Source organism: Bordetella ansorpii (genome assembly GCF_900078705.1).
Lineage (GTDB): Bacteria > Pseudomonadota > Gammaproteobacteria > Burkholderiales > Burkholderiaceae_B > Bordetella > Bordetella ansorpii_A.
The window spans coordinates 684,978-729,427 of the sequence record NZ_FKIF01000010.1 but is presented as its reverse complement, the minus strand read 5'-3'; the positions used below and the strand labels follow the sequence as shown (position 1 = coordinate 729,427).

43 protein-coding genes (1 of these 43 only partly in view) are annotated in these 44,450 nt (G+C 67.8%); 22 read left to right on the top strand and 21 right to left on the bottom strand.

Annotated features, from left to right (window positions below; genetic code table 11):
* The 3 genes from treZ to treY all read left to right on the top strand — a co-directional run.
* The coding region (treZ, locus tag A6745_RS27560; protein WP_066134773.1) for a malto-oligosyltrehalose trehalohydrolase at positions 1-1,550 on the top strand (1,550 nt) is incomplete at its 5' end.
* Positions 1,543-3,684, top strand: a complete 2,142-nt coding sequence (gene malQ / locus A6745_RS27555) for a 4-alpha-glucanotransferase (RefSeq protein WP_066134770.1) — start codon at positions 1,543-1,545, stop codon at positions 3,682-3,684. The genes treZ and malQ, both read left to right, overlap by 8 nt.
* 37 nt (positions 3,685-3,721) lie before the next feature.
* Positions 3,722-6,448, top strand: coding sequence for a malto-oligosyltrehalose synthase (gene treY / locus A6745_RS27550; RefSeq protein ID WP_066134767.1), 2,727 nt, complete (start codon positions 3,722-3,724; stop codon positions 6,446-6,448).
* 88 nt (positions 6,449-6,536) lie between these two features.
* On the opposite strand, the gene A6745_RS27545 is transcribed toward treY, so the two are convergent.
* Positions 6,537-6,782 (bottom strand): hypothetical protein, encoded by a 246-nt coding sequence (locus A6745_RS27545; protein ID WP_066134764.1) that lies wholly within the window; start codon positions 6,780-6,782, stop codon positions 6,537-6,539.
* 181 nt (positions 6,783-6,963) lie between these two features.
* Complete coding sequence (locus A6745_RS27540; RefSeq protein WP_066134761.1) at positions 6,964-7,236, bottom strand: hypothetical protein; 273 nt, start codon at positions 7,234-7,236, stop codon at positions 6,964-6,966.
* A 230-nt stretch (positions 7,237-7,466) separates the two neighbouring features.
* Here A6745_RS27540 and A6745_RS29165 point away from each other — a divergent pair, with 230 nt between their 5' ends.
* Positions 7,467-7,796: a DUF883 family protein gene (locus A6745_RS29165; protein WP_066134759.1), complete on the top strand. Its 330-nt coding sequence runs from the start codon at positions 7,467-7,469 to the stop codon at positions 7,794-7,796.
* A gap of 141 nt (positions 7,797-7,937) precedes the next feature.
* The gene (locus A6745_RS27530) at positions 7,938-8,918 is read left to right on the top strand and encodes an SDR family oxidoreductase (RefSeq protein ID WP_066134756.1); all 981 of its coding nucleotides are present in this window, start codon (positions 7,938-7,940) and stop codon (positions 8,916-8,918) included.
* A 95-nt stretch (positions 8,919-9,013) separates the two neighbouring features.
* Here the strand turns inward: A6745_RS27530 and A6745_RS27525 are convergent, their stop codons facing one another.
* The 4 genes from A6745_RS27525 to A6745_RS27505 form a co-directional block, all read right to left on the bottom strand.
* A complete protein-coding gene (locus A6745_RS27525; RefSeq protein WP_156513572.1) occupies positions 9,014-9,325 on the bottom strand; it encodes a hypothetical protein in 312 nt (103 codons plus the stop codon).
* A gap of 126 nt (positions 9,326-9,451) precedes the next feature.
* Positions 9,452-9,823, bottom strand: a complete 372-nt coding sequence (locus tag A6745_RS27520) for a DUF883 family protein (protein ID WP_231886101.1) — start codon at positions 9,821-9,823, stop codon at positions 9,452-9,454.
* A gap of 80 nt (positions 9,824-9,903) precedes the next feature.
* Positions 9,904-11,670 carry a thiamine pyrophosphate-requiring protein gene (locus A6745_RS27515; protein WP_066134749.1) on the bottom strand — a complete coding sequence of 589 codons (1,767 nt, stop codon included), beginning with the start codon at positions 11,668-11,670 and terminating at the stop codon, positions 9,904-9,906.
* A gap of 383 nt (positions 11,671-12,053) precedes the next feature.
* Complete coding sequence (locus tag A6745_RS27505; RefSeq protein ID WP_066134743.1) at positions 12,054-13,445, bottom strand: sigma-54-dependent transcriptional regulator; 1,392 nt, start codon at positions 13,443-13,445, stop codon at positions 12,054-12,056.
* 361 nt (positions 13,446-13,806) lie between these two features.
* On the opposite strand from A6745_RS27505, the gene A6745_RS27500 reads away from it, so the two are divergent.
* Positions 13,807-14,721 carry a sigma-54 interaction domain-containing protein gene (locus tag A6745_RS27500; RefSeq protein ID WP_066134927.1) on the top strand — a complete coding sequence of 305 codons (915 nt, stop codon included), beginning with the start codon at positions 13,807-13,809 and terminating at the stop codon, positions 14,719-14,721.
* A 45-nt stretch (positions 14,722-14,766) separates the two neighbouring features.
* Complete coding sequence (locus tag A6745_RS27495) at positions 14,767-16,233, top strand: RNA polymerase factor sigma-54 (RefSeq protein WP_066134740.1); 1,467 nt, start codon at positions 14,767-14,769, stop codon at positions 16,231-16,233.
* A gap of 130 nt (positions 16,234-16,363) precedes the next feature.
* On the opposite strand, the gene A6745_RS27490 is transcribed toward A6745_RS27495, so the two are convergent.
* The 3 genes from A6745_RS27490 to A6745_RS27480 form a co-directional block, all read right to left on the bottom strand.
* Positions 16,364-16,786: a hypothetical protein gene (locus A6745_RS27490; protein WP_231886100.1), complete on the bottom strand. Its 423-nt coding sequence runs from the start codon at positions 16,784-16,786 to the stop codon at positions 16,364-16,366.
* A 290-nt stretch (positions 16,787-17,076) separates the two neighbouring features.
* Positions 17,077-17,793 carry a TerC family protein gene (locus A6745_RS27485; RefSeq protein WP_066134737.1) on the bottom strand — a complete coding sequence of 239 codons (717 nt, stop codon included), beginning with the start codon at positions 17,791-17,793 and terminating at the stop codon, positions 17,077-17,079.
* 117 nt (positions 17,794-17,910) lie between these two features.
* Positions 17,911-18,561 (bottom strand): DUF2076 family protein, encoded by a 651-nt coding sequence (locus tag A6745_RS27480; RefSeq protein ID WP_066134736.1) that lies wholly within the window; start codon positions 18,559-18,561, stop codon positions 17,911-17,913.
* A gap of 249 nt (positions 18,562-18,810) precedes the next feature.
* Here A6745_RS27480 and A6745_RS27475 point away from each other — a divergent pair, with 249 nt between their 5' ends.
* The gene (locus tag A6745_RS27475; RefSeq protein ID WP_066134733.1) at positions 18,811-19,368 is read left to right on the top strand and encodes a hypothetical protein; all 558 of its coding nucleotides are present in this window, start codon (positions 18,811-18,813) and stop codon (positions 19,366-19,368) included.
* A 190-nt stretch (positions 19,369-19,558) separates the two neighbouring features.
* The gene (gene asd, locus A6745_RS27470; RefSeq protein ID WP_066134730.1) at positions 19,559-20,428 is read left to right on the top strand and encodes an archaetidylserine decarboxylase; all 870 of its coding nucleotides are present in this window, start codon (positions 19,559-19,561) and stop codon (positions 20,426-20,428) included.
* A gap of 112 nt (positions 20,429-20,540) precedes the next feature.
* Here asd and A6745_RS27465 read toward each other — a convergent pair whose 3' ends face one another.
* Positions 20,541-21,374 (bottom strand): MetQ/NlpA family ABC transporter substrate-binding protein, encoded by an 834-nt coding sequence (locus A6745_RS27465; protein WP_066134727.1) that lies wholly within the window; start codon positions 21,372-21,374, stop codon positions 20,541-20,543.
* Between the two features lie 85 nt (positions 21,375-21,459).
* Between A6745_RS27465 and A6745_RS27460 the strand changes: the two genes are divergently transcribed.
* The 3 genes from A6745_RS27460 to A6745_RS27450 all read left to right on the top strand — a co-directional run bounded on the left by A6745_RS27460 (position 21,460) and on the right by A6745_RS27450 (position 23,484).
* Entirely contained in the window at positions 21,460-21,837 is a 378-nt protein-coding gene (locus A6745_RS27460) for a DUF423 domain-containing protein (protein WP_066134724.1), read from the top strand.
* A gap of 34 nt (positions 21,838-21,871) precedes the next feature.
* Positions 21,872-22,768, top strand: coding sequence for a DMT family transporter (locus A6745_RS27455; protein WP_066134720.1), 897 nt, complete (start codon positions 21,872-21,874; stop codon positions 22,766-22,768).
* Between the two features lie 104 nt (positions 22,769-22,872).
* On the top strand, positions 22,873-23,484 hold the full coding sequence (locus A6745_RS27450) for a glutathione S-transferase N-terminal domain-containing protein (protein ID WP_066134718.1): 612 nt from the start codon (positions 22,873-22,875) through the stop codon (positions 23,482-23,484).
* Positions 23,485-23,653: 169 nt separating this feature from the next.
* Here A6745_RS27450 and A6745_RS27445 read toward each other — a convergent pair whose 3' ends face one another.
* A complete protein-coding gene (locus tag A6745_RS27445) occupies positions 23,654-24,604 on the bottom strand; it encodes an N-carbamoyl-D-amino-acid hydrolase (RefSeq protein ID WP_082853330.1) in 951 nt (316 codons plus the stop codon).
* Positions 24,605-24,873: 269 nt separating this feature from the next.
* Positions 24,874-25,806 carry a LysR family transcriptional regulator gene (locus A6745_RS27440; RefSeq protein ID WP_066134715.1) on the bottom strand — a complete coding sequence of 311 codons (933 nt, stop codon included), beginning with the start codon at positions 25,804-25,806 and terminating at the stop codon, positions 24,874-24,876.
* A 133-nt stretch (positions 25,807-25,939) separates the two neighbouring features.
* On the opposite strand from A6745_RS27440, the gene A6745_RS27435 reads away from it, so the two are divergent.
* The 3 genes from A6745_RS27435 to cuyB are packed head-to-tail and all read left to right on the top strand — an operon-like array spanning position 25,940 to position 29,165.
* A complete protein-coding gene (locus A6745_RS27435) occupies positions 25,940-26,923 on the top strand; it encodes a Bug family tripartite tricarboxylate transporter substrate binding protein (protein ID WP_066134923.1) in 984 nt (327 codons plus the stop codon).
* Between the two features lie 15 nt (positions 26,924-26,938).
* Positions 26,939-28,381, top strand: coding sequence for an N-acyl-D-amino-acid deacylase family protein (locus A6745_RS27430; protein WP_066134712.1), 1,443 nt, complete (start codon positions 26,939-26,941; stop codon positions 28,379-28,381).
* A 43-nt stretch (positions 28,382-28,424) separates the two neighbouring features.
* Entirely contained in the window at positions 28,425-29,165 is a 741-nt protein-coding gene (gene cuyB, locus A6745_RS27425; protein ID WP_066134709.1) for a cysteate racemase, read from the top strand.
* Positions 29,166-29,516: 351 nt separating this feature from the next.
* On the opposite strand, the gene A6745_RS27420 is transcribed toward cuyB, so the two are convergent.
* The 8 genes from A6745_RS27420 to proC form a co-directional block, all read right to left on the bottom strand.
* Positions 29,517-30,218: an ABC transporter ATP-binding protein gene (locus A6745_RS27420; protein ID WP_066134922.1), complete on the bottom strand. Its 702-nt coding sequence runs from the start codon at positions 30,216-30,218 to the stop codon at positions 29,517-29,519.
* Positions 30,218-30,985 (bottom strand): high-affinity branched-chain amino acid ABC transporter ATP-binding protein LivG, encoded by a 768-nt coding sequence (gene livG / locus A6745_RS27415; protein WP_066134706.1) that lies wholly within the window; start codon positions 30,983-30,985, stop codon positions 30,218-30,220. The genes A6745_RS27420 and livG overlap by 1 nt, the downstream gene beginning before the upstream one ends.
* Entirely contained in the window at positions 30,982-32,238 is a 1,257-nt protein-coding gene (locus A6745_RS27410) for a high-affinity branched-chain amino acid ABC transporter permease LivM (RefSeq protein ID WP_066134702.1), read from the bottom strand. The genes livG and A6745_RS27410 overlap by 4 nt, the downstream gene beginning before the upstream one ends.
* Complete coding sequence (gene livH, locus A6745_RS27405; RefSeq protein WP_066134699.1) at positions 32,238-33,164, bottom strand: high-affinity branched-chain amino acid ABC transporter permease LivH; 927 nt, start codon at positions 33,162-33,164, stop codon at positions 32,238-32,240. The genes A6745_RS27410 and livH overlap by 1 nt, the downstream gene beginning before the upstream one ends.
* 288 nt (positions 33,165-33,452) lie before the next feature.
* Positions 33,453-34,568: a branched-chain amino acid ABC transporter substrate-binding protein gene (locus A6745_RS27400; RefSeq protein WP_066134696.1), complete on the bottom strand. Its 1,116-nt coding sequence runs from the start codon at positions 34,566-34,568 to the stop codon at positions 33,453-33,455.
* 229 nt (positions 34,569-34,797) lie between these two features.
* Positions 34,798-35,157, bottom strand: a complete 360-nt coding sequence (locus tag A6745_RS27395; protein WP_066134693.1) for a hypothetical protein — start codon at positions 35,155-35,157, stop codon at positions 34,798-34,800.
* Between the two features lie 139 nt (positions 35,158-35,296).
* A complete protein-coding gene (locus A6745_RS27390) occupies positions 35,297-35,851 on the bottom strand; it encodes a VUT family protein (protein ID WP_066134921.1) in 555 nt (184 codons plus the stop codon).
* A 29-nt stretch (positions 35,852-35,880) separates the two neighbouring features.
* Complete coding sequence (gene proC, locus A6745_RS27385) at positions 35,881-36,714, bottom strand: pyrroline-5-carboxylate reductase (protein ID WP_066134690.1); 834 nt, start codon at positions 36,712-36,714, stop codon at positions 35,881-35,883.
* A gap of 198 nt (positions 36,715-36,912) precedes the next feature.
* On the opposite strand from proC, the gene ugpB reads away from it, so the two are divergent.
* From ugpB to A6745_RS27365, 4 genes are all read left to right on the top strand, one after another.
* Positions 36,913-38,229, top strand: coding sequence for a sn-glycerol-3-phosphate ABC transporter substrate-binding protein UgpB (ugpB, locus tag A6745_RS27380; protein ID WP_066134687.1), 1,317 nt, complete (start codon positions 36,913-36,915; stop codon positions 38,227-38,229).
* Between the two features lie 144 nt (positions 38,230-38,373).
* On the top strand, positions 38,374-39,255 hold the full coding sequence (gene ugpA, locus A6745_RS27375) for a sn-glycerol-3-phosphate ABC transporter permease UgpA (protein WP_066134684.1): 882 nt from the start codon (positions 38,374-38,376) through the stop codon (positions 39,253-39,255).
* Between the two features lie 34 nt (positions 39,256-39,289).
* Positions 39,290-40,141, top strand: a complete 852-nt coding sequence (ugpE, locus tag A6745_RS27370) for a sn-glycerol-3-phosphate ABC transporter permease UgpE (RefSeq protein ID WP_066134681.1) — start codon at positions 39,290-39,292, stop codon at positions 40,139-40,141.
* Positions 40,142-40,149: 8 nt separating this feature from the next.
* Positions 40,150-41,241 (top strand): sn-glycerol-3-phosphate import ATP-binding protein UgpC, encoded by a 1,092-nt coding sequence (locus A6745_RS27365; protein ID WP_066134678.1) that lies wholly within the window; start codon positions 40,150-40,152, stop codon positions 41,239-41,241.
* Positions 41,242-41,361: 120 nt separating this feature from the next.
* Here the strand turns inward: A6745_RS27365 and A6745_RS27360 are convergent, their stop codons facing one another.
* Complete coding sequence (locus A6745_RS27360; RefSeq protein WP_066134675.1) at positions 41,362-42,501, bottom strand: branched-chain amino acid ABC transporter substrate-binding protein; 1,140 nt, start codon at positions 42,499-42,501, stop codon at positions 41,362-41,364.
* Positions 42,502-42,693: 192 nt separating this feature from the next.
* Here A6745_RS27360 and A6745_RS27355 point away from each other — a divergent pair, with 192 nt between their 5' ends.
* The 3 genes from A6745_RS27355 to A6745_RS27350 form a co-directional block, all read left to right on the top strand.
* Positions 42,694-43,278, top strand: a complete 585-nt coding sequence (locus A6745_RS27355; RefSeq protein WP_066134918.1) for an RBBP9/YdeN family alpha/beta hydrolase — start codon at positions 42,694-42,696, stop codon at positions 43,276-43,278.
* 139 nt (positions 43,279-43,417) lie between these two features.
* Positions 43,418-43,627, top strand: a complete 210-nt coding sequence (locus A6745_RS28905; protein WP_156513571.1) for a hypothetical protein — start codon at positions 43,418-43,420, stop codon at positions 43,625-43,627.
* 159 nt (positions 43,628-43,786) lie between these two features.
* Positions 43,787-44,450, top strand: the beginning of a protein-coding gene (locus A6745_RS27350; protein ID WP_066134672.1) for a type I polyketide synthase. It continues 6,962 nt past the right edge of the window; 664 of the gene's 7,626 nt are visible here — the first part of the coding sequence; it begins with the start codon at positions 43,787-43,789; its stop codon lies beyond the right edge, outside the window.

Genomic DNA, 44,450 nt, shown 5'->3' with positions numbered 1-44,450 from the left:
ACCTGCAGGCCGATGACGTGCACGGCTACAGCGTGGTGCTGGCGGGCGGCGGCTACCCCTGGCGCCATCCGGACTGGCTGGGGCGGCCCTGGGAAGAGTCGGTGATCTACGAAGCGCACGTGGGCCTGTGCGGCGGCTTTCTGGGCTTGGCCGAGCGCCTGCCCGACCTGGCCGCGATGGGCTTCACGACGGTGGAACTGATGCCCATCGCCGACTTTCCCGGCGCGCGCAACTGGGGCTACGACGGGGTGCTGCCATACGCCCCGGACCGTGCCTATGGCTCGCCCGAGGACCTGAAGTACCTGGTCGACACCGCCCACGGCCTGCGCATGAGCGTGCTGCTGGACGTGGTCTACAACCACTTCGGCCCGGACGGCAATTACCTGTCGCGCTATGCACCGGAGTTCTTCCGCGACGACCTGGAGACGCCATGGGGCGCCGCGATCGACTTTCGCCGCCCCCAGGTGCGCCGGTTCTTCCAGGACAATGCGCTGTACTGGCTGACCGAATTCCGCCTGGACGGGCTGCGGCTGGACGCCGTGCATGCCATCGAGGACGAAGGCTGGCTGCCCGAACTGGCGCGCAACATCCGCCGCGTGGTGCCGCCGCCACGCCACGTGCACCTGGTCCTGGAGAACGACGACAACTGCGCCGACCTGCTGCGCGCCGGCTACGACGCGCAGTGGAACGACGACGCGCATCACGTGCTGCACCATCTGCTGACCGGCGAGCGCCAGGGCTATTACCAGGACTACGCCGACGATCCGGCCGGCAAGCTGGCGCGCAGCCTGGGCACGGGCTTCGTCTACCAGGGCGACATCCCGCCCACGCGCGGAGCACCGCGCGGCCAGGACAGCAGCGGCCTGCCGCCCACCGCCTTCGTCAATTTCCTGCAGAACCATGACCAGATCGGCAATCGCGGCTGGGGCGAACGCCTGACCGCGCTGGACGGCGTGGACCCCCACGCCCTGCGCGCCGCCGTCGCCGCGCTGCTGCTGGCCCCGCAGATTCCGCTGGTGTTCATGGGCGAGGAATGCGGCGCCCGGGCACCCTTCCTGTATTTCACCAGCCACGGCGATCCCGAGCTGGCGCGCGCCGTGCGCGAAGGCCGGCGCGCCGAGTTTCCGGCCTTCTCCGGCAGCGAGGCCCATCCCGTGCCCGATCCCAACGCGCCTGGCACCTACGACCGAAGCAGCCCATGGCCGTCGCCGGACGACAAGGACGCCAGCGCCTGGCGCGATTACTACCGGGCGCTTCTGCAGGTCCGCGCGCGATTGATCGCGCCGCGCTTGATGGGCGCGCGCACCCAGGGCGCGGCGGAACTCGGTTCCCACGCGGTGCGCGCCGCCTGGCGCATGAACGATTGCGCCGTGCTCACGCTCTACCTGAATCTGCACGCCCGCGACGAGCAGGCCCTGCCTGCCGCGCAACGCCCCTCGGCGCAGGCCACCCTGGTGTTCGAAAGCATGGCCGGCGCGGCGCAGGCGCTCATCGACGGCACTCTGCCGGCCGCCACCGCCGTCTGGATGATCGAGGAAAGCGATGACTGACGCCGCGCGTGCGACGGGCGCGCTATCCGAGCTGGCGGAACAGGCGGGGATCCAGGAGCATTGGACCGACGCCGGCGGCAACCGCCAGCGCGTCTCTCCCGACACCTTGCGCGCCATCCTCCAGGCGCTGGACTTGCCTGCCGGCAGTCCCGAACAGTTGCGCGACAGCTCGGAACGGCTGAAGGCGCAGGCCGGCGAGGCGGGTTCCCGGCACGAACCCTGGGTGGACTGCCTGCGCGGCGATGCGGCCGAGGCTCCTCTGCTGGTCTGCGACGCGGGTGCCACGGTCCACGTGGCGGCGGGCGGCGCGCTCCCCTATCGCATCGATTGCGAGGACGGCACCGTGCAGCAGGGCCGCCTGGAGGGCACGCCCGGCCAATGGCGCTTCACCGCGCCGGCCCGGCCCGGCTATCACCGCCTGCTGGTGGGCGAGCGCTGCACCACACTGGCCGTGTGTCCTGCCCGCGGTCCGAGCATGGACGCGCTGACCCCCCGGCGCCCGCATCGTCCCTGGGGCATTGCCGTGCAGATCGGCAGCCTGCGCCAGCGCGACGGCGCCTGCCCGACCCTGGGCCATGGCGACTTCGGCGCGCTGGCCGCCCTGGCCCGCACGGCGGGCAAGCTGGGCGCCGATGCCCTTGCCATGAGTCCCGCGCACGCCATGTTCAGCGCCCTGCCCGAGCGCTACAGTCCCTACTCGCCGTCCAGCCGCCTGTGCCTGAATGTGCTGTACGCCTGCCCCGCCGCCGTGTTGGGCGCGGACGCCGTGCGGTACGCCATGCACGACCTGAGCATGCAGGCGGCGCGCCTGGAAGACGCCGACCTGATAGCCTGGCCGCAAGCTGCGGCAATGCGGCTGCGCGTGCTGCGGCGCCTGCACGCGCAGTTCGGCCAGATGCCCCGGGCGCTGCAAGCGCGCCATGCCGCCTGGCGGCAGGCGGCCGGCCCTTCCCTGCTGTCGCATGCCGTGTTCGAGGCCATGCAGGCCGAGGCGGTCGAGCGCGAGCTGCCGCCCGCCCGGTTGCCGAATCATCCCGGCGCGCACGGCATCCAGGCCTACGCCGACACCCACGCGCGCGAGGTCGACTTCCACCTGTTCGCCCAGTGGCTGGCCGACGACAGCCTGCGCCAGGCGCAGGATGCGGCGCGCCAGAACGGCATGGGCATCGGTCTGATCGCCGACATGGCCGTGGGCTCGGCCACCGACGGCAGCCAGGTCTGGGCCGATCCCCGCGCCTATCTGGCGGGCATGACGGTGGGCGCGCCGCCCGACCTGTACAACGCCGCCGGCCAGTCCTGGGGCGTGACCTCGTTCGCGCCCCACATGCTGCGCCCGACCGGCTACCGCGCCTTCCTCGACACGCTGCGCGCAGGCCTGCGCCACGCGGGCGGCGTGCGCATCGACCACATCCTGGGCCTGTCGCGCCTGTGGACGGTGCCGCCGCAGGCCGGGCCCGCCGACGGGGCCTACCTGCGCTATCCGCTGGACGACCTGCTGCGCCTGGCCGCCCTGGAGGCCCACCGGCACGGCGCGTTGATCGTGGGCGAAAACCTGGGCACCGTCCCGGAAGGCCTGAACGACAAGCTGGAGCAGCGCGGGCTGCTGGGCACCGAGGTACTGTGGTTCCAGCGCGATCATCCGTCGGGACGGCAACGCGGCAAGCCCGCGGTGTTCATGCCGCCGCGCCGCTGGTCGGCGCATGCCCTGGCCATGCCCACGACGCACGACCTGCCCACGCTGCACGGCTGGTGGCAGGGGCGCGACATCGACTGGCGCGTGCGCCTGCAGGACGTGCCTGAAGAAGAAGCGGCAGCCGCCCGGCAACAGCGTGCCGAAGACCGCGCCGTGCTGTGGCAGGCGTTGCAGGAGGCCGGCGCGGCCGATCCCGGCGGCCCGCCCGCCCAGGCCCCCGTGGCCGCCATGCTGCGGTTCGTGGCCCAATCGCCCGGCGAACTGATGCTGGCGCCGCTGGAAGACCTGTACGGCCTGGACGAGCAACCCAACATCCCCGGCACCATCGACGAACACCCGAACTGGCGCCGCCGCCTGCCCGAAGAGCCCGCGCGGCTGGCCGAACACCTGGGCGCGATGAAACGCGTCGAAGCCATACGACAGGGAAGAAAACGCGGATGACTGCCTCACGCCCCCCCTTCAAGACGGAACCCGCGACATGAGCCGCCCCCATCGCGACGGCGCCCCGCGCGCCACCGTGCGGCTGCAACTGCACAAGGACTTCACGCTGGACCACGCCCGCGCCCAGGTCGATTACTACGCGGACCTGGGCATCAGCCACTTCTACCTGTCGCCCGTCACGCGCGCGCGGCCGGGCTCCACGCATGGCTACGACGTCGTCGACCATGGCGAGGTCAATCCCGAGCTGGGCGGCGAACCGGCGTTGCGCGCGCTGGCCGACGCCCTGCGCGCGCGCGGCATGGGCATCCTGCTGGACATCGTACCCAACCACATGGCGACTCATTGGGACAACGCCTGGTGGCGCGACGTACTGACCCACGGCCGGCACAGCGCCTATGCCGACTGGTTCGACATCGACTGGCACGATCCCGATCCCTGGCTTTCCGGCCGCCTGCTGGCCCCGACCCTGGGCCGCCCGTATCTGGCCGCGCTGCAGAACGGCGACATCCGCCTGACCTGGGACGAGGCGGGCCAGATCTACGTGATCGAGGCCGGCGGCCGCTACCCCGTGGCGCCCGGCACCCTGGAACGCCAGGCCGTCCCGGCGCAGACGCTGGCTGCCCATGATCCCCAGACCGAGGCGGGCCGCGCCGCGCTGCACGCCTTGCTGAGCCGCCAGCATTACCGGCTGGCATGGTGGCCGACCGCGGCCGACCAGATCAACTGGCGCCGTTTCTTCGAGATCAGCGACCTGGCCGGGGTACGCGTGGACCGCCCCGAAGTGCATGCCGCGGTCCACGCCCTGGTGCTGCGCCTGTATGCCGAGGGCGTGATCGACGGGGTGCGCATCGACCACATCGACGGCCTGGCCCAACCCGCCATGTACTGCCGCCGCCTGCGCGCGGACTTGCGCCACGCGGGCCAGCAAGGCGGCCGCGCCCAGCCCGAACCCTATATCGTGGTCGAGAAGATCCTGGCCGAGGACGAGGCCCTGCCCAGCGGCTGGCAGACCGACGGCACCACCGGCTACGACTTCATGGAAGACGTGAACGCCGCGCTGCACGACGCCGCTGGCGTGGCCGTGCTGGAACAGGGCTGGCAGGCCTTCAGCGGCGACTCGCGCACGCCCTCGGAGCAACTCGAAGCCGCGCGCCGCCTGATGCTCGCGCGGCATTTCTCGGCGGAAAATGCCGCGCTGGTGCGGGTGCTGGCCCGGCTGGCCCGACTGGATCCCTCCACCTGCGACTGCCCGCCCCAGTCCATCTCGCGCGCACTGGTGCCGTGGCTGGTGGCCTTTCCCGTGTACCGCACCTATGGCGAAGGCGGCAGCGCCACGCGGGCCGATCTGGCCTATTGCCAGGCCGCGTCCCTGCGCGGCCAGCGCATCATGGAAGACGCGCGGCAGGAACCCGACGAAGCCGCCGACCGGATCGCCGACCGGCTGCTGGGCTGGCTGGCCTTGCCCCCCGGCGCCGACGACACCCCCGAATCCGCGCGCCTGCGCCGCCGCGCCCAGAACCGCCTGCGCCACCTGACGCCGCCGCTGGCGGCCAAGGCGCTGGAGGACACCTACTTCTACCGGCGCGGCACGCTGCTGTCGCGCAATGAGGTCGGGGCGTCGCCTTATGTGCATGCCCTGGCGCCTCAGCCGTTGCACGAACGCCTGATGCGCCGTGCCCAGGCGCATCCGCAGGCCCTGCTGGCCACCGCCACGCACGACCACAAGCGTGGCGAGGACGTGCGCGCCCGGTTGGCCGTGCTGAGCGAGATGCCGCAGCCCTGGCTGGCGTTCGCGGGTTCGTGGGTCGCGCGCGCCGCCGTGCTCGACGCCGACGCCCGCGGCCCCGCCGGCCCCGTGCCGCAGCCCGGCGACCTGTACATGCTGCTGCAGACCCTGGTCGGCGCCTGGCCGCCCGCGCTGGCCCCGACCGATGCGGACGGTGTCCACGCCTTCTGCGAGCGCGTCGGCCAGTGGCAGACCAAGGCCCTCAGGGAAGCCAAGCTGGACAGCAACTGGTATGTGCCGGACGAGGCTTATGAGGCGGCCTGCGGCGCGGTGCTGCAGGCGCTGTCCCGGGCGGCCCGGTCGCCCGCCGGCGGGACGGCCTCGCACGGGCTGCTGCGCGATGTCGCGCAATGGGCCGGGCGCCTCACGGGACCCGGCATGCTGAACAGCCTGGCGCAGGCCACCCTGCGCCTGACCGCCCCTGGCGTGCCGGACCTGTACCAAGGCACCGACCGCTGGGATTTCAGCCTGGTGGACCCGGACAACCGCCGCCCGGTGGACTATGCGGTCCGGCGGGCGGCGCTCCAGGCCACCGATCCGGGCATGCTGGCGTCGGCGGATCCGGCCATCTGGCAGGACGGCCGGATCAAACAGGCGCTGGTGCACCGCCTGCTGGCATTGCGGGCGGAAAGAAACGAACTGCGGCGCGGCACGTACCACCCGCTGGCCGTCGAAGGCGCGCGCGCGGAACATGTCATCGCATACGCGCGCCGAGGTTCACGGGGCGCCACCCTGGTGATGGCGGCGCGCGCCTGCGCGGCGCGCATGACGGGTACGGCGCCGGACGGCGCACCGCCCGCGCACGGGCGGATCGACGCCACCTGGTGGCGGGACACGCGCATTCAATTGCCCGCCAACCTGACCACGGCGGGCTTGCGCGACGCCTTGGGCAATCTGGCATTGCCGGCGTCCACCCGGACACTGGCCGTCGGGGATCTGCTGCGCACACTGCCCGTCGCGGTCCTGGTGTCCCGCTGATCCCGGAAGGGCTGGCCCGCCGCGGGACGAACAAGCCCGGCCTTTTTCGGCCAGGCATCTCCTGCAACGGGCGCGGGCGCGTCACGCCTCAGAGCGAGTGCGCCCGCCCGCGCACCAGGCGCATTCGATAAAGGCCCGATCCACGGCGGTCCTGATGATGGTTCCCGCCCGGCCGGCCATGGGCGCGCCTGGGCGAGCCCGGCACTTCATCGGGCGGCGGCAGATCGATGTCGGGATTGTCGGTATCCGGCTCCACGGGCAGGTCGCCCGGAGGCGGATCGGGCATTTCGGGCTCGTGGGGGGGAGGAACGTGGCTGCGCATCTGCTTGTACATTTTTCACCTCGTCATGATCGAACCGGAGTACGAAGTAGAAAGGGCTGCGCGCTCGATTCCACGTGGCGCGCCGGCGAGCCGAAACTTTCGCAAGCGCCGTGCCTGTCTCCTGGCGACCGGCCCTCTCGTTGATGCCGCCTTCACGCCGCGCGGCAGGTCCCGCCCGCCAGGCTCGCCTCCCTCAGAACAACACCGACCGCGCATTCTTCGCGCGCGGCTGCGGGGCCGACCCGTCCGCCCAATTGGATTCCGTCCTGTCATCGGCGCGAGCCCGGCCCTGCGCCGCGGCCTCGTCCTGTTGCCGGGGAACGGGCTTGGGCTGATTGGGAACCGTCACGGGTCCTGCGGGCGGCAGCACTTTGCCTTGGCTCTGCGGCATGGGCTTTCCTTCCTTGTCCGTTTGCGGCGTGGCGGACGGCCCGGCGGGTTTGGCGGCGCGGGGGGGCGATGTCATGTCAAGTCCTCCTTGAATCCGCGCCCTGGAAAGGCCGGGGCGCTGGCGTTCTCCGAATGCAAGCACGCCGCGTACCCGCGGGTCCGCTGCTTGCTCCATCATCTGCCCGGCGGCGGCGCCCCCTGCCCCGCCCTGTCCGCCCGGCATCGGCCGCTCACGCCGTATCGCCGGAACTTTCTACCGGCCCGTGCAAAATCCGCGCACCGGCCGCTTCCGACCCAGGAGCCTCCATGGACCTACAAGATCGAGCCACGCCGTTCTCCGACGACGGCATGCGCACCCTGCGCAGCCGTACCGCCCGCCAGCAGCAATGGCTGGACGAGCTGGACGCCATCCTCAACGACAGCAGCCACACCGACGTGGAAACCCTGCGCGCCCGCGTGCAGGCGCAATTGGGCAAGACCCGCGCCGCCTTCGACGCGCTGTCCGAAAGCACCACCGACCTGGCCCATGAAGCGCGGCAATGCGCCGAGAACTACGTGCAGGACCGTCCCTGGCAATCCCTGGGCGCCGCGGCGGGCATCGGCCTGCTGGTCGGGATGCTGATCGGCCGCAACTGACGACCCGCGCGGAACGGGAGCGGGCCGGCGGGGTCCGTCGCGGACCCGCGCCGCGTCCCGCTCCCGCTTTCTCCTGCGGCGAATGGGCATAGGCCTTGCGAACGGCGGCGTACGTATCGTCCCCACGCAAAGGAGCTTCCCATGGCACCAAGGCAAGGCCCGCCCACCCCGCCCACCGCCGACACCCAGCGCAAGATCCAGCGCGAGCAGGATGCGCGCGACGCCGCCACCCAGGGCGGCGGCGCAGGCCAGACCCAGCCGCCTTCAGGCGGCCGCCCGGTTCCGCCGCTGCCCGCCCAGCATCTGCAAAAGCCCGGTCTCGAAGCCCGCCTGGACGAAGCCCCGCAATTCCTGGCGCCCGGCTATCGAGGCAGCGGCAAGCTGGACGGCATGGTCGCGCTGATCACGGGAGGAGATTCCGGCATCGGCCGCGCCGTGGCGGTGCTGTACGCCCGGGAAGGCGCCGACGTCGCCATCGTCTACCTGGACGAGGATACCGACGCCCGCGAAACCGCCAGGCACGTCGAGCAGGAAGGCAGGCGCTGCCTGACCATCCAGGGCGACGTGCGCGATCCCGCCTTCTGCCGCGAAGCCGTCGCGCGCACGGTGAAAGACCTCGGCAAGCTCGATATCCTGGTCAACAACGCCGCTTTCCAGGAACATGCCGAATCGCTGCTGGACCTGACCGACGAAAGGCTGGACCAGACCTTCCGCACCAACATCCTCGGTTACGTACAGATGGCCCGCGCGGCCCTGCCGCACCTGAGCATCGGTTCGTCGATCATCAATACCGGCTCCGTGACCGGGCTGCGCGGCAACGGCGCGCTGATGGATTACGCCAGCACCAAGGGCGCCATTCACGCCTTCACCTGGTCGCTGGCCGCGAACCTCGCGCCGCACGGCATACGCGTCAATGCGGTGGCGCCGGGGCCCGTATGGACGCCCCTGAACCCCGCCGACCGCCCGGCGCACGAGGTCGAGAACTTCGGCAAGAACACCGCGATGGGCCGGCCAGCCCAGCCGGAAGAACTGTCGCCCGCCTATGTTTTCCTGGCCAGCCATGCCTGCGCCAGCTACATCACGGGGCTGGTGCTGCCGATCACCGGATCGCCGGGGTTCTAGGGGCCGCCGGGTATCCGGCGGGGCCGGACGACGACGGGGGCACCGCCTCTGCCGTCCGGGCCGCCTGCCCTGCCAAGCCGATGGGCGGCGCCGCGCTAACCGCGCTCTTGGCGTCCATGGGCGGGATCGGATTGTCCCGTGCCCCCATCCTTGCCGCCATTGCCTTGCTGCGCGCCGGGATACCGCCCTCCCTGCTCGTACTCCGGCCCCTTGGGATTGGCCTGGCCGCCCTGGCCGGGATTGGGTTTCTCCCCTGGCGCCCGCCCGTAATCCGGTTCGTCGGCGCCGAAATTTCCGCTTTGCCGCGTGTGTTCCTCATGTCCGGCGGACTTCTCGCGCGGCTGCTTCGGATCGCCCGTGCCCGCCGGCGTGCCGCCTGATTTACCGCTCGTGTCTTCTTCGCGCATGGCGTCTTCTCCTTTCCAACGTGGCGCGGCGCAAGCCGGTTCAGTACCGGCAGGCGCCGCGCCGCGATGAACTTCTTACAGAGCGTGCAACAGGGGCGTGGCCCGCGGGTCAGCGCCCCTGCACCTTCAACGCCGGCGGCCGTTGCCGCTGCCGCTGCACATCAGGAAGATCCCCGCCAGCAGACCCACCGCCAGGCCCACGCCGACGATCTTGCCGGTGTTCTGCTGCACATACGTGCCCGCCGAATCCGCAATGCGGTGATAGCTGTCGAGCGCGCTGCGCTCCCAGCCGCCCGCGTGCTCGCGGGCACGCTCCATCTGCTGTTTCAGCCGGTCGCGGGCCACTTCCATCTCGGCGCCGCCATAAGAGGCGGTTGCGCGCAGCAGGTCGTCGGCACTGTCGGTCAGATCGCGCAGACTGCGCTTGACGCGGCGACGGGACTCGGCAACACGGTCTTCACGAAAAAACATCGAATTCTCCTTCTGCAGGTTGCGCACGGGCCCGCTATGGCCGTGCGTGAACCGGCCATGTCAGCAAGCGGCATGCCCGGCCCCGAGGCGACACGGCCTGCCTCGTCCTACGACGCCCACCATTGTTTCAGGGTGGCCCGCATGGCCTCGCCACCCTTGGCATCGGCCTGCAACGCCCGCAGATAGGCCTTGACCTGCTTGAACTCGACGTGCGGAGGCAAGGGCGGCATCTCGGGATCCACTCGCACCTCGAGCACGACCGGCCGGTCCGCCCGCAGCGCCTGGTCCCATGCCGGCCCGACCTCCGCGGGCTTGTCCACCTGGATGCCTTCCAGCCCCAGCAGACGGCCATATGCCGCATACGGAAAGGCGGGCAGCCACTGCGACGCCTCATAGCGCGGACTGCCCGAGGTGGCACGCTGCTCCCAGGTCACCAGGTTGAGATCGCCGTTGTTCAGCACCAGCACCACCAGCCGGGGGTCCTGCCACTGTTTCCAGCGGTCCGCGATGGTGATCAGTTCGTTGATGCCATTCATCTGCATGGCGCCATCGCCCACCAGCGCGATCACCGGCCGGTGCGGATGCGCCAGCTTGGCCGCCAGGGCATACGGCACGGCGCACCCCATGGTGGCCAGCCCGCCGGACAAGGACGCCATCATGCCGGGCCGCAGCTTCACATCGCGGGCGTACCAGTTCGCCGCCGAACCCGAATCGCAGGCGATGATGCTGTCGTCGGGCAGCCGGGAAGACAGCTCCCAGAACGGCAACTGCGGATTCACGGGCTTGGCCGCCACCTGGGCACGCGCCTCCAGGGTGCTCCACCAGCGCGCCACGCGGCCCTCGATCTGATCGCGCCATTTGCGCGCCTCCTTGCGCTGCAGCAGCGGGATCAAGGCCGACAGCGTCATCCGGCTGTCGCCCACCAGGCCCACCTCGACCGGGTAGCGCAGGTTCAGGTTGCGGCCGTCCACGTCGATCTGCACGGCGCGCGCCTGCCCCTCCGGGGGCAGGAACTCGCCGTACGGGAACGAGGTGCCGACCAGCAGCAGCGTGTCGCACTCGTTCATCAGATGCCAACTGGGCTGCGTGCCCACCAGGCCGATGGCGCCGGTCACGTACGGCAGATCGTCGGGCACCACGCCCTTGCCCAACAGGGCCTTGGCCACGCCCGCGCCCAGCAGTTCGGCCACTTCCCGCACCTCGGCCCCGGCGCCCAAGGCGCCCGCCCCGACCAGCATGGCGACGCGCTCGCCGCGGTTCAGGATATCGGCGGCATTCTCCAGGGCCTGCCGGTTGGGGACGGCGGCATGCGACGTGACGCCAATCCCTGTGCGCACCGTGCCGTGCTCGCGCGGCGGGCTTTCCACGGCGGGCAATTCCTGCACGTCGTTGGGCAGGATCACGCACGTCACGGCGCGGCGTTCGAGCGCGATGCGCAGCGCCCGGTCGATCAGGTGCCTTACCTGCGTGGCGTCGGCGGCCTGCTGCACGAAGTCGTGCGCCACGTCCTTGAACAGCGACACCAGATCGACCTCCTGCTGGTAATCGCCGCCCAGCGAACTGCGCGCCTGCTGGCCCACAATGGCCACCACCGGCTGGTGATCCAGCTTGGCGTCGTACAGGCCGTTGAGCAGATGAATGGCGCCGGGGCCGGAAGTGGCCAGGCAGACGCCCGCCTGGCCCGTGAACTTGGCGTGCGCGCAGGCCATGAAGGCCGCGGCCTCTTCATGGCGAGGCTGCACGAATTCGATGCCGTGGTCGTCACGCCCCAGCGCCGCCATCATGCCGTTGATGCCGTCGCCCGGATAGCCGAAGACGCGGCGGATGCCCCATTGCGCCAGCCGGCGCACGATGAAATCGGAAACAGTGTCCATGCGGTACTCCAGGAAAACGCGCCCGCCGCCATGACCGCCAAGCCACGGGCATGTACATCGGGTGCGATCCGGAGCCTCAGCAAAGACCATGCCGCCGAGTTGGGCCGATCGGCGCCGCCGGCCCACGTAACGCCAGGAAAATCCGCGTAACGCCGCTTTTCCGGTCATAGGAAATCTGCCCGTAACTCCTTATCCTGGCCGCTGGTTCAGGCCCATCTGGCCAGATCCTGCCAAGGCAAGGACGGCGAATCGCTCAACGTGATGCAGCGCCTGGACATGCTGGACGATCCGGCACTCGCCAAGGTCGTTCGACCGCACCGTTGACGTGACAAAGGGCGGCGGCCCCACCGGCCCGCCGCCCTTCTGGTCCAACCCGTGAAGCCTCAGCCGCGTTCCTTGCCAGCCGCGTCGGACGCGTCCTTGTCGTCATCCGTGGCATAGCCCGACAACTCATATTCTTCGAGCCGGTTGTAGAGCGTCTTGGCGCTGATGCCCAGCACCTCGGCCGCCTGCTTCTTCACCCCGCCGCAGCGTTCCAGCGTCGCCAGGATCAGGCGGCGGTCCGCCTCGGCCAGCGTCACGCCCACCGGCACGGTGATGCGGCCCGAGGCCTGGTCGCGGCCGGCGCCGGGCGAAACCTGCGGCATCAAGGTATCGGCCTGCAGTTCGACGCCGTCGGCCATGATGTAGGCGCGCCGCACGAAGTTCTTCAGTTCGCGCACGTTGCCCGGCCACGAGTACGAGGCAATGGCCTGCCTGGCCGCGTCGGAGAATCGCTTGGACGTGCCGTGCTCGGCATTCTGCGCATCCAGGAAGCGGTCGGCCAGCAACAGCACGTCGTCGCCACGGTCGCGCAGCGGCGGCAGGTTGATGGGGAACACGCTGAGCCGGTAATACAGATCCTGGCGCAGGCGCCCATCGCGCACGGCCTGCTCCGGATCGCGGTTGGTGGCCGCCACCACGCGCACATCGCACGCGATGTCCTTGTTGGTGCCTACCCGCATGAAGCGGCCCGTCTCCAGCACGCGCAGCAGCTTGACCTGCAGGTCCAGCGGCATTTCGGTGACTTCGTCCAGGAACAGCGTGCCTCGGTCTGCCCGCTCGAAGTAGCCCTTGTGCTGGCGCTCCGCGCCGGTGAAGCTGCCCCGCTCGTGGCCGAACAGTTCGCTTTCGATCAGGTTGGGTGAAATCGCGCCGCAGTTCACCGCCACGAACGCTTCCTTGCGGCGCGGGCTGAGCGCATGCACCGCCTGGGCCGCCAGTTCCTTGCCGGTGCCGCTTTCGCCGACCAGCATCGTCGTGACGTCGGTAGGCGACACGCGGCGCAGTTGCTGGTAGAGCTGCTCCATCTGTGCAGAGGCGCCCACCAGCGGGCCCAGCCGGCCGGGCTCTTGTGCCCCCCAGCTGGCCGAGGTCTCGCCCGCCTGGCTGGCCACGCGGTCCAGAATTTGCTGGAGGCGTTCCATCGAGACCGGCTTGACCAGGTAATCGGTGGCGCCGCAGCGCAGCGCTTCGACGGCGCTGTCGAGGCTGCCATAGCCGGTGATGACGACCACCGGCACGCTGGCGCCGGAAATCTTCTCGAAAATGTCCATGCCGCTGGCGCCGGGCAGGCGCACGTCGGTCAGGACCAGATCGGGCAGATGGCGCTCGAATTGCAGGTACGCCTCTTTCAACGAGGCGGCGCCGGCCACCGAGTAGCCGCTTTCCCGGGCGATCTCCGACAGGACTTCCCGTACATCTTCATCATCGTCGACGATCAACAGATGAGGCATTGATACTCCGTAACGCTTGAGCCTGGATAGTGTTGCGGTGGCGGACCTCGCCGTGTCCATCGAACGGACGATCAGTGAAATCCGGAGCGAAATAAAAGCGTCTGAACAGCCGGCCACGCGCCGGCCTTGAATGTCGGACTTCCAGCGTACAACGGCGATCTCTTTTCGGACGTAAACAATCGAGACAAGGGACGAACGTTTTCGCTTACTTGCATTTGGTCTCAGTTTCGCATGCGCTTGGGCCTAAGATTTGCTGAAGGGCTGCAACCCGCCGCCCCCTAGGATGTGCCGCATGCTGAAAGATACCCCGCCCCGCCAGGATACCGCCACCGACGCCATCGCCCTGGGCCGCAGTCCGGCCATGCGCGACCTGCAGGCCTTGGTGACGCGCGCCGCGCCCACCGATGCCAGTGTCTTCCTCGTCGGCGAGAGCGGCACCGGCAAGGACATGATCGCCCAACGCATCCACGCCGCCAGCGACCGCCGCGAGGGCCCCTATATTGCCCTGAACTGTGGCGCAGTGAGTTCCAGCCTGGCCCACGCCGAACTGTTCGGTCACGAGAAAGGCAGCTTCACCGGCGCCCTGGCCCGCACGCCCGGCTATTTCGAACACGCCAGCGGCGGCACGCTGTTCCTGGACGAACTGACCGAAATGCCTATCGACATGCAGGCGCACTTCCTGCGCGTGCTGGAGACCGGCACCTATCGCCGCGTGGGCGGCACCGACGTGCTGCGCACCAACGTACGCATCATCTCCGCCACCAACCGCGATCCGCAGGAAGCCGTGGCGCAGGGGCGCCTGCGCGAAGACCTTCTGCACCGCTTGCTGGTCATTCCCATGCGCGTGCCGCCGCTGCGCGAACGCCGCGAGGACATTGCGTATCTGGCCCAGCAGATGCTGGATGACCTGAACCGCCGCTACGACTCGAACAAGAAGCTGGGCAAGCGCCTGCTGGAAAGCATGGACGCCTACGATTGGCCCGGCAACGTTCGGGAACTTCGCAACGTTGTGCAACGGGCCTACCTGATGTGCGATGACGTGCTGCACTATGAACTCGTCCCGTCCGTGCGTGCACCGGCCCTCGATCCCGGCTCCGATTCGCTGGCCTTCGCGGTCGGTACGCCCCTGAACGAGGCGCAACGCGAACTGATCCGCGCAACGCTGAACCTGCACCACGGAGACAAGCGGCGCGCGGCCGCCACCCTGGGCATCAGCCTGAAGACCCTCTACAACCGACTGAACGCCTACGGGCTGGATGCTCAGGGCGCGGCCTGAAGAAGCGCCTTTCCGCGCCCGCCACCCGTAAAGCGAGGAGATACCGTGGCACACGCAGCACAAGAACTTCGCATGCGCCAGCAGACCCTGCTGGCCCCGCGCCTGCAGCAGTCCATCCGGCTGCTGCAGATGTCCGCGCTAGAGTTCACCACCGCCGTGCAGGATGCATTGGCAACCAATCCCTTCCTGGAAGACGGCGAGGATGCCGAGCACGGCAATGGCGCCGCCTCCGCGCAGGACGGCCAGGAGACCGCATCGGAAGACGGGGCCGCCGCGCCTGCCCCCGAGGCGGCCCCCGAGCCGCAAGCCGACTTTGCCGACTCGCCCCTGCCCCAGGCCGAGGGGTCGGCCTATTCTGGCGATTACCCCACCCATGTCCGCAACGACGCAGGCCCGGCTGCCGATCTCAGCCAATGGATCGCCGCCCCCGTGTCGCTGCGCCAGCGCCTGTCGGGCGAACTGGGCAATTACCCCCTGACGGTACGCGACCGGCTGCTGGCGGAGTTCATCGTGGACGCGCTCGACGAGGACGGCTATCTGCACACCAGCATGGAAGAACTGGCCGGCTCGGCCGCATTCGATCCCGCGCCCGACGCCGCCGAATGGGCCGCCGCCCTGAAGCTGGTGCAGCAACTGGACGTGCCCGGCCTGGGCGCGCGCGACCTCACCGAATGCCTGTCGCTGCAGCTGTATGCGCGCGATGACGTGCCGGGGGACATTCGCGATGCCGCGCTGGGCATCGTGCGCGGCAACCTCGACCGCCTGGCCCGCAACGACATTGCCGGCCTGCAGCGGGCATTGGGCGTGGACGCCGACACGGTGCAATGCGCCTGCGAACTCGTTCGCACCCTGGATCCCAAGCCGGGCCGCCAATATGCTTCCGACGCGCCCAACTATGTGGTCCCGGACGTGATCGTCAGCAAGGTGCGTGGACGTTGGCAAGTGGTGGCCAACCGCCAATCGATGCCGCAGGCCCGCTTGAACCGCACCTACGCCGACCTGTTCCACCGCGCCCGCATGGATGAGCGCAGCCCCATGGCGCAGGAGCTGCAGGAAGCGCGCTGGCTGGTCCGCAACGTGGAGCAGCGCTACATCACCATCCGCCGCGTGGCCGAGGCCATCGTGCGCCGCCAGCAGACCTTCTTCGAATACGGCGACGTGGCCCTGCGCCCGTTGATGCTGCGCGACGTGGCCGACGAACTGGAAATGCACGAATCCACCGTCTCGCGCGCCACGGCCAACAAGTACATGATCACCCCGCGCGGGCTCTTCGAGTTCCGCCATTTCTTCTCGCGCGAATTGAGCACCGATACCGGGGGGTCGTGCTCGGCGGCCGCCGTGCGCGCGCTGATCAAGGAATACATCGACGAGGAAGATCCGCGCACGCCGTTGTCGGACGTGGTGCTGGCGCAGCGCCTGGCCAGCAACGGCGTGGTGGTGGCGCGCCGCACCGTGTCGAAGTACCGCATCCAGATGAAGGTGCCGCCGGCCGAAATGCGGCGCCAGGGCTGAGCGGGACCCGGCCGGCAGGGATGGCCCGGCCACCCTGCCGCCGAAGTGTGCCCCCCCCAAAGACAATGGCGCCCCGCGAGGAGCGCCATTGTCATGGCGTGGCGGTGGTCCGCCAGCGCCGGCCGGGGTATTACTTCGAACCGCCGGTATTCGGATAGCCCGCGGGCGGCGAGCCACCGGGGTTCTGCTGACGGGTCGGCAGATTGTCGTTGGCCTCGCGGTGGCGCGGGCTCATCGTGGTGCCGGTGGTGGGCGTGCCCTGGCCGCTCATGTGAGCGTTATTGCTGGACGACCACGAGCCCGTGCTGCTCTTGCCCTGCGTGGGCGGACCGCCGGCGGGCGCATCGGTCGGCGCGGCGGGCTGGCGGCCCGGCGCGGGCGCGGTGCCCGGCTGCGTGGCCGTCGTATCGTTCGGCGTCATGGACGGCGTGATCGGCGGGTTGGCAGTGGGTTGCGTCGAGGAGGTCTGCGCGGCGGCGGCGCCGCCCATCATCAGGCCACCAGCGACCATGGCAGCGGCGAGGACTTCATTCAGATATTTCCGGGATCTCATGAGCAGGCTCCTTGGGAGATTGAACGGAGCACTCCTATCCGCAAGCCGCGTGCCCATGAAGGACCTTCCCAGGGAACACGGGCCGGCTCGCGGGCGGCGTGGTCCGGGTCCCTGAGGAATTTACCGGCGCATGCAAATAATGATCTTCAGACGACGCCAGCGCAGGGCGCGATCTTCGCTGGACGATGAAACGGGCGGCTCGCCCGATGACGAACCGCCCGTGCAGCGGGATTCCGCGTCCCCGCGAGCTGCTCATGCCTGCCGGCGGCGAGCGCCGCCGGCCATCGGCATCACGCTGACCTGGGGGCCTCGATGGCCGCCGATTTCTTGCGGCTGCCGAAGAAACGGCCCAGGCCGACCACCAGCAGCGCGCCGATGACTTCAGCGGCGATCTTCGCGACGCCAGACACTTCGCCGAAGTGCTGGACCACGACCACGTCGGTGACCAGCATGCCGCCGGCGATCCAGCCCAGCAGCGCGGCGCCGAAGGTGATCACCAGCGGATAGCGGTCGATCAGCTTCAGGACCAGCGTGCTGCCCCAGATGATGATGGGCACGCTGATGACCAGGCCGAAGATCACCAGGCCGATCTGGTGATCCGGGTCGGCGCCCTGCGCGGCGCCGGCGATGGCGATGACGTTGTCCAGGCTCATGACGAAGTCGGCCACGATGATGGTCTTGACCGCGCCCCAGATCGAAGCCCCACCCTTGACCTCGTGGTTCTCGTCCTCGGGAATCAGCAGTTTCACGCCCACCCACAGCAGCAGCAGCGCGCCCACGACCTTCAGGTACGGGATGGTCAGCAGCGTCAGCGCGAAGGCGATGAGCACCACGCGCAGGCCGATGGCGCCAGCCGTGCCCCACAGAATGCCCTGCATGCGCTGCTTGGGCTGAAGGTTGCGGCAGGCCAGCGCGATGACGACCGCATTGTCCCCGCCCAGCAGGATGTCGATGAGAATGATCTGGAATACCGCCGCCCAGCTCAGGGTCTGGAGAAACTCGAGCACGTCTTACCTCCCGGAATATCTTGTGCTTTTAAGATTGGGCGGCCGGCCTGCGCCATGGAGACCGGCCGCAGGATGCGGGCACGCCGGACGGCTTCCCGCCACCGCGTACCCGCGGAATCAGATGTCGTCGAAACCGCCGCCGTCGTCGAAACCGCCGTCGTCATAACCCGACGACGGGTCGCTGGCGGCGTCATCGGCGGCGGCGTCGGGCGCGGGGTCGGCGGGCGGTTGCGCGGCATGGGCATCGTTGCCCCCGAACATGCCGCCCAGCAGGCTGCCCAGCATCATGCCGCCGGCCACGCCCACCGCCGTCTGCATGGCGCCCGCCAGGAAGCCCCCTCCGCCACCGGCGCTGCGGCCGAAGCCAGCCGACAGGCCGCTGGCGGGAGCGGCCGGCGCCGCGGCGCCCGGCGCGCCGCCGAAGCCCGTGCCGGGCGTGGCGCCGCCGCGCTCACCCAGCGCCCCGACATTGCGGCCAAAGCCCTGCGCCCCGCCCAGCGGCGCGAAGCCGCGGGCCGAATCGCCGCCCTGCCCTTGCGGCTGGCCCTGCTGGGCGCCCTCGAGTTGGGCGATGCGCTGCTGCGCCGCCTTCAGGGCCTGCTCCTGCACCATGACGGTTTGGGCCAGGTAGTAGGCCGAACCAGGCTGGGCCGCCAGCCGGTCGCCGATGTATCGCTCGGCTTCCCCGTCGCGCGGCGCTCCTTGGCGCTCGACTTCCTGCAGGCGGGTGAAAATGCTTTCGATCGCGTCGCGGTCCTGTTGATTCATGAAAGACTCCTCATATGCATGCCGGCAACTGCCGCCGTGGACAGGCCGCCCCGGTGCCGCCAAAGGGCGCCAGTTTAGCCTTTCTTACAAAAACCTGAATAAGAACTTTCAACCTCGCAAAAGTTCAACCCATTCCTCGGGCCGATCACGTCATTGATTTGGTAAAATTGGTTACACTTTTGCAGGCTTGGGCTAGAATCGCCTGGCCGGCACAGACGTCACGCGCCAGCAATCCTTGAAGCGAGCCCCATGAGCAACAACGCCAGCCCTACGCGCACGATCTTTGTCTACACGGAAGAGCAGCGCGGCAACCAACTCGTCGAATCCGTCGTCATCGGCATGCTGTCCGACGTATCAGGCTCCGAAAAGCTCATTGTCGTCAAGGATCCGCAAAGCGGCGTGCAATTCGTCTACCGCGTCCAGCACGAGACGAACAACCTCGACGCGGCCGCCATCACCGACTTGTCTCCTGTGCTGTTCGACGGACGCAGCAGCACGCAGTTCAGCGGGATCAACTTTCGCCTGGGCACGCCCGACAACGCGCTGCGCCTGCTGCGCGGCAAGCCCAACTGGATCCAGGACAAGGGCTGTGTATTGTCGGTGCTGCTGCAGAACGCGGCCGCCCGGCGTCCCATCCTCATTGGCCGCCACATCCAGCGCGACCGCATCACCAAGATCCCGGGCGATGCCCACATCGAGTACCTGGCCGACCGTTTCGCCAGCGCCAGCACCCTGCCCGAGGACGACGCCCTCGCGGCGGCCACGCAGCCGCTGTGCGCGCAACCGACCGACGCGCCGGAACCCTGACACCGACCGGTTGGCGCGGGTGCCGCGCCCCTGCCGCCTTTGCCCCTCCGCAAGCTGGCATTCCCAGCGGCCGCCCATCCATACAGACTGTCCCCATGCGGGGCGTGGCCAGGCAGGCCATGCCACGACGGGCTGCCCACGTTACACTGCCGGGTCGAGCGCCTTCGACGCGCCGTCCATGACAAGCCCGATGCCCATCAAAGACTCGCTCTTCCTGGCCAGCCAGTACCTGGCGCCGCACCACCTGGTTTCGCGCCTGGCCGGCGTGCTCGCCGAAAACCGGACGCCCTGGCTGAAAAACCGGCTGATCGGCAATTTCGTGCGCGACTACGGGGTCAACATGAGCGAGGCGCTGCTCGAAGACCCCCTGGCCTACGAGAACTTCAATGCCTTCTTCACCCGCGCCCTGAAAGATGGCGCGCGGCCGGCCTCGCATGCGCCCGGCGCCGTGCTCTGTCCGGCCGATGGCGGCATCAGCCAGCTGGGTGCCATCGAGCAGGGCCGGATTTTCCAGGCCAAGGGCCACGCGTTCGGCCTGACCGATCTGCTGGGCGGCGACGCCGCGCGCGCGCAACCCTTCGAAGGCGGATCGTTTGCCACCATCTACCTGTCGCCGCGCGACTACCACCGCGTACACATGCCGGTGGCGGGCACGCTGCGCGAGATGATCTACGTGCCGGGCCGGCTGTTCTCGGTCAACCCGCTCACCGCCCGCAACGTGCCGGGCCTGTTCGCGCGCAACGAGCGCGTGGTGTGCCTCTTCGACACCGAGGCATACGGCCCGATGGCGCTGGTGCTGGTGGGGGCGATGATCGTCGGGTCCATGGAAACCGTATGGGCCGGCCGCATCGCGCCGCACCGCAACCGGGTGGAAACCACCCGCTACGATCCGGCCGCTGCCGTTCCCGTGCGCCTGGACAAGGGCGCCGAGATGGGCCGCTTCCTGCTGGGGTCGACCGTGGTCGTGCTGTTCGGCAAGAATCGCGTGCGCTGGGCCGGCGATACCGCCGTGGCGGGCCACGCGGTGCGCATGGGCGAACTGCTCGGCCTGCCGGCCTGAGCGGCGCGCCGTCATTCAGGCGGCACGGGCGCGGCGCTCGCCGGACCGGAACGCTGGCTGCGTCATCACGCTGGCGCCGAAGGCCGCCAGGCGGGCCGCTTCCGCGCCCGCTTCAGCGCGCCGGCGTTTCCCAGGGGAAGTCGATCAGGTCGCCATACAGCTTGCGCAGCGTGGCCTTCACCTGCGGCGACTCTTGATAGATCCTGATGAACTGGCGCAGGCGCGGATCGCCGGCACGGTCGGCGCGGGCCACCCAGCGGATGGCGTAGCGCCTGATGGTGTCCGGATCGGTGTTGTCGAAGGCCAGGCCATCCTTTTCGTCGATGCCGGCGTGCTTGGCAAAGGTCGTGTAGGTGACCGAGGCCGTCACGTCGTCGAACGTGCGCGCCGATTGCGAGCCTTCGAGCTGCACCAGGCGCAGCTTGCGCGGATTGGCCACGACGTCCTGCAGCGTGGCCTGGTGGCCCGTGCCTTCACGCAGCTTCAGCAGGCCGACCGACTGCAGCAGCAGCAACGCGCGCCCCGTGTTCACCGGGTCGTTGGGCACGGCGATGGTCGCGCCCTCCGGCACCGTGTCGCCCCGCTTCAGCTTCTTCGAGAACAGCCCGATGGTGGTCGAGTAGCCATAGGCCACCGGCACCAGCTCGGCGCCCCGGCTCTTGTTGAACAACTGCAGGAAAGGCTCGTGCTGGAAGAAGTTGGCATCGATCGAGCCGTCGGCCACCGCGATGTTGGGCAGCACCCAGTCGCTGAACTCGACCAGCTTCACCTCCAGGCCCTGCTTGCGCGCTTCTTCGATGGCCAGTTCGGTCGCCTGGTTGGCCACGCTGGCGATCACCCCGATGCGCAGCGGCGGCGGGGGCGACGCCGCCTGCGCACCGGCGCCCATCGCGAACAAGGCGGCGGCAAGTCCGAGACGGCTCAGGAAGGAATGGACACGCGACATGAAAATTTCCCGGGGAAGTGAAAGAGCGGGTTGCCCGATCCCGCTATCATAGGCGGCTTGAGTCCCACCACCCTGGATTTCCCTCATGAACGACAGACAACTCGTCGCCCTCGCCGCCATGAACATGATCGCCGCCGTGGGTGCCGGCGCGTTCGGCGCCCACGGCCTGCGCGGCGTCCTGTCGCAGGACCTGATGGCGGTCTGGCAGACCGGCGTGCTGTATCACCTGGTGCATGCCCTGGGACTGTTCGCCGTGGCCCTGCTGCTGGCGCGCTACGGCTCGCCGCTGCTGTCGACCGCGGGCACGGTCATGTTCGTGGGCATCGTGCTGTTCTGCGGCAGCCTGTACGTGCTGGCCCTGACCGGCACGCGCTGGCTGGGCGCCGTCACGCCCCTGGGCGGCGTGGCCTTCCTGGCCGCCTGGGCCATGGTGGCGTGGGCCGCCTGGCGGGCGCCCGCATGATGACGCGCCACGGCATTGCCCTTTCAGGGACGCGATGACCGCCTCCCCCGCGCAACGCTCGCCGTTGGCGGGCATTGCCTGCGTGGCCGCGGGCATCCTGTTCCTCACCATCAGCGACGCCACGGCCAAGCTGCTGGGCGAGGACTACAGCCCGCCGCAGATCCTCTTCCTGCGCGCGCTGATCGCCCTGCCCTTCGTGCTGGCGCTCACCACCAGCCTGGGCGGACGCCGGGCGCTGCGCACGCAGCATCCCTGGCTGCACCTGGGCCGCGGCGCCATCAACGTGGTGTCGGCGGGCTGTTTCTACCTGGGACTCGCGGCCATGCCCCTGGCGGAAGCCACCGCCATTTCGTACGCCGCGCCCTTGTTCGTCACGGCGCTGTCGGTCTTGTTCCTGAAAGAGCGCGTCGACGGCCCCCAATGGATCGCCGTGGCGGCGGGGTTCGCCGGCGTGCTGGTCATCGTGCAGCCGGGCGCGGCCAGTTTCCAGCCAGCGGCGCTGCTGCCGCTGACCACCGCGGTGCTGTACGCCGTGATGATGATCACCGCGCGCGCCATCAGCGGCGCCGAGGGCATGCTGACCACCATGTTCTACATCGTGGCCGCGCAACTGGCGGCCAGCGCCGTCCTGGCGCCCTGGTTCTGGTCGCCCGTGCAATGGGCCGACCTGCCGCGCTTCGGCGCGGTGGCGCTGTTCAGCACGCTGGGCCTCACCTTCATCACGCAGGGATTCCGCATCGGCCCGGCGTCGGTGGTCGCGCCCTACGACTACACCGGACTGCTGTGGGCCACGCTGCTGGGCTGGCTGATCTGGCGCGACGCGCCAGGGCTGGCGGTGTGCGTGGGCGCGATCTTCATCGCCGGCAGCGGCGTCTACATCGCCTGGCGCGCGGCCCGGCCTCGCCACAAGCGCGCGGGCGGCGCAGCTTAGCCGGCCCGGCCTCGCCATCGCCCGCCATGCAAGCCGCCTCCCACAGGCGTACCATGGCGGGCGGTATTGCCCACACGATTGCCACCGCCAAAGAGGATTCCCCCATGAAGCTGTACTACCTGCCCGGCGCCTGCTCGCTGACCATCCACATCGCCGCGAAATGGGCCGGCCTGCCCTGCGAACTGCAGGCGGTCGAACGCGACAAACTGAAGACCGATTTCCTGGCGGTCAATCCGATGGGCGCCGTGCCGGCCCTGGAAGACGACGGCTGGGTGCTCACCCAGAACATCGCCATCCTCGAATACCTGAACGAGAAGGCCCCCAAGGCCGGCCTGCTGGGCAACGACTCGCCGCGCGGCCGCGCCGAAGCCCGCCGCTGGCTGGCTTTCATCAACTCCGACGTGCACAAGACCTTCTCGGTCCTGTTCGGCGCCCCGCGCTACGTGGCCGCCGAAGCCACCCAGGAAGAACTGCGCGCCTCGGCCGCCAAGATGCTGCGCAACCTGTTCACGGTGCTCGACACCCAGTTGAAGGGCCGCGACTACCTGGCCGCCGACAAGCCCTGCGCCGCCGATGCCTACCTGTTCGTGGTGCTGCGCTGGGCGCACGCCAAGCAGATCGACCTGAGCGGCCTGGACAATATCGCCGCCCACTTCCAGCGCATGAAGGCCGATCCGGCCGTGCAGGCCGCGCTGAAGGAAGAAGGCCTGGAATAATCCGGGCCATTCGCAGGGAGCGGAAAGAATAACGGCCGGGCATGGCGCCCGGCCGTTTTCTTTTTTATTGCCTTGCTTTACTACGGGTGCTGCTTCGCCTTGCTTGACTGCCTTGATTGCCTTGCTTTTTCAATACCCCGCCATCCATGCCCGGATGGCGTACAGCTTGTCATTCGATCGGATTGCGCGGCAGCGCGGCGCCGGGGCCGACGCGTTCGGTGATCAGCGAATAGTGTTCGGGACGGCGGTGACGCGCGAAGTCGAACACGTTCTTGCGGAAGGTGTCGCCCAGGCCCAGGTCGGCGTTGACCACCAGCACCTCGTCGTCCTCGGTCACGGCCTGCGCCGCGATCTCGCCCGTGGGGGCCACGATGACCGAGCCGCCGATCATGTGGAAACCGTCCTCCGAGCCACACTTGGCGGCGGCGGCGGCCCACACGCAGTTCTGGTAGGCGCTGGCCTGCAGCGTGATCAGGTGGTGATGCATGCGCAGGTGCACCGGCTCGGGCCAATGGATGTTGACCGACGGCGTGTTGTAGCCCAGCACGACGATCTCGGCGCTTTGCAGCGACATCATGCGCCACGTCTCGGGCCAGCGGCGGTCGTTGCACAGGGCCATGCCGATGCGCGCGCCCATCGTGTCCCACACCCCGAAGGGCTCGTCGCCCACGGTGAAGAATTTCTTCTCCAGATGCTGGAACGGCGCGTCGGGCTTGTGGTCGTCATGGCCCGGCAGGTGGATCTTGCGGTACTTGCCCACGATCTTGCCGGTCTCGTCCACCAGGATGGCCGTGTTGTACGGCACGCCCCGCGGGGTCAGTTCGGCATAACCCAGGTAGAAACCCACGCCCAGGCGGCGCGCGTCGTCGAACAGCGGCTGCACGTCGGCGTTGGGCATCGTGGCCTCGAAGAAGCGGGCCTGGGCCTCGCTGTCCTCCATCCAGTAGCGCGGGAAGAACGTGGTCAGCGCCAGTTCCGGGAACACCACCATCCTGGCGCCACGGCCATGGGCTTCGGCCAGCATGTCGCGCAGGCGCCTGACCACCATCGCCCGCGTATCGGCCAGGTGGACCGGCCCCATCTGCGCCACGGCCAAACCCATTTTGCGCTTGTCTGCCATCTCTCGTTCTCCCTTGAGTGCGTTATCTCGGCAAGCGCGCAGCATGCCAAGTGTCGCGGCCGCCGTAAAACCCCGGATGCGCGCTTCCGAAAACCCGCGCTCTCTGCCGCGATACCGGCAGGTTATGCAATACCCACAAAATTCGATGGCTGTTCGCTGACCTGGTCCCACATACGGGACCGGCTGGGAATTGGATGCGGGAGAGGGCAAAAGGTTTACCGCCGCGCAGGCGGCGGCAGGAACCGCTTGCCGGCGCGCGCGCGCGTCTTTCAGGCAGGCTTGGCGAGCACCGCGCGCAAGGCATCCAGGAAGCGCCGGCCCAGCAGGGGCAGCGGCGTCAGGTTCGACTGGGTGGCCCAGACGGGCGCGGACAAGGCGGGCTCGATCGGCCGCACGGTGACTTCGGCCGGCATCTTGGCCAGCGAGGTGCTGTCCACCATGGCCGGCCCTATACCCTGCTGCACGCAGGCCAGGGCGGATACGGGCGAGTGCACCTCGATGGCGGCCGGCATGACCGGCTCCGAGCCGAAGAACGATCGCAACGCCGTGCCCAACGGCGTGCCGGGCGGGTATCCGATCCATGCGCTGGATGTGAAATCCTGGGGCCGGATCACGTCGTGTTCGGCCAGGGGATGATCGGGCGGGACGATGCATACCAGCGCATGCTCGCCCAGCTTCTCGGAATCCAGGCTCGGATGATCGGGCGGAGACATCGAAATCGACAGATCGGCCTGGCCCGTCAGAAAATAGCCCACCAGTTCATCGTAGGTGGCGCTGCGGAAATCCACCCGCGCCCGCGGATTGCGCGCCAGCAGCCGCGCCAGCGCCTGGGGCACCAGCCGCTGGCCGTAACTGGCGCTGGTCACCACCCGAAGCATGCCCGCCCCCTTGCGGCCCAGGTTGGCCGCCAGGTCGTTCACGCGCTGGATGCCGCCGTACACCTGCTCGACCTCCGCGAACAGGCGGCGCGCCTCGGGCGTGGGCGCCAGCCGCCCGCGCACGCGTTCGAACAGGGGATAGCCCAGCCGGCTTTCGGTCAGCGCCAGCACCCGGCTCAATGCGGGTTGGGAGACGTGCAGCGCCCTGCCCGCCGCGCTGATCGAGCCGGACATCATGATGGCGCGGAACACTTCGAGCTGGCGCAGATTCAGCGGCCGCGCGGCGGATCCGTCCTCGTCACGCGGCTCGTCCAGCGCATCCATCCCTGATTTCCTTTTGATTGCATCGATAACCCGGGATTATAGGTTTTATACATTTTTCGATAATCGCCCAAACAAGCCCGGTGATAACCTGCGCTTCTTCGCACTGCAACATTTCCAAGGGGAAGCACACATGATGCATCGATTTTTCAAGCGCGGCCTGACGGCGCTGGCCGTCGTCGGCGTTCTCGCCGCCACGGGCGCCCAGGCCCAGGAAGCCTATCCCAGCAAGCCGGTCACGTTCATCGTGCCGTCGGCCGCCGGCGGCTCGCCCGACGTGCTGTCGCGTCTGTTCACCACCCAGCTGTCCAAGGACCTGAAGGCCACCTTCGTGGTCGAGAACAAGCCGGGCGCCGCGGGCAACATCGGCATCATGCAGATCAAGCGCGCCGCCGCCGACGGCTACACGATCGGCTACGGCAACATCAACACGCTGGCCGTGAACCGCTCGCTGTTCAAGAAGCTGCCCTACGACGTCGACGCCGACCTGATGCCCGTCGCCCACCTGTTCAACCTGTACAACGTGCTGATCGTGCCCGCGGATTCGCCCGTCAAGAGCGTGCGGGACCTGATCGACCGCGCCAAGGAAAAGCCCGGCCTGATGTCCTACGGCGCCTCGGGCGTGGGCACCACCGGCCACATGGGCGGCGAACTGTTCAAGAGCATGGCCAAGGTTGATGTCATGTTCATTCCGTACAACGGCGGCCCCGCCGCGCTGCAGGACCTGATGGGCGGCCGCCTGGACTTCATGTTCTCGAACACGTCCGAAGCCCTGCCCCTGGTCAAGAGCGGCAAGCTGCGCGCCCTGGGCGTCAGCAGCCTGAAGCGCCTGGCCCTGCTGCCCGACGTGCCGACCCTGGACGAAGCCGGCCTGAAGGGCTATGAAACCGTGGCCTGGGGCGGCGTCGTCGCTCCCAAGGGCACGCCGGCGGACCGCATCGCCACGCTGAACGCCGCCATACAGAAGGCCCTGAAGGAAAAGGCCGTGCTCGACGGCCTGGAAGCCCTGGGCGCCGAACCCGCCGGCGGCACGCCGGAAGCGTTCGCCAAGCTGATGAACGACGAAACGGCCAAGTGGGCGCGCATCATCGACGAAGCCAAGATCGAAAAGCTGGACTGAGGACACAAGAAGACCATGCGGCTGGAGGCAGACTTCATCGTGACCGGCGCCATGCTGGTCGACGGCACCGGCGCGCCCGCGCGCCGGGCCGACCTGGCCGTGTCGGACGGACGCATCGCCCGTATCGGCACGTTCGACTTACCGCCGGACGTGCCGGTGATCGATGGAAGCGGGCAAGTGCTCGCGCCCGGCTTCATCGATTCGCACACCCACGATGACGGCTACCTGCTGGCGCATCCCGACATGCTGCCCAAGGTGTCGCAGGGCATCACCACCGTGGTGACCGGCAACTGCGGCATCAGCCTGGCGCCCGCCGTGACGGCGCCGGTGCCCCAGCCCCTGGACCTGCTCGGCCCCGCCGAGCTGTTCCGCTTCAAGACCTTCGGCGACTGGATGGACGCGCTGCGCGCCACCCCGGCCGCCGTCAACGTCATTGCCCTGGTCGGCCACACCACGCTGCGCGTGGCCGCCATGACCGATACCGGCCGCGCCGCCGACGAGGCCGAGCGCATCGCCATGCGCCAACTGCTGGACGATGCCCTGCGGGCCGGCGCCTTCGGCATGTCCACGGGCACCTTCTATCCGCCGGCGGCGGCCGCCCCGACGGATGAAATCATCGACGTCGGGCAACCGCTGCGCGGCGTCAAGGGCATCTACGCGACCCATCTGCGCGACGAAAGCGACCAGATCGTCCCCGCCGTCGAAGAGGCGCTGGCGATCGGCCGCGCGCTCGATTGCCGCGTGGTGTTCTCGCACCACAAGCTGGCTGGCGAACGCAACCATGGCCGTTCGCGCGAGACGCTGGACATCATCACCCGCGCCGCCGCGAACCAACCCGTGTGCCTGGATTGCCATCCCTACCCCGCCACCTCGACCATGCTGCGCCTGGACCGGGTCCGCCTGGCCAGCCGCACGATGGTGACGTGGTCCAAGGGCTATCCCGAGGCCACCGGCCGCGACTTCGCCGACGTGATGGCCGAACTGGGCCTGGACGACGAGGCCACGCTTGCCCGCCTGGCGCCCGCCGGCGCCATCTACTTCCTGATGAGCCAGGACGACGTCAACCGCATCTTCCAGCACCCGCTGACGATGGTCGGTTCCGACGGCCTGCCCTTCGATCCGCATCCGCACCCCCGCCAATGGGGCACCTTCACCCGCGTGCTGGGCAGCATGGTGCGCGAGCAGAAACTGCTGACGCTGGAACAGGCCATCCACAAGATGACCGGCCTGGCCGCCGAGCAGTACGGCCTGGCGCAGCGCGGCCTGCTGCGCGAGGGCTACCAGGCCGACCTGGTGCTGCTGGACCCCGAGCGCGTCACCGACGCCGCCACGTTCGAGTCGCCGGTGCAGGCCAGCCGCGGCATCCACGCGGTCTGGGTCAACGGCCAGCAGGTCTGGGACGGCCAGTCGACGGGCGCCGCGCGGCCCGGCCAGGTGCTGACGCGCGCCACGGCATAGGCGCAGGCATAGAAGCAGGCACAAGCGTAAAATCACCGCCCTTATGAACGCACCGATCTTCGACAACGCCGCCGAGGGCTATCTCGGCGTCCTGGGCGGCATGGGCCCGCTGGCCGGCGCGCAGTTCGCGCTGCGCGTGGCGGCGCTGACCCCCGCCCCCAACGACCAGGCCCACATCCCCGTCATCCTGCGCAACGACCCGCGCATCCCGGACCGCAGCACCGCCCACATGGCGGGCGGCCCGAGCCCGCTGCCGGCCATGCTCGCCGGCATCCGCTTCCTGGAAGCCTCCGGCTCGCAGGTCATCGCCATTCCGTGCAACACGGCGCACCTCTGGTACGACGAACTGGCCGCCGCCGCGTCGGTGCCCGTGCTGCACATCGTGCAATCGGTGATCGACGACCTGGTGCGCCAGGGCGTGCCCAGCGGCCGCATCGGCCTGATGGGCACCACCGCCACGCTGGCGCTGGGCCTGTACCAGCGCCACCTGGAAGCCGCCGGCTACGAGTGCATCGTGCCGACCGACGAAGAAGTCGAACGGGAATGCATGGGCGCGATCCGCGCGGTCAAGGCGGGCCAGATGGAAGCGTCCATCGAACCGGCGGTGCGTTGCGTGAACCTCCTGCGCGACCGTGGCGCCGACGCCGTGGTGCTCGGGTGCACCGAATTGCCGCTGGCCATTCCGCATGCGTTGCGCGCCGGCCTGGGCCCGCTGTCGGATTCGATCGATGCGCTGGCGCTGGCGGCCATCGCACATTGCCGCCCTGGCATCGCCCTCGCCTGACGCGCCTCGGCGGCGCCCCCCCCTGCCGTCGTGGCGGCTTGCCTGGCAGGACTGGCTCAAGCCCGCCTCACGCCGCCGATTGCCGGATACGCACCGGAATCGACGTGTACGACGGCGTGCCGCTGTCCTGGTCGCTGTAGTCCAGCGGCACCCGCACGCACGCCGTCGGGCTCGCCTGCGGGCGTGATGCCCTCGAAGCTGCGATTGCGCTTGATGATGGTGATGCCCAGTTCCCGCTCGATATCGAAGCCCTGAAAAAAAAGGGAATCCGGGTGAACGGCCCCGAAGGCTCGATCGCCTGCAGGCCCGTTCAGCGGATTCCCTTGCGGCCCGGCGGCCGCGCCCGGGCGATCAGGCGCCCAGGTATGCCTTGCGGACCTCGGCATTGACCAGCAGGTTCGCGCCCGTATCCTGCAGCACGACCCGGCCGTTCTCCAGCACATAGCCCCGATCCGCCACCTGCAGCGCCTTGTTGGCGTTCTGCTCGACCAGGAACACGGTGACGCCCTGGTCGCGGATGGTGCGGATGATGTCGAAGATCTGCGCGATGATCAGCGGGGCCAGGCCCAGCGTGGGCTCATCGAGCAGCAGCAGGCGCGGACGGCTCATCAGCGCGCGGCCGATGGCCAGCATCTGCTGCTCGCCGCCCGACATCGTGCCCGCCCGCTGCGCCGCGCGCTCTTTCAGGCGCGGGAACAGCGTGTAGACGTGCTCGATGCCCGACTCGATCTCCTGGCGGTTCGAGAAGAATCCGCCCATCATCAGGTTCTCGGCCACCGTCAGGTCCTTGAAGACCCGGCGCCCCTCGGGCGAGATGGCGATGCCGCTGCGCATGATCTCGTGCGTCTCGGCCTGGGTGATGTCGCGGCCCTCGAACGAGATGCGGCCTTCCTTGGCGCGGGGATTGCCGCACACCGTCATCAGCAGCGTGGTCTTGCCGGCGCCGTTGGCGCCGATCAGGGTGACGATCTCGCCCTGGTTGACCTCGACGGACACGCCGTTCAGCGCCTGGATGGCGCCGTAGTAGGTATGGATGTTCTCCAGTTTCAGCATCATTCTTCCCCCAGGTACGCCTTGATGACCCGCTCGTCGTTGCGTACCTGCTCGGGGGTGCCGGTCGTGATGGGCTTGCCATGCTCCATCACCAGGATACGATCGGAAATGCCCATGATCAGGCTCATGTCGTGCTCGATCAGCAGCACGGCCACGCCGAACTCGCGGCGCAACTGGTCGATCAGCGATTGCAGGTCGCGCTTTTCCTGCGGGTTCAGGCCGGCGGCCGGCTCGTCCAGCATCAGCAGGCGCGGCTTGGTGATCATGCAGCGCGCGATCTCCAGGCGGCGCTGGTGGCCATAGGCCAGGTTGCCCGCCTCGCGGTTGGCGTACTGGCGCAGGCCCATGAAATCCAGCCATTGGGCGGCGCGCGCCTTGGCGTCCTCCTCGGACTGGCGGTATGACTTCAGCTTCAGCAGGCCGGGCAGCAGACGCGCCTCGACCTGGGTGTGCTGGGCCACCAGCAGGTTCTCCAGGACGGTCAGCTGCTTGAACAGCCGCACGTTCTGGAACGTGCGCACCAGGCCATGGCGGGCCACCTTGTGGCTGGGCTGGCCGGCGATGGACTTGCCGTCCATCACGATCTCGCCCGCGGTCGGCTTGTAGAAACCGCCCACGCAGTTGAACACCGTGGTCTTGCCCGCGCCGTTGGGGCCGATGATGGCGAACACTTCGTCGCGTCGGACCTCGAAGCCCACGCTGTCGACGGCCAGGAGGCCGCCGAAGCGCATGGTCAGGCCGGATACTTTCAGCAGCGCTTCGCTCATTTAGCGGCCTCCGTGCTGCCCAGTTCCACGTGCGGTCGCTTCATGGGCAACAGGCCTTGCGGACGCCACATCATCATCAACACCATCACCAGGCCGAACACCAGCATGCGGTATTCGGCGAACTCGCGCGCCAGCTCGGGCAGCACCGTCAGCAGGATGGCCGCCAGGATCACGCCCACCTGCGATCCCATGCCGCCCAGCACCACGATGGCCAGGATCAGCGCGGATTCGATGAAGGTGAAGGACTCGGGGTTGACCATGCCCTGGCGCGCCGCGAAGAACGCGCCGCCGAAACCCGCGAACATCGCGCCCAGCGTGAACGCCGACAGCTTGATGCGCGTGGGATTCAGGCCCAGCGAGCGGCAGGCGATCTCGTCCTCGCGCAGCGCCTCCCAGGCGCGTCCGACCGGCATGCGGATCAGCCGCGTGGAAACGGCCAGCGTCACCAGTGCCAGCAACAGCGCCATCAGGTACAGGTACACCACCATGTGCTGGTTCTGGAAGCTCCAGCCCATGATCTCGTGGAACGTGCGCGTGCCCTCTTCGCTGGAGCGGCGCGCCATTTCCATGCCCAGCACCGACGGCTTGGGAATGCCGGAAATGCCGTCCGGACCACCCGTCAGGGTGTTCAGGTTGATGAGCAGCAGGCGGATGATCTCACCGAAGCCCAGCGTGACGATGGCCAGGTAGTCGCCGCGCAGCCGCAGTACCGGGAACCCCAGGATGAAGCCGAACAAGGCGGCCATCGCGCCCGCGAACGGCAGCGCTTCCCAGAAGCTCCAGCCGCCCCAGTGGTACAGCAGGCCGTACGTGTACGCGCCCACGGCGTAGAAGCCGACGAACCCCAGGTCGAGCAGGCCCGCGAAGCCCACCACGATGTTCAGGCCCAGGCCCAGCATCACGTAGATGAGCACCAGCGTGGCGATGTCCACCGAGCTGCGCCCGGCGAAGAACGGCCAGGCGATGGCGGCGGCGATCAGCAGCACGCCGACCCAGCGGTGGCCCTTGGTGGGCGTGGCCGGCAGCGTGGGCAGGTTGAACTTCAGCGACTTGAAGGGCCTGGATATCCACGGACGCAGCAACTGGAACAGGAACACCACGCCGCAGGCGATGGCGACCAGGTCCCAACGGGGCTCCATCGTCGTGCGCACCCCCTGGCGAATCAGTTGCAGGCCGAACACGGGCATGACGATGACGGCGGTCAGCACCGCCGCGATCGTCGCGTTTTTCAGAGCGCTTTCCTGAGCGGCCATCAGACTTTCTCCACTTCGGGTTTGCCCAGCAGCCCCGTCGGACGGAACAGCAGGATCAGCACCAGCAGACCGAAGGCCACGATGTCCTTGTACTGCGACGAGATGTAGGCCGCGGCAAAGGTCTCGGCCAGGCCCAGCAGCACGCCGCCCAGCATGGCGCCGGGAATGCTGCCGATACCGCCCAGCACCGCGGCGGTGAACGCCTTGATGCCGGCGATGAAGCCGATGAACGGGTTCAGCTTGCCGATGGTGACGGCGATCAGCACGCCGCCCACCGCCGCCAGCATGGCGCCCAGGATGAAGGTGAAGGAAATGACCTTGTTGGTGTCGATGCCCAGGAGGCCCGCCATGTGCATGTCCTGCGAGCAGGCGCGCGAGGCGCGGCCCATGCGCGAATGCTTGATGTACATGGTCAGCGCCACCATCAGCACCACGGTGACCACGATGATGACGATGCGCGAGTACGGCAGCGTCACGTCGAAGCCGTCGCTCATCGGGATCGACACCCCGCCGGACAGCAGCGCCGGCACGGCCATGTCGCGCGCGCCCTGGCCCAGGGCCATCCAGTTCTGCAGGAAGATCGACATGCCGATGGCGGAGATCAGCGCCACCAGGCGGGGGCTGCCGCGCACCGGGCGGTACGCCACGCGCTCGACGCTGTAGCCATACACGCCCGTGACCACCATGGCCACCAGCAGCATGGCCGCGATGATGAAATACACCGGCAGGCCGCTGTCGGTGCCGAAGGCGGTCAGGGTGACCAGGCCGACGTAGGCGCCGATCATATAGATCTCGCCGTGCGCGAAATTGATCATACCGATGATGCCGTAGACCATTGTGTAGCCGATGGCGATCAGCGCGTAGATCGCACCCAGGGACAGTCCGTTGAAGAACTGCTGGGTAAGTTGTGGGATCAGATCTGACATGGGGAGGAATGGCTCCAGATGCCGCCACGCTGCCCTTTGTGGCGCGATGGCCCCGCACAAGGGCCATTTATGCCTGGGTGCGGCGCGGTGGCAAATCGTTGCCGCCACGCCGCATCCTTGGCTTGCGCCCCCGGGAGGGGGCGGCTTTCACCTTGGGGCGGCCCGGCGGCAAAAAATGGTTCCGGCCCCGGTAGTGCGACCCGGAGCCGGATGACCTCGACTACATCAAACCCCAGGCGGATGGCCCGGGGCCTGCGCAGAAAAACGACGCATAGTACAGCGAACGCTTTACAGCTGGGTCTTCTTGCCGGCCTTGTCCCACTTGTAGACGGCGAATTCGAAATCCTTCAGGTCGCCCTTGGCGTCGTACTCGACCTTGCCGATGGCCGTATTGAAGGTGTTCTTGTGCAGGTAGTCGGCCACCTTGGCGGGATCCTCGCCTACGGCGTTGATGCCGTCGGCGATCAGTTGCACGGCCGCGTAGGCGGGCATCTGGAAAGCGCCATCGGGGTTGCGCTTCTTGGCTTCGAAGGCCTTGACCACGCTTTCGTTGCCCGGCAGCTTGGTGAAGTCCGCCGGCAGCGTGACCAGCAGGCCGTCGATGGCCGGACCGGCGATGGCCACCAGATCCTGGTTGGCGGTGCCTTCCGGACCCATGAACTGCACGTTCAGGCCCTGCTCGCGCGATTGGCGCAGCAGCAGGCCCAGTTCGGGGTGGTAGCCGCCGAAATAGACGAAATCGACGCCCGCCGACTTCAGCTTGGTGATGACGGCCGAGTAGTCGCTGTCGCCGACGTTGATGCCTTCGAAGACCGCGATGTTGACCTTGTCTTTCTCCAGCGTGTTCTTCACCTGGGTGGCCACGCCCGAACCGTAGGTCTGCTTGTCGTGCAGCACGGCGACCTTCTTGGGCTTGATGGTCTTGGCGATGTAGTTGGCGGCGAACGGGCCTTGCTGGTCGTCGCGGCCGATGGTGCGGAAGAAGAAGTGCGGCTTGGTCGTGTCGGTGACCAGCGGCGAGGTCGCGCCCGGGGTGATGGCGACGATGCCTTCCTGCTCGTACACGTTGACGGCGGGCACGGTGACGCCCGAGCACGCGTGCGCCACGGCGAACTTGGCGCCGGAGTTGACCACGCGGTTGGCGGCCGGCACGGCCTGCTTCGGTTCGCAGCCGTCGTCGATCAGGATGGGTTCGAGCTGCTTGCCCTTGACGCCGCCCTTGGCGTTGATGGTCTCGATCGCGGTCAGCGCGCCGGCCTGGATCTGATCGCCATACTGGGTGTTCGGGCCGGTCATGGGTTGCGGAATGCCGATCTTGATGGTGTCGGCGGCGTGGACGCTTCCGGCGAGCATCAGGGCGCCCAGTGCAACGGCAAGGGGGGTAAAGCGTTGCGCGATTTTCATGCAGACTTCTCCAGCAGGGAGGGGTTGGACGGCTCTGCCCGATCCGGAACGGAAGGATTTTCTGGCTCCGGGATACGGCATTTCCCGCTTATTTTGTATAGCGGTAACGTGGCCGGTATTCTGTTCGCTGCCCCAGTGCGTGTCACTGCGTGGAATCCCCAATATTTCATCGGGATGAACAAACGGGGACAGGCATGAATGGCCCGAGAGCGGCCTGTTTTGACTTCAATCAGGCCAAAATCGTTTGCAGCGCTTTGCGGACCCTATCTTTCAGCGGCCGAATCCGGATTTCCTTGACGGCGTTGACCTGCATTGTGGTCAGCGCAACTTCAAGTAATAAGGCGTCGGTTTCGTACTTTCCTCGGGTCTGCAGCCAGGTGATGACCTCGGCCAAATGCCATACTGACGCACTGCCTTCATGAACTGGCGTCGGGAAACTCGTTGCGTGATTGATCATCAACTTGCGCATGTTCTGCCGCGTAACGCCCACTGCATCGTCACATCCCATGGCACCCAGCCGTTCGACAAGGTCATTGTGATCGGAATCCCGCTCCGATAACTGATACTTGAGCGTGAATGTGTATTCCATCGGCCACTGCCGGGCACCATGTCCCGAAGCGACTGGATCATTCCTGCATGTGGTGCAGTTATCGACAACCCGCCTGGGTTGAAGAGCATGATTCCCGGGATTACGCGGTGTACTCCACACACTTGCGACTTTGACGGCCTTATCTCTCTACAGGCCGTGCCTCTACAGGCCGTGCCTCTACAGGCCGTGCCAGATTCCACATCAATGCCCGGAACGGCGCCAGCATCGCCAGATTGACGGCCAGCTTGATGGCCAGATCGCCCAGCAGCCAGGTCAGCCACGGCAGGCCGGAGCCGGCGAAGGCCACGCTGAAGAACACGGCCGTATCGAACACGGCGCCGGCCGTGCCCGCCAGCAACGGCGCGCGCCACCAGCGTTGGTCGCGCAGGCGGTCGAACACCTTGATGTCGATCAGTTGGGCGCACAGGTACGCCAGCCCCGAGGCCAGCGCGATGCGCGGCGAGGCCACCCACATCGACACGGCCAGCGCCAGCGCGAAACCGCACCACGCCACGCGCCGCGCGGCCCGCGGGCCGAAGCGGCGGTTCAGCAGGTCGGTGACCAGGAAGGCCACCGGATACGACAGCCCGCCCCAGGTCAGCCAGTCGTTCAGCGGCACCTGCACCAGGATGTTCGACCCCACCACCACCACGCCCATGGCCAGCACCGCCAGGGCGAACTGTCCCGCCGACATCGGCGCGTAGCGGCGGGGATTCGTGCGGTTCACTTGCCGAACTCCGCGGCCAGCTCGCGCGACCGGCGCGCGGCGGCCTGCATGGCGCGCTCGACCAGCGGCGCGAAACCGCCCTGCTCGAACTCGCCCAGCGCGGCGGCGGTGGTTCCGCCCTTGGAGGTGACGCGCTCGCGCAGCACCGAAGGCGGTTCGTCGGACTGGGCGGCCAGCCTGGTGGCGCCCGAGAAGGTGGCCAGCGCCAGCTGGCGCGACTGTTCCTCGGTCAGGCCGACGGCGCGGCCGCCCGCCATCAGGGCTTCCAGGAACAGGAAAACGTAGGCCGGGCCGCTGCCCGACAAGGCGGTCACGGCGTCCAGTCCGGCATCGTCATCGACCCAGACCACCTCGCCCACCGATTGCAACAGCGCCGCGGCGAGGTCGCGGTCGGCCTGGCTGGCGCCCGGCAGCGCGGCCAGGCCGGTGATGCCCGCGCCGACCAGCGCCGGCGTGTTGGGCATGCAGCGCACCAGGCGCTGCCAGGGCTGGCCCGGCTCGCCCAGCCAGCCGGCCAGCGTGTCGGCGCGCAGGCCGGCCGCCACGCTGATCACCAGCGTCTCGCCGTTCAGCCATGGGCGCGTGTCGGCCACCGCCTGCCGCATGTTCTGCGGCTTGACCGCGTAGATCCAGACCTTGCAGCGGGCCAGCGTGTCGTCGGGCGCGGCCGCCACGGTGGCGCCGCGCGCGCGCCAGGCGTCATGCCCGGATGCATTGATGTCCACGACGTGCAGGTTGCCCGCCGGGCAGGCACGATCGGCCAGGCCCGAGGCCAGCGCGGCGGCCATGTTGCCGCCGCCGATGAAGGCGATAGAAAGGGATTTGTCCATGGGGCAGGATTGTAAACCCGCCCCTCTTCCCGCCCCTCTTCGTCGGCTTTTCCAGGGACGGGCAACGTGCTGCAACATCCTGTCCAATTGACATGCCAGTCTCGCGATGTGAAAGTCACGCGGTTGACACAAACAATTCATAAGGTGTTGCGCTTCGCATCGACCGATGCGGCAGCACACGAACGGAGGAACTCTCTCATGCGCACCCCTCGTATGGCGCTGGCAGCCGCCGCGGTCTTGTCCGCGCTGGCCGCCATCCCGGCCCACGCCGCCACCGAAATCCAGTTCTGGCATTCCATGGAAGGCGCCCTGGGCGACCGCGTCAATGCCCTGGTGGACGAATTCAACAAGAACAACACCGAGTACCAGGTCAAGGCGGTCTACAAAGGCAACTACGGCGAGTCGATGAACGCCGGCATCGCCGCGTTCCGCGCCGGCAACGCCCCCGACATCCTGCAGGTGTTCGAGGTCGGCACCGCCACCATGATGTACGCCAAGGGCGCCATCAAGCCGGTGCAGCAGATGTCCGAGGAAGCCGGCGATCCGATCGATCCCAAGGCCTTCATCGGCGCCGTGGCCGGCTACTACTCGTCGCCGGACGGCAAGCTGGTGTCGATGCCCTTCAACAGCTCGACCGTGGTCTTCTACTACAACAAGGACGCCTTCAAGAAGGCCGGCCTGGACGCCGACAAGCCGCCCAAGACCTGGGAAGAGCTGGCCGCCGCCGGCCAGAAGCTCAAGGCCGCCGGCCAGGAGTGCGGCTACACCACTTCGTGGCCGTCCTGGACGCAACTCGAGACGTTCTCGGCCTGGCACAACGTGCCCTACGCCACCAAGGACAACGGCTTCGGCGGCCTGGACGCGCGCCTGGCGATCAACACCGACCTGCACGTGCGCCACATGGAAAACCTGGCCAAGATGGGCAAGGAAGGCATCTTCCAGTACGGCGGCCGCGGCGACGAGCCCAACTCGCTGTTCATCAGCGGCAAGTGCGCCATGATCACCGGCTCCAGCGGCCTGCGCGCCAACATCGCCAAGAACGCCAAGTTCGAGTTCGGCACCTCCACCCTGCCCTACTACGGCGATGTCAAGGGCGCGCCGCAGAACACCATCATCGGCGGCGCATCGCTGTGGGTGTTCGCCAACAAGAAGCCCGAGGTCTACAAGGGCGTGACCAAGTTCTTCAAGTTCCTGGCCAGCCCCGAGATCGCCGCCCGCTGGCACCAGCAGACCGGCTACGTGCCCGTCACCAAGGCCGCCTACGAGCGCACCCTGAAGGAAGGCTTCTACGGCAAGAACCCGGGCACCGACGTGGGCGTCAAGCAGCTCAACGTCGAGACCACCGCGCAGTCGCGCGGGGTGCGCCTGGGCTACTTGCCGCAGATCCGCGAGATCGAGGATGCCGAGATCGAACGCATCGTGTCGGGCAAGGTGACGGCCAAGGAAGGCCTGGCCAACATCACCAAGCGCGGCGACGAACTGCTCGAGAAATTCCAGAAGAGCGTCGGCAACTGATGCCGCGCGGCGCGCCGGCCCGCTCGGCGGGCCCGGCGCGCCGCGGTACGATTCAAGCCGCGCTGGCCGCGGCCGTTAATTCCGATGGCGGCGGTTCGCATGAACCGTCGCCTCGCTCGTTTTTGGCATACCCATAGGCCCTCCATGGAAAAACGCGTCGTCTTCGGCCACAAGTTCCTGCCCTATCTGCTGCTGGCGCCGCAGTTGGTCATCACGGCCGTCTTCTTCTTCCTGCCGGCCGGCCAGGCCATGTGGCAGTCGATGCGGCTGGAAGACGCCTTCGGCCTGTCCTCGGAATTCGTCGGACTGGACAACTTCACTGCCCTGTTCGCGCAAGACACCTATATCGATTCGTTCCGCGTCACGTCCGTGTTCTCGGTGCTGGTGGCCTTCGTGGGCCTGGCGCTGGCGCTGCTGCTGGCGGTGATGGCCGATCGCGTGGTGCGCGGCGCGGGCCTGTACAAGACACTGCTGATCTGGCCCTACGCCGTGGCGCCGGCGGTGGTGGGCGTGCTGTGGCTGTTCCTGTTCTCGCCGTCGGTCGGCATCCTGGCCGTGGCGCTGCAAGGCATGGGCGTGCCCTGGAACCCGCGCCTGGACGGCGACCAGGCCCTCATCCTGGTGCTGATCGCCGCCGTGTGGAAGCAGATCTCGTACAACTTCCTGTTCTTCCTGGCGGGCCTGCAATCCATCCCGCGCTCGCTGATCGAAGCCGCCGCCATCGACGGCGCCTCGCCGTCGCGCCGCTTCTGGACCATCGTCTTCCCGCTGCTGTCGCCCACCACCTTCTTCCTGCTGGTGGTGAACGTGATCTACGCCTTCTTCGACACCTTCGCCGTCATCGACACCACCACCCAGGGCGGCCCGGGCACGTCCACGTCCATCCTGGTCTACAAGGTGTACAGCGACGGCTTCCGCGGGCTGGACCTGGGTTCGTCCGCCGCGCAGTCCGTGGTGCTGATGGGCATCGTCATCGTCCTGACGGTGGTGCAGTTCCGCTACATCGACCGCAAGGTCCAGTACTGATTCCCCACATTCACGCCCCTAGGCCGCTCCAACCATGGTAGAACGCCGTCCCTGGCTCGACGCACTGGCGCACCTGATCCTGCTTTGCGGGATCGCGCTGGTCGCCTTTCCCATCTACGTCACCTTCGTGGCGTCCACCCAGACCGCCCAGGAAGTCGCTTCGGCGCCCATGTCGCTGCTCCCCGGCCCGCATCTGGTCGACAACTACATGCGCGCGCTGTTCGCCGGCTCGGGCGGCGGGTCGGCCGGCGTGCCGGTGGGCCGCATGATGACGGTCAGCCTGATCATGGCGCTGGCCATCGCGATCGGCAAGATCGCCATCTCGCTGCTGTCGGCCTTCGCGGTGGTGTACTTCCGCTTCCCCGGCCGCATGTTCTTCTTCTGGATGATCTTCGTCACGCTGATGCTGCCGGTCGAGGTGCGCATCGCGCCCACGTACAAGGTCGTGGCCGACCTTGGCCTGCTCAACAGCTACGCGGGCCTGACGCTGCCGCTGATCGCCTCGGCGACCGCCACGTTCCTGTTCCGCCAGTTCTTCCTGACGGTGCCCGACGAGCTGATCGAGGCGGCGCGCATCGACGGCGCCGGACCGCTGCGTTTCTTCATGGACGTGCTGCTGCCGCTGTCGCGCACCACCATCGCGGCGCTGTTCGTCATCCAGTTCATCTATGGCTGGAATCAGTACCTCTGGCCGCTGCTGGTGACTACGCAGGAAGACATGTACCCCGTGGTGATCGGCATCAAGCGCATGATCAGCGGCGGCGACAGCGTCACCGAATGGAACATCACGATGGCCACCGCGATCCTGGCGATGCTGCCGCCGGCGCTGGTGGTGGTCCTCATGCAGAAGTGGTTCGTCAAGGGCCTCGTCGACACAGAGAAATGAGTTAATACATGGCTACTCTCAGCTTCGAACGCGTCAAGAAGACCTACACCGGCAACGTACCGGTGATCCACGGCATCGACATGGAGATCGCCGATGGCGAATTCATCGTCATCGTCGGCCCCTCGGGCTGCGGCAAGTCCACGCTGATGCGCATGGTCGCCGGCCTGGAGACCGTCACCGACGGCCACATCCGCATCGACGGCAACGTCGTCAACGACCTGGAGCCCGCCGAACGCGACATCGCCATGGTGTTCCAGAACTACGCGCTGTACCCGCACATGAGCGTGTACGACAACATGGCCTACGGCCTGAAACTGCGCAAGTTCTCTCGCGAGGACATCCGCAAGCGCGTCGAGGCGGCCGCGCAGATCCTGGAACTGGGCAAACTGCTGGACCGCCGCCCTCGCCAGTTGTCGGGCGGCCAGCGCCAGCGCGTGGCCATGGGCCGCGCCATCGTGCGCGAACCCAAGGTCTTCCTGTTCGACGAACCCCTGTCCAACCTGGACGCCAAGCTGCGCGTGGCGATGCGCCTGGAGATCCTGAAGCTGCATCGCCGCCTGGGCACCACCAGCCTGTACGTCACCCACGACCAGGTCGAAGCCATGACGCTGGCCCACCGCATGGTGGTCATGAACCAGGGCGTCCCCGAACAGATCGGCACGCCCATGGAGGTGTTCGAAAAGCCGGCCTCCACCTTCGTGGCCAGCTTCATCGGTTCCCCGCCGATGAACCTGCTGGCCGTGCAGGTGGCCGGCGACGGCACCGTGCAGTCCGCCGACGGCGCGCCGCTGGACATCTCGCCGCTGGAAGTCCCGCAGGCCGTGCGCGGCCGCCGCGTCACCATGGGCATGCGTCCGGAACACATGCTGCTGAACACGCAGGGCATCGAAGCGGTGGTCGAGATGATCGAGACACTGGGGTCAGAGCAACTGGTGCACTGCCGCTGTGGCTCGACCATGATGGTGGTGCGCTGCACGACGCGCCAATTGCACGATTCGCCCGCCCGGCTCGGCGAACGCGTGCAGATCGGCTCGGACGGCCGCCATCCGCTGCACTGGTTCGAATCGGGAGAACGCGGCCGCCGCGTCGAGGGACTCTGAGCCCGTACCTGGAGGCCGGTGCGCGCAAACGCGGCCACCCATGCAAAGACGGGCCCGAGAGCCCGTCCTGGAATCGAAGCGGCGCTGGACCACCCCGTACCGGGGCGGTATCCAGGCGGCTTACTTGTAGGCCGACTTGCTGCCGTCCTTGTGCCAGGTGAACACCTCGAATTCGAAGTTGTTCAGGTCGCCTTGCTTGTTCCAGGAGACCTTGCCGATGGGCGTGTCGAAGCTGTTCTTGTGCAAGTAATCGGCCACCTTGGTGGGATCCGTGCTGCCCGAGCCCTTGATCGCGTCGGCGATGACCTGGGTGGCCGAGTAGGCCGTCAGCTGGAACGCGCCGCCGGGGTTGCGCTTCTTGTCCTTGAACGCCTTGACGATGTCGGCGTTGGCCGCGTTCTGCGTGAAATCGGCCGGCAGCGTCACCAGCATGCCTTCGACGGCGGGGCCGGCGATGGCGTTGATGTCGGGGTTGCCCACGCCCTCCGGACCCATGAACTTGGCCTTCAGGCCCTGCTCCGACGCCTGGCGCAGCAGCAGGCCCATTTCGGGGTGATAGCCGCCGTAATAGACGAAATCGACGCCCGCCGACTTCAGCTTGGTGATGACGGCCGAGTAATCGCTGTCGCCGGCATTGATGCCCTCGAACACCGCGACGGATACGCCGCCCTTGGCCAGCGTGTCGCGCACGGCGGTGGCGATGCCCTGGCCGTACGACTGCTTGTCGTGCAGCACGGCGACCTTGGCGGGCTTGATCTTCTGCAGGATGAAATTGGCGGCGGCCGGACCTTGCTGGTCGTCGCGGCCGATCGTGCGGAAGATGAAGTCGTACTTCTTGCCGTCGGTGACGGCGGGCGACGTGGCCGAGGGGGTCACCATGACCACGCCCTCGTTGTTGTAGATATCGGTGGCGGCGATCGTCGCGCCCGAACACACGTGACCGACCACGAAGCCGATCTTGTCGTTGACCACCCGGTTGGCGGCCACCGGGCCCTGCTTGGGTTCGCAACCGTCATCGATCAGCACGGCTTCCAGCTTCTTGCCGTTGATGCCGCCCTGGGCGTTGACGCGCTCGATGGCGGTGTCCACGCCTTCACGCACCATGTCGCCATACTGGGTCAGCGCGCCGGTGGTCGGGCCCACGACGCCGATCTTGATGTTCTGCGCCTGCGCGCCGGCCGACAGCGACAGGCCCGCGGCGGCCAGCGCCAGGGCAGCGCATGCGGGCGCCAGCTTGAAAATCGATTGTTGTTTGCTCATGCGAACCTCCTTATGGTCTGTGATCGGCGCGCGGCGAGTAGCCGGCGGCCTTCTCCCGTGCCAGGTCGGGCACGGCGCCAAGCATACACCCAAGGCCGCCAGCCCCGTTGCGGCGCCTTATATGCATCGCAGCATATGCAATGGAACATTTATTCTTTTGCGTTGTTAGCGGCAGACGGCATGATCCCCCGCATGAGACTGCAACCCATCATCGTTCCCGGATGGAAAGACTCCGGTCCCGCGCATTGGCAATCGCTGTGGGAGCAGAGCCTGCCCCATGCCGTGCGGGTCCGCCAGCAGAGCTGGAGCAACCCGCACCCCGCCACATGGCACGCCGCGGTCGCCGCCGCCGTCGACGCGGCCACCTGTCCGGCCCTGCTGATCGCGCACAGCCTGGGCTGCCTGGCCGTGGCCAGCCTGCCGGTCCCGCTGCACGCGCGTGTCGCCGGCGCGCTGCTGGTGGCGCCCGCCGACGTGGAACGCGGGGAACTCCCCGATTGCCTGAAGGCGTTCGCGCCGGTGCCGCGGCAACCCCTTTCTTTTCAGAGCGTGGTGGTGGTGGGTGACGATGATCCCTACTGCGAGCAAAAGCGTGCCGAAGAATTTGCCCGGGATTGGGGCAGCCGAATGGTAATCGTGCCGGGCGGCGGACATCTGAACGCTGATAGCGGCCTGCACGACTGGCCAGCCGGGCTGAAACTGCTGGCGTCCTTGCGGCGCCGCGCCTGCTGGCGCATTGCCGCCCCTCTGCCGCGCGTGCCGGCCGTGCCTTGCTGATCCCGTCCGCACCGCAAATTTTGTAAAAAAATCCTACCGACGCAAGCGGGCCATCGGAGGGGAGCCCCCAATAGATCAGGCGCATTACGACCAATTTGCAATCAATTGCGACGACATCTCGCCACGATTGCGCCCGTGCATGGAATTCTCTTCCCCTCAAGCTGACGAATGTCCGGAAATGCAGTTCTTCCCGGTACAACAAGTAGCAAATCACCTGATGCGCCGCAACGTAGCGACACGGGGCGACCCCGATAATTCACCTAAAATGCCCTTCTTGCCGGCTGGTAATGGTTTCCGGCTGCCCATCAACACTGTCGACCAGGCATATCAAGCACCCGTGATGATCTAGCTTCCCGCTTCTCACTTCGGAAAAACCGTTATTCGGACTTTTTTTGAATAAATCGGCCCAGAAGTGTGCGGAAAAAGCCACTGCTGTTCGTCTCACCCAAGACCAAGAAAAATTTTCGAGGCGGTCGCAAGCGGCCTTCTCGATGGAACATAACTCTATATGGCAAAGCGCGTCGCTGTCGTCGGACTGTCGTTCCGATTTCCGAGTACGGATACCCAGAAGTACTGGAACGACCTTCTAGAAGGCAAGGATCTGGTCACGCAGGTGGAAGCTGGCCGCTGGTCCCACGACGCTTACCTGCATCCCGCCAAGGACCATCCCGGCACGTCCTACACGTTCTCGGCTGGCTCCATCGGCGACGTCTCGCGCTTCGACGCCGACTTCTTCGGCATCTCTCCCCGCGAAGCCGCCCTCATGGATCCGCAGCAACGCCTGCTGCTGGAACTCTGCTGGGAGGCCATCGAGAACGCCGGCATCCGCCCCTCGGCGCTTCGCGGCAGCGACTGTGGCGTCTACATCGGCATCGCCAGCGCCGACTATTCGTACCGACTGGCCGAAGACTTCAACGCGCTCGACTCCTCCTTCGCCACTGGCAACACGGCCAGCATCGCCGCGAACCGGCTGTCCTACGTGTTCGATCTGCATGGCCCGAGCATGGCCGTCGACACGGCCTGCTCCTCGTCGCTGGTCGCCTTTCACCAGGCCTGCCGCGCCATCGTCAACGGAGAAATCTCCCAGGCTATCGCGGGAGGGGTCAGTCTGCATCTGCATCCCTATGGCTTCATTACGTTCTCCAAGGCATCGATGCTGTCCCCCAACGGCC

Excerpts from the sequence above, each read along its gene's own strand:
- A6745_RS27475 (WP_066134733.1), top strand. The coding sequence starts at position 18,811 with ATGAGCAACAACGCCAGCCCTACGCGCACGATCTTTGTCTACACGGAA.
- treY (WP_066134767.1), top strand. The coding sequence starts at position 3,722 with ATGAGCCGCCCCCATCGCGACGGCGCCCCGCGCGCCACCGTGCGGCTG.
- cuyB (WP_066134709.1), top strand. The coding sequence starts at position 28,425 with ATGAACGCACCGATCTTCGACAACGCCGCCGAGGGCTATCTCGGCGTC.
- A6745_RS27545 (WP_066134764.1), bottom strand. The coding sequence starts at position 6,782 with ATGTACAAGCAGATGCGCAGCCACGTTCCTCCCCCCCACGAGCCCGAA.
- A6745_RS27460 (WP_066134724.1), top strand. The coding sequence starts at position 21,460 with ATGAACGACAGACAACTCGTCGCCCTCGCCGCCATGAACATGATCGCC.
- A6745_RS27515 (WP_066134749.1), bottom strand. The coding sequence starts at position 11,670 with ATGGACACTGTTTCCGATTTCATCGTGCGCCGGCTGGCGCAATGGGGC.
- ugpA (WP_066134684.1), top strand. The coding sequence starts at position 38,374 with ATGGAAAAACGCGTCGTCTTCGGCCACAAGTTCCTGCCCTATCTGCTG.
- proC (WP_066134690.1), bottom strand. The coding sequence starts at position 36,714 with ATGGACAAATCCCTTTCTATCGCCTTCATCGGCGGCGGCAACATGGCC.
- A6745_RS29165 (WP_066134759.1), top strand. The coding sequence starts at position 7,467 with ATGGACCTACAAGATCGAGCCACGCCGTTCTCCGACGACGGCATGCGC.
- A6745_RS28905 (WP_156513571.1), top strand. The coding sequence starts at position 43,418 with ATGGAATTCTCTTCCCCTCAAGCTGACGAATGTCCGGAAATGCAGTTC.
- livG (WP_066134706.1), bottom strand. The coding sequence starts at position 30,985 with ATGAGCGAAGCGCTGCTGAAAGTATCCGGCCTGACCATGCGCTTCGGC.
- A6745_RS27355 (WP_066134918.1), top strand. The coding sequence starts at position 42,694 with ATGAGACTGCAACCCATCATCGTTCCCGGATGGAAAGACTCCGGTCCC.
- A6745_RS27410 (WP_066134702.1), bottom strand. The coding sequence starts at position 32,238 with ATGGCCGCTCAGGAAAGCGCTCTGAAAAACGCGACGATCGCGGCGGTG.
- A6745_RS27390 (WP_066134921.1), bottom strand. The coding sequence starts at position 35,851 with ATGTCGGCGGGACAGTTCGCCCTGGCGGTGCTGGCCATGGGCGTGGTG.
- asd (WP_066134730.1), top strand. The coding sequence starts at position 19,559 with ATGCCCATCAAAGACTCGCTCTTCCTGGCCAGCCAGTACCTGGCGCCG.
- A6745_RS27530 (WP_066134756.1), top strand. The coding sequence starts at position 7,938 with ATGGCACCAAGGCAAGGCCCGCCCACCCCGCCCACCGCCGACACCCAG.
- A6745_RS27420 (WP_066134922.1), bottom strand. The coding sequence starts at position 30,218 with ATGCTGAAACTGGAGAACATCCATACCTACTACGGCGCCATCCAGGCG.
- A6745_RS27445 (WP_082853330.1), bottom strand. The coding sequence starts at position 24,604 with ATGGCAGACAAGCGCAAAATGGGTTTGGCCGTGGCGCAGATGGGGCCG.
- A6745_RS27440 (WP_066134715.1), bottom strand. The coding sequence starts at position 25,806 with ATGGATGCGCTGGACGAGCCGCGTGACGAGGACGGATCCGCCGCGCGG.
- A6745_RS27480 (WP_066134736.1), bottom strand. The coding sequence starts at position 18,561 with ATGAATCAACAGGACCGCGACGCGATCGAAAGCATTTTCACCCGCCTG.
- A6745_RS27505 (WP_066134743.1), bottom strand. The coding sequence starts at position 13,445 with ATGCCTCATCTGTTGATCGTCGACGATGATGAAGATGTACGGGAAGTC.
- A6745_RS27490 (WP_231886100.1), bottom strand. The coding sequence starts at position 16,786 with ATGAGATCCCGGAAATATCTGAATGAAGTCCTCGCCGCTGCCATGGTC.
- malQ (WP_066134770.1), top strand. The coding sequence starts at position 1,543 with ATGACTGACGCCGCGCGTGCGACGGGCGCGCTATCCGAGCTGGCGGAA.
- A6745_RS27435 (WP_066134923.1), top strand. The coding sequence starts at position 25,940 with ATGCATCGATTTTTCAAGCGCGGCCTGACGGCGCTGGCCGTCGTCGGC.
- A6745_RS27430 (WP_066134712.1), top strand. The coding sequence starts at position 26,939 with ATGCGGCTGGAGGCAGACTTCATCGTGACCGGCGCCATGCTGGTCGAC.
- A6745_RS27455 (WP_066134720.1), top strand. The coding sequence starts at position 21,872 with ATGACCGCCTCCCCCGCGCAACGCTCGCCGTTGGCGGGCATTGCCTGC.
- livH (WP_066134699.1), bottom strand. The coding sequence starts at position 33,164 with ATGTCAGATCTGATCCCACAACTTACCCAGCAGTTCTTCAACGGACTG.
- A6745_RS27500 (WP_066134927.1), top strand. The coding sequence starts at position 13,807 with ATGCGCGACCTGCAGGCCTTGGTGACGCGCGCCGCGCCCACCGATGCC.
- A6745_RS27540 (WP_066134761.1), bottom strand. The coding sequence starts at position 7,236 with ATGACATCGCCCCCCCGCGCCGCCAAACCCGCCGGGCCGTCCGCCACG.
- A6745_RS27360 (WP_066134675.1), bottom strand. The coding sequence starts at position 42,501 with ATGAGCAAACAACAATCGATTTTCAAGCTGGCGCCCGCATGCGCTGCC.
- ugpB (WP_066134687.1), top strand. The coding sequence starts at position 36,913 with ATGCGCACCCCTCGTATGGCGCTGGCAGCCGCCGCGGTCTTGTCCGCG.
- A6745_RS27400 (WP_066134696.1), bottom strand. The coding sequence starts at position 34,568 with ATGAAAATCGCGCAACGCTTTACCCCCCTTGCCGTTGCACTGGGCGCC.
- A6745_RS27365 (WP_066134678.1), top strand. The coding sequence starts at position 40,150 with ATGGCTACTCTCAGCTTCGAACGCGTCAAGAAGACCTACACCGGCAAC.
- A6745_RS27525 (WP_156513572.1), bottom strand. The coding sequence starts at position 9,325 with ATGCGCGAAGAAGACACGAGCGGTAAATCAGGCGGCACGCCGGCGGGC.
- ugpE (WP_066134681.1), top strand. The coding sequence starts at position 39,290 with ATGGTAGAACGCCGTCCCTGGCTCGACGCACTGGCGCACCTGATCCTG.
- A6745_RS27465 (WP_066134727.1), bottom strand. The coding sequence starts at position 21,374 with ATGTCGCGTGTCCATTCCTTCCTGAGCCGTCTCGGACTTGCCGCCGCC.
- A6745_RS27395 (WP_066134693.1), bottom strand. The coding sequence starts at position 35,157 with ATGGAATACACATTCACGCTCAAGTATCAGTTATCGGAGCGGGATTCC.
- A6745_RS27450 (WP_066134718.1), top strand. The coding sequence starts at position 22,873 with ATGAAGCTGTACTACCTGCCCGGCGCCTGCTCGCTGACCATCCACATC.